Source organism: Terriglobales bacterium (assembly GCA_035567895.1).
Lineage (GTDB): Bacteria > Acidobacteriota > Terriglobia > Terriglobales > Acidobacteriaceae > Gp1-AA112.
Map to the genome: position 1 here is coordinate 57,672 of DATMPC010000013.1, position 57,671 is coordinate 115,342.

Annotated in this window: 39 protein-coding genes (2 of these 39 cut by a window edge); 16 read left to right on the plus strand and 23 right to left on the minus strand. The window is 56.3% G+C overall.

Going from position 1 to position 57,671, the window contains the following annotated elements:
• From VNX88_04165 to VNX88_04175, 3 genes are all read right to left on the minus strand, one after another.
• Nucleotides 1-3,156, minus strand: the 5' portion of a protein-coding gene (locus VNX88_04165; GenBank protein HWY67834.1) for a BadF/BadG/BcrA/BcrD ATPase family protein. The gene continues 462 nt to the left of window position 1, outside the view; the window shows 3,156 of its 3,618 coding nt (coding positions 1-3,156); its start codon is at nt 3,154-3,156; its stop codon lies beyond the left edge, outside the window.
• A gap of 287 nt (nt 3,157-3,443) precedes the next feature.
• A complete protein-coding gene (locus VNX88_04170) occupies nt 3,444-4,748 on the minus strand; it encodes a radical SAM protein (GenBank protein ID HWY67835.1) in 1,305 nt (434 codons plus the stop codon).
• Nucleotides 4,749-4,880: 132 nt separating this feature from the next.
• Nucleotides 4,881-6,707 carry a hypothetical protein gene (locus tag VNX88_04175; protein ID HWY67836.1) on the minus strand — a complete coding sequence of 609 codons (1,827 nt, stop codon included), beginning with the start codon at nt 6,705-6,707 and terminating at the stop codon, nt 4,881-4,883.
• A gap of 617 nt (nt 6,708-7,324) precedes the next feature.
• On the opposite strand from VNX88_04175, the gene VNX88_04180 reads away from it, so the two are divergent.
• Nucleotides 7,325-7,609 carry a hypothetical protein gene (locus tag VNX88_04180; protein ID HWY67837.1) on the plus strand — a complete coding sequence of 95 codons (285 nt, stop codon included), beginning with the start codon at nt 7,325-7,327 and terminating at the stop codon, nt 7,607-7,609.
• A 379-nt stretch (nt 7,610-7,988) separates the two neighbouring features.
• Here the strand turns inward: VNX88_04180 and VNX88_04185 are convergent, their stop codons facing one another.
• The 4 genes from VNX88_04185 to VNX88_04200 all read right to left on the minus strand — a co-directional run bounded on the left by VNX88_04185 (nt 7,989) and on the right by VNX88_04200 (nt 16,138).
• Complete coding sequence (locus VNX88_04185; protein ID HWY67838.1) at nt 7,989-11,606, minus strand: TonB-dependent receptor; 3,618 nt, start codon at nt 11,604-11,606, stop codon at nt 7,989-7,991.
• A gap of 290 nt (nt 11,607-11,896) precedes the next feature.
• The gene (locus tag VNX88_04190) at nt 11,897-12,799 is read right to left on the minus strand and encodes an isoaspartyl peptidase/L-asparaginase (protein ID HWY67839.1); all 903 of its coding nucleotides are present in this window, start codon (nt 12,797-12,799) and stop codon (nt 11,897-11,899) included.
• A gap of 253 nt (nt 12,800-13,052) precedes the next feature.
• Entirely contained in the window at nt 13,053-14,477 is a 1,425-nt protein-coding gene (locus tag VNX88_04195; protein ID HWY67840.1) for an NAD(P)/FAD-dependent oxidoreductase, read from the minus strand.
• Nucleotides 14,474-16,138, minus strand: a complete 1,665-nt coding sequence (locus VNX88_04200) for a lipase maturation factor family protein (protein ID HWY67841.1) — start codon at nt 16,136-16,138, stop codon at nt 14,474-14,476. The genes VNX88_04195 and VNX88_04200 overlap by 4 nt, the downstream gene beginning before the upstream one ends.
• Nucleotides 16,139-16,660: 522 nt before the next feature.
• Between VNX88_04200 and VNX88_04205 the strand changes: the two genes are divergently transcribed.
• Entirely contained in the window at nt 16,661-20,230 is a 3,570-nt protein-coding gene (locus VNX88_04205) for a carboxypeptidase regulatory-like domain-containing protein (GenBank protein HWY67842.1), read from the plus strand.
• A gap of 513 nt (nt 20,231-20,743) precedes the next feature.
• Here VNX88_04205 and VNX88_04210 read toward each other — a convergent pair.
• Together VNX88_04210 and VNX88_04215 are read right to left on the minus strand one after the other, a co-directional pair.
• Complete coding sequence (locus VNX88_04210; GenBank protein HWY67843.1) at nt 20,744-22,483, minus strand: hypothetical protein; 1,740 nt, start codon at nt 22,481-22,483, stop codon at nt 20,744-20,746.
• A 307-nt stretch (nt 22,484-22,790) separates the two neighbouring features.
• A complete protein-coding gene (locus VNX88_04215; GenBank protein HWY67844.1) occupies nt 22,791-24,275 on the minus strand; it encodes a lipase maturation factor family protein in 1,485 nt (494 codons plus the stop codon).
• Between the two features lie 415 nt (nt 24,276-24,690).
• On the opposite strand from VNX88_04215, the gene VNX88_04220 reads away from it, so the two are divergent.
• The 9 genes from VNX88_04220 (at nt 24,691) to VNX88_04260 (ending at nt 35,398) form a co-directional block, all read left to right on the plus strand.
• The gene (locus VNX88_04220) at nt 24,691-24,957 is read left to right on the plus strand and encodes a DJ-1/PfpI family protein (protein HWY67845.1); all 267 of its coding nucleotides are present in this window, start codon (nt 24,691-24,693) and stop codon (nt 24,955-24,957) included.
• Nucleotides 24,958-25,347: 390 nt separating this feature from the next.
• Nucleotides 25,348-27,051 (plus strand): extracellular solute-binding protein, encoded by a 1,704-nt coding sequence (locus VNX88_04225; GenBank protein ID HWY67846.1) that lies wholly within the window; start codon nt 25,348-25,350, stop codon nt 27,049-27,051.
• 2 nt (nt 27,052-27,053) lie between these two features.
• Nucleotides 27,054-28,274, plus strand: a complete 1,221-nt coding sequence (locus tag VNX88_04230; protein HWY67847.1) for a substrate-binding domain-containing protein — start codon at nt 27,054-27,056, stop codon at nt 28,272-28,274.
• An 11-nt stretch (nt 28,275-28,285) separates the two neighbouring features.
• Entirely contained in the window at nt 28,286-29,044 is a 759-nt protein-coding gene (locus VNX88_04235) for a PspA/IM30 family protein (protein HWY67848.1), read from the plus strand.
• 6 nt (nt 29,045-29,050) lie between these two features.
• Nucleotides 29,051-29,872 carry a hypothetical protein gene (locus VNX88_04240; GenBank protein ID HWY67849.1) on the plus strand — a complete coding sequence of 274 codons (822 nt, stop codon included), beginning with the start codon at nt 29,051-29,053 and terminating at the stop codon, nt 29,870-29,872.
• Nucleotides 29,873-30,752: 880 nt separating this feature from the next.
• Nucleotides 30,753-32,441, plus strand: coding sequence for an AAA family ATPase (locus VNX88_04245; protein HWY67850.1), 1,689 nt, complete (start codon nt 30,753-30,755; stop codon nt 32,439-32,441).
• 97 nt (nt 32,442-32,538) lie between these two features.
• Entirely contained in the window at nt 32,539-33,117 is a 579-nt protein-coding gene (gene pyrR / locus VNX88_04250; protein ID HWY67851.1) for a bifunctional pyr operon transcriptional regulator/uracil phosphoribosyltransferase PyrR, read from the plus strand.
• Complete coding sequence (locus VNX88_04255) at nt 33,114-34,106, plus strand: aspartate carbamoyltransferase catalytic subunit (protein ID HWY67852.1); 993 nt, start codon at nt 33,114-33,116, stop codon at nt 34,104-34,106. Before pyrR ends, VNX88_04255 begins: the two co-directional genes overlap by 4 nt.
• Complete coding sequence (locus VNX88_04260) at nt 34,103-35,398, plus strand: dihydroorotase (protein HWY67853.1); 1,296 nt, start codon at nt 34,103-34,105, stop codon at nt 35,396-35,398. Before VNX88_04255 ends, VNX88_04260 begins: the two co-directional genes overlap by 4 nt.
• 127 nt (nt 35,399-35,525) lie before the next feature.
• Here the strand turns inward: VNX88_04260 and ogt are convergent, their stop codons facing one another.
• The 4 genes from ogt to VNX88_04280 all read right to left on the minus strand — a co-directional run bounded on the left by ogt (nt 35,526) and on the right by VNX88_04280 (nt 38,393).
• Entirely contained in the window at nt 35,526-36,068 is a 543-nt protein-coding gene (gene ogt, locus VNX88_04265) for a methylated-DNA--[protein]-cysteine S-methyltransferase (GenBank protein HWY67854.1), read from the minus strand.
• A 274-nt stretch (nt 36,069-36,342) separates the two neighbouring features.
• A complete protein-coding gene (locus VNX88_04270; GenBank protein HWY67855.1) occupies nt 36,343-37,326 on the minus strand; it encodes an alpha/beta hydrolase in 984 nt (327 codons plus the stop codon).
• A gap of 8 nt (nt 37,327-37,334) precedes the next feature.
• Nucleotides 37,335-38,240, minus strand: coding sequence for an alpha/beta hydrolase (locus tag VNX88_04275; protein HWY67856.1), 906 nt, complete (start codon nt 38,238-38,240; stop codon nt 37,335-37,337).
• A gap of 3 nt (nt 38,241-38,243) precedes the next feature.
• Nucleotides 38,244-38,393, minus strand: coding sequence for a hypothetical protein (locus VNX88_04280; protein HWY67857.1), 150 nt, complete (start codon nt 38,391-38,393; stop codon nt 38,244-38,246).
• A 255-nt stretch (nt 38,394-38,648) separates the two neighbouring features.
• Here VNX88_04280 and VNX88_04285 point away from each other — a divergent pair, with 255 nt between their 5' ends.
• On the plus strand, nt 38,649-39,530 hold the full coding sequence (locus tag VNX88_04285; GenBank protein ID HWY67858.1) for a response regulator: 882 nt from the start codon (nt 38,649-38,651) through the stop codon (nt 39,528-39,530).
• Nucleotides 39,531-39,873: 343 nt separating this feature from the next.
• On the opposite strand, the gene VNX88_04290 is transcribed toward VNX88_04285, so the two are convergent.
• From VNX88_04290 to aroE, 7 genes are all read right to left on the minus strand, one after another.
• The gene (locus VNX88_04290; GenBank protein HWY67859.1) at nt 39,874-41,790 is read right to left on the minus strand and encodes a YCF48-related protein; all 1,917 of its coding nucleotides are present in this window, start codon (nt 41,788-41,790) and stop codon (nt 39,874-39,876) included.
• 376 nt (nt 41,791-42,166) lie between these two features.
• A complete protein-coding gene (locus VNX88_04295) occupies nt 42,167-44,395 on the minus strand; it encodes a bifunctional (p)ppGpp synthetase/guanosine-3',5'-bis(diphosphate) 3'-pyrophosphohydrolase (protein HWY67860.1) in 2,229 nt (742 codons plus the stop codon).
• A 175-nt stretch (nt 44,396-44,570) separates the two neighbouring features.
• On the minus strand, nt 44,571-46,082 hold the full coding sequence (gene gltX, locus VNX88_04300) for a glutamate--tRNA ligase (GenBank protein HWY67861.1): 1,512 nt from the start codon (nt 46,080-46,082) through the stop codon (nt 44,571-44,573).
• Nucleotides 46,083-46,413: 331 nt separating this feature from the next.
• On the minus strand, nt 46,414-46,692 hold the full coding sequence (locus VNX88_04305) for a hypothetical protein (protein ID HWY67862.1): 279 nt from the start codon (nt 46,690-46,692) through the stop codon (nt 46,414-46,416).
• Entirely contained in the window at nt 46,689-46,862 is a 174-nt protein-coding gene (locus VNX88_04310) for a hypothetical protein (protein HWY67863.1), read from the minus strand. Before VNX88_04310 ends, VNX88_04305 begins: the two co-directional genes overlap by 4 nt.
• A 151-nt stretch (nt 46,863-47,013) precedes the next feature.
• Nucleotides 47,014-47,367 carry a hypothetical protein gene (locus VNX88_04315; GenBank protein ID HWY67864.1) on the minus strand — a complete coding sequence of 118 codons (354 nt, stop codon included), beginning with the start codon at nt 47,365-47,367 and terminating at the stop codon, nt 47,014-47,016.
• Nucleotides 47,368-48,981 (minus strand): shikimate dehydrogenase, encoded by a 1,614-nt coding sequence (aroE, locus tag VNX88_04320; GenBank protein ID HWY67865.1) that lies wholly within the window; start codon nt 48,979-48,981, stop codon nt 47,368-47,370.
• 220 nt (nt 48,982-49,201) lie between these two features.
• Here aroE and VNX88_04325 point away from each other — a divergent pair, with 220 nt between their 5' ends.
• Both VNX88_04325 and VNX88_04330 read left to right on the plus strand, forming a co-directional pair.
• On the plus strand, nt 49,202-51,013 hold the full coding sequence (locus VNX88_04325) for an OmpA family protein (protein HWY67866.1): 1,812 nt from the start codon (nt 49,202-49,204) through the stop codon (nt 51,011-51,013).
• 205 nt (nt 51,014-51,218) lie between these two features.
• On the plus strand, nt 51,219-51,500 hold the full coding sequence (locus VNX88_04330) for a DUF6496 domain-containing protein (protein ID HWY67867.1): 282 nt from the start codon (nt 51,219-51,221) through the stop codon (nt 51,498-51,500).
• 58 nt (nt 51,501-51,558) lie between these two features.
• Here VNX88_04330 and VNX88_04335 read toward each other — a convergent pair whose 3' ends face one another.
• On the minus strand, nt 51,559-52,011 hold the full coding sequence (locus VNX88_04335; protein HWY67868.1) for a nucleoside deaminase: 453 nt from the start codon (nt 52,009-52,011) through the stop codon (nt 51,559-51,561).
• Between the two features lie 149 nt (nt 52,012-52,160).
• On the opposite strand from VNX88_04335, the gene VNX88_04340 reads away from it, so the two are divergent.
• A complete protein-coding gene (locus tag VNX88_04340; GenBank protein ID HWY67869.1) occupies nt 52,161-52,370 on the plus strand; it encodes a hypothetical protein in 210 nt (69 codons plus the stop codon).
• A gap of 187 nt (nt 52,371-52,557) precedes the next feature.
• The gene (locus VNX88_04345; protein ID HWY67870.1) at nt 52,558-54,636 is read left to right on the plus strand and encodes an HD domain-containing phosphohydrolase; all 2,079 of its coding nucleotides are present in this window, start codon (nt 52,558-52,560) and stop codon (nt 54,634-54,636) included.
• Between the two features lie 335 nt (nt 54,637-54,971).
• On the opposite strand, the gene VNX88_04350 is transcribed toward VNX88_04345, so the two are convergent.
• Nucleotides 54,972-55,238 carry a hypothetical protein gene (locus VNX88_04350; GenBank protein ID HWY67871.1) on the minus strand — a complete coding sequence of 89 codons (267 nt, stop codon included), beginning with the start codon at nt 55,236-55,238 and terminating at the stop codon, nt 54,972-54,974.
• Nucleotides 55,239-55,361: 123 nt separating this feature from the next.
• A protein-coding gene (locus VNX88_04355; GenBank protein HWY67872.1) for an ATP-dependent DNA helicase RecG crosses the window boundary here: on the minus strand, nt 55,362-57,671 show its 3' portion. 210 nt of this gene lie beyond the right edge of the window; only the last 2,310 of its 2,520 coding nucleotides appear in the window; its start codon lies off the right edge, out of view — the gene reads right to left on this strand; the stop codon is at nt 55,362-55,364.

Here is a 57,671-nt window from a genome sequence, read left to right on the forward strand (position 1 = left end):
GTCATCGTCGATCGGCAGCGTGCTCTGGGAGAAGATGGGATAGCCGAGCTTCTGGAACTCTTCCATGATCTCGTGATTTACACCGGGATCGTGGTGGTACGGACGTCCAAGCATCACGATGCCGATACGGTTCTCGCGCTCCAGCATGTCGAGCGTTTCCCGCGCTCGCTTGCGCAATCCGTCGTCATAAGCTTCCTGCGCTTTGAATGCCACTTCGATTGCACGCTCGTTCTCTTCTTCTGAAACGCCCAGCACCGGAGCCCATGCGCGATACATCTGCAGGGCGAAGAGCTTGCGGTCGGCAAGGTTCACGATGGGATCGAGATACTCAATTCCATTGTCGGCAAAGACATTCGCTTCTTTCGTGAAAGCAGCCTTTACAGCATCTGGAGTCGCCGTCACCGTAGGACACGCGTTCGAACCGGTCGTGCACTTGAGATGCGTGGTGAGCACATCGATCATGGGGAAGAAAATCGCGTCCAAGGGCTTCTTGGCGTGCTTCACGAAGATCAGGTTGTAGACATGTGGTATGCCGATCTTCGACGGGAAGCATGGATCGATTGCGCCGCGCCCAGCGCCGGCCTTGTACATGTCGCGATTGGTGTAGTCGGAGTAGATGATGTTCTCCGGCTCAAGCCCCAAGGTCTCCAGGTATGCGCTGAAGAGCGGCGCGTACACATACATGTTCAGCACTTTGGGCATGCCGACACGGAACGCGGCCCGCTTCTTCATCAACTCTGCGCGCTGCTTGACTTCGGCCTTGAACGTCCACTTCGTATTCGGAATCGGATCGGCAATCTTCGGCGGATTCTGCGAGCGCCACACGCCGCTGGCCGCGATCTCGACGTAATTGGGATTTGCTTCTTTCAGCGCATCGAGTCCGGCCTTAATGCCGCGCATGTCCTTCACATCTTCGACTTGCCCCTTTTCGCAGGTCGAGATAATAAGGCGCTGCTCGCCGGCTTGGAGTGGAACCTTCGACTTGAATGCCGGCGCCTTCCAGTTCTCGGTGTCGCCGGTTTGCACGTCGATGAAGGTACGCAGGCAGTTGTTTTTACAGAAGTAGCAGCGCGTACCTTCGTTGCGAGTGGTGCGATAGCTGATGTTCTGCACCGCGTCGAGGCCGATGAAGGTGCTCTCGTGACCATTCTTGAAGATGCGCATCGCTTCCACTCCCGCGCCGATTGCACCCGACTCGCCGCAATGCTCGTGGACGATGACTTCGGCTTCGGCCTGTTCGCTGCGGAAATGCGACTTCACAAAATCGACTTCGGCCTTCACTGCCGCCAGGTTCTTTTGCGTGCCACCTTGCAGTATGAAGCGTTTTCCTAGCTTTGCCAGATTGGGAATGCTGGCGACATAGAGGAAGATGTTCTTCGGCAGCACCGCCGCGAGTCCCGCAAGAATTTCTTTTGCCGCCCAGCCCTGGCGCTGGAAGTTGACAATGTCCGACTGCATGAACACGGCGCAGCCGTAACCAAAGATCGGCATCTGGTTCGCGGAGAAGGCAATATCGGAGTACTCTTCGACTTTTATGCCGAGAGACTCGGCGGTCGACTGCAGGAAGTATCCGTTGCCCGCCGAACACTGCGTGTTCAGCTTGAAGTCCTTTACACGCCCGTCTTTGAGGACGATGAGCTTGATGTCCTGACCGCCGACATCGACGATGCAGTGTGGATCGTCGTAAAAGCGCATCGCCGATTCGGTATGCGCGACGGTTTCCACGAGCGCGACATCAGCGTGCAGCGTTTCCTTCAGCACATCCTTCGCGTAGCCGGTTGTTCCCACGCCGAGCACTTCGAGGGTCGCACCCTGCGCCTCCACCTGCTGTCGCAGCGAGCGGAACATGTCGATAGTGTCTTGGATCGGATTTCCGTTCGACAGTTGGTAGGCCTTGCAAAGCAACTCGCCTTCGTCCGATAACAGCACGGCTTTCGTCGAAGTAGAACCGCCGTCGACGCCCACAAATCCGCGCACGGCTGATCCCGGCGTGAACTTCGCGGCATTGAACTTCGGGATCGTGTACTTCTTCTTGAATTCTTCCAGTTCTTCGTCCGAAGTGCTGAGCCCGGCCGCGCCGGAGCTGGCCTTCTCTTCGAGGCGTCCGACATCAATGTAGTGCTCGAGCTTGGCTGTGCCCTGATACCAGCCCACATCAGGATCTTCGTCCTTACCGAATTCGACCGAGCCCAATGCAGCAAAATACTGCGCGTTATCAGGAGTCTTAATGAGTTGCTCCGGAGTCATGCCCTCGGGAATCTGCACGTTGCGTTCTTCCCAAGTCTTGGGAATGTTGTGCTGCCACGCCTCGCGCATTCCCTTGATAAAGCAGTTTGGGCCGCCGAGGAGCAGAACGTGCGGGCGCAACGTGTGTCCGCGAGTGAGAACGGAAAGGTTCTGGAGAACGATGGCGTCGAACAGCGATGCCATTAGCTGATCTGGGGGAACCGCCTGCTTCTGCAGGCCGTTGATATCCGTCTCGGCGAAGACGCCGCACTTGCCGGCGACCGGATGCAGCTTGATCCCGTGGTAGCCCTGCTGGCACAGCTCGTCGGCTGGAATCTTGAGCTTGGCATTGATTTTGTCGATCACGGCGCCCGTGCCGCCGGCACACTTGTCGTTCATTGATGGGATCTTTTTCTTGCGCCCGCCGGCTTCGTCTTCTTTGAAAACGATAATCTTGGCATCCTGCCCGCCAAGTTCGATTACCGAATTCACTTCCGGATGAAGCTTCTCGACCGCTAGGGAGACGGCGGTGACTTCCTGCACGAACTTCGCACCGATCAGCGGGGCAATGTTGCTGCCGCCGGAACCAGTAATGAACATGCGGCAGTTGTTGGGCGCGATGCCGGCTTCGGCCTGCATGCGATTCAGGAACTCGAGAACTTTTTCCGGCTGCTTGGTCTCGTGGCGCTGGTAGTCGGACCAGATCATCTGGTCCGTGGCGGCGTCGACGATCACCGTCTTTACCGTCGTGGAACCTACGTCCACGCCGACGTAATACGCGAGCTTGGTTTCCCCGAGCGGGACAGGATTTGTACGCGGTTTGGGCTTGGGCCGTGGAAGCGTCGCGACGAGCTCACCGAGTTTTACATCCAGCTTGATCGCCTTGCTGCTCCCGCAGCAACCGTTGCTGTGATCGTAGCTCCCTGACAACACCCACCTCCAGGCCCCTAAGGGCGGAATTGAGATAGCCCAGCACGTAAGTGCTGGGTTAGCTCCGAAGGTTTGTAGAGCGCCGTAGGCGCGGCATCATGGTCCGCAATGTGCCGCCCCTCCGGGGCTCCAATCTGTACGACCGTCTCCCCAGGACTTACGTCCTGGGCTAATCATCTGCCGCGCCTCCGGCGCTCTGGGCTTTGCTTCGCTCGCCTACAACTGCTGCGCTTCGATCATTTCGATCGCCGTTTACTTCACCCGATGGCCCGATCACCCGATTCTTCTCAGTCGTCGCTCCAGTTCGTAACACCCTGGAACCCATGCATCGCTTGCTTAAATAGCCACTTAATCACGCGGGCGTCGTTGTAGCAGAAGCCTACGATGTGGTTCAGCGTGGAGAAGCAGTGCGGCTGGCACGACTTCTTCATCTCGTTCAGCGGACCGGGCTCGAACTTGTGGTTCTCGATCGTGCCCCAGTCGTAATGCGTGTTGTACATCGGGAAGCACGGTGCCAGCGTTCCGTCCGTACGAATGATCAGCGTGTTCTGTCCGGCGCGGCAATTCCATTCCTGAATCCCGCCGCGCATGAACTCCTTCATTTCAGAGATGCGCGACGTGGAGTTCGTCATCTTGTAGCCCGCCCGCTGCTTGGCCACCAGCCACTCGAGCAGTTCATCTACCTGGTCCCAATGCTTTTCAGTGATGTACGTCGGGTTGTTGTTCAGATGCTTGAAGTGCTCCTGCTCAGTCAGCGGCGACTCGCAGATGTGATAGTCGGTAGCCACTCCGTTGTCGTGCGCGATCTCGGTCAATTCGCGGACATCGTCCATGTTATTGCCGCAGATGTTGATATTGATGAATACCGAGTACCCGTAACGGAACTGCCGTTTGATCAGGTAATCAAAGTTCTTGCGAATCGGCACCAGCGCCTTGGGCAATCCGGGCTTCAAGTCGACGGCATCGATAGCCAGATTCACTACCGACACTCCGGCATCTCCGAGCTTGTCGATTACGTCGGGACGGAGTAGGCGTCCATTTGTGGGTATGTAAACCCAAAAGCCCTTCTTGGTCGCGTAGTGCGTAACTTTGTGGGCGAAGTCGGGCCGGAGCAGCGGTTCGCCACCCATAAGCGCGAGCACGCGTCCTGTTCCTTCGTGCAGCCAGTCGATCGAGCGTTTGGCGATGTCCTCGCTCATGCCCTTTACTCGATTGTCGAATGCCCAGCAATAATGGCAATCGAGGTTGCACTTCCATTCGGTGAAGAGATAGGACACGATCGGATGCAGGTGGCCAGGAAGAATTCGCGACTTCAGATAAGGCAGAGCCCAGCCACGCATAGCGTGAGCGATCTGCGCCGGACCGTACTTCCGCCTGCCGTCTTTCGGCACGTAGTCTTCGTCGCTGCCCTCTTGCAATTTAGGACGGCTTGGAAACGGCGGGACTGGCAGCGTCTGCAGCACACCGCTCGGAGGGGGAGGCGGCACCGGCCGTGCCGCAGGCTTCATTAGCAGCTCATGGAGCTGAACATCCAGTTTGTATTGTGGCGGAGCCTCGGGAGCGGGGGCTGCCAATTCTTGAACTTCGGCCATCTCTTGAAGTCACCTTTCTGATGCGTATGGTCATTCCGTGCAAAAGCAACGGATCCCAATTGACACGCAACAACTCTTGACAACTGAGATTCCGCTCCCGCCGTTGCGGCTACGGAATAATTTTTCTGTTCTCTAAGACGCGGTCGCTAGAGCCCGGGCCTGAATGGGAACGCGATATAGCTTCTTGCGCCCGTTGATCAGGTCATTGACATGAAGCACAAAGTTCGCCGCCACGCCGGTCACACATTCGCGGTGCGGAATGGGGTAGAACAACTGCCGCAGCTCAGGATGATCGGCGACGTAACTCTTGATCTCGTCCAGCGATTTGCCGGTTGACTTCAACGCATCGTCGAATTCGAGGCGCGCCTTGACCTTGGCTTCGCCAAGCGCCATCTGCACGCGGCTGTGCGCATTGATCTCGCCTTCGCCCGAGGTTTCGATGGGCAGAAAGATCATGTCTTTGAAAGCGTTGGCCACAGCCGATTGCGCGCCGTCGGACTGCGTGGACGGCATGCAGCCGAAGGGCTTCAGAGCCAGCACCATGTGGCAGAGCTTGTGCTTGGTGTAGTAGATGTTCTTGCCGACTTCAAGGTGCCCCTCGCCGCCGCGCGCGAACTGGTTGTAGAAGGGCATGGCGAGATCCGCCATTTCCTTCTGATCGATCAAGTGATGGGCGATATCGCCCAGCGCCTCGACCACACGATGATATTGGCGAGAGTAGATCATCTCGCCGACGCTCAACATCGCAATCTTCTTCTGGAAGTTCAGCTCGTTGACCGCGTGCTTGTGCAGCTCCCACCACGCCGGCTTCTTGTGCTTATCTTCCAGCGGCTTCTTCTCGCGCCACCGCTCTTTCACCTGGTACATCATGTACATGACCCAGGTGGCAATTGGTTCCACGAGGACCTGCGCGCCTTCCCGTTCCAGGAAGGCAAACATGTTGAAATTGCCATCTCCTTCAGTGGTCTGCGCCCAAAATTCGCCGATGATTTTTACCACTGGCTTTATGCGAAGACGGTCGACCTCAATGGTCGCGAGATGATCGTGGACAGCCTGCAAGCACTCTTTGTAAGCGGTTCCGTAGAGGTGCTCCCAGACTTTCCCTAGGGAGTTGACCGTCTTTTCCCAGCCGGTATTCTTGTGCTTCGCCAGATAACTGGTCATCCACTTCGGCAGATCTTCGAGGTCTTCGAACGGCTTGCGCTCCTTGAGCATGGCGCACATCAAGTCGACCGATTCCTGGAATACACGGTCGGTCTGCCCCTTGTTTACCTCGAATGGACGGATGCGGAAGATCATCTCGTTCATGATGTCGCCCATATTCAGGGCGTTGAACATGCCCATGCCGAAGTCGACCGTGAACTTGAGCCCGGGCTCGCCGGAGGCGGCCTTCACGCCATCGTTCTGCTGAAAGAGCAGCACGCGGAAGCCGTCGTAACCGGCATTCTGGAGGGCTAGACGATATTCGGCCTCATACATGCCAAAACGACACGGCCCGCATGAGCCGGCGGTGAAGAAGACGTAGTTATCGAGAATGTCCTGCTTCGGGACTCCGGCAGATTCAAGGAGTTGTAGATATTGAACGAGGTTGCCGACAGTAAAGTACGTTGGGTTGCACTGACCGTTGTTGCCGTACTCTTTCCCCAACTGAAACGCAGCAACGTCCGGCGTCGGCAGCACGTCGCACTTGTATCCGCAGGCCTCGAAAACGGCCTTCATCACCTTCTCGTGCTTCCAGGTAAGTCCGCCGATCAGAATCGTGACTCTGTCGCGCTCGGCCGCGGTAAATGCACGTTCAACCGGACGATGGAAGTGCTTAGCGTGCTTGCTGTCCAAGCCAGCTTCGCGTGACAGGCGGTCACGTTCCGCGGCTAAACGACGGCGAATTTCTTCTTCAACAGAAACAGGCGGACGGCTGGTCAAACCCTGGAGCGGAACATCGATTTTGGTGACGGACATGTTGTTCTCCGTGGGGATCTCGTGAGGCAGTCAGTAAGGTTGATCGTTGTTGACTGAGGGAGCGAACAATGAACCTTTGGAGCCGGGGAACGGAGACGAGATGCGGCAGTTCGTCTCTCAGGAATTGGAAATCGATTGTCTTGTTTCGGGAATCTGGGAGTGGAGTGTTGACAAACCGCGGGTGTAGCGTACGCAGAATGAGACTGCTACGACAAATAACAACGAAACTGTCCATGCTCAGCGAGCGAAATTCATGCATGGCCGCACCCAGCTTTACGTCAGATGCTGACAGTGCGTTTCAAGATACATTTTTGACAAATACTTGGCAAGTAATGCGGTGCGCCATCTTGCGCTGGGCCCGAGGTACGTATTTTGTTCACTCTGGCACGTGTAGAGCTCTTACTCTTGTTAGTTTTTGTGATACGAGTAATTTGCTCTTTAAATGAGGGCCTGACAAGAAGTACGCCGCACGGTGTGATACGGAACAGCAGACTCCCCGCGCCAAAGGCAGGCGCGAGGAATGACAGTCTAAGGGGTCGAGCCGGATCAACCGCTGGGGTCAGGAACGCGCGAAAGAAAAACCTCTCGGTATAATTTCCAGTTGTACGGAGCACCACATGGCCTTCACACCTCCGCCCGACAAGATTATGTTCGAGATCTATAAAGACGTTGCCCGGAACGGCAATTATCAAGTGATTTACTTCACCGAACTCGACGACCATAACCGGGAAGCCGAAATCAACCGCGCCGCCAACGGTGAGCATGTCTACGACGGCTTCATTCGCAATCGCGGCAAGGACCAGGCGAAACTAGTGCTTGGTTCTATTCTGGAGCGGCTGAATAGCGGAGAACAAATTCAGGCGACAGAGATTGAGAAAGAGCTGCAGCCTTACACGGCGTGAGTTCTTCGCATGGAACTTGCAGAACTGTCATCCTGAGGCTGTCTTCTGGCCGAAGGATCTCCCGCCGCGTGTCCGATTGATTGCTGCTTCCTTGGCTCTCCGGCCCAAGATATTCGCCTAAGGGCCAGGACGTCGCAACGGAGTTCGAAGCATTCCGGGAGATCCTTCGGCCAACATCGCGCCTCAGGATGACAGTCTTTGTTTTTAGCTGTCCTCAACGGCATCCAGGAAGGCTACTGGCTGGCGGCTGGAGTCACGCAACCCCAAGAAAATCCGCGTCAATCCTCAAATCCGCGTTCATCCGCGTGAGCTTTTGCTTTTGACTTCTGCCTGACGAAAACGCCGGGCGAGGCGCCCGGGCGCTCCGTTTCTACCTGCTTTAGAACGTCAGCTTCAGACCAAACTGGAACTGGCGTGGATCGAACGCCGCAGTTGGCTGTCCCGCATTGGTCCAGAGAATGTTCACGTCGGCTACGTTGAACTTGTTGATCAAGTTGAACATATCGACTGTGCCTTCGAGTTTGAAGCGCTCCGTCAAGTCGAACAGACGCCCGATACGCAGATCAGTGAAGACCGTGGTCGGCTTAATCCCGGCGTTACGCTTCAGGTTTCCATTCAGAGTGCCATTCAGGTAGCAAGCTGGCTGCAGGAATCCAGTGGGGGAGAACCGTGAGGCGACGGGCACATCAGCACACAAGTTGACTGCCGTGTTTGCGGGCACTACCAAAGGACGATCGGTGTTTGGCCCGAAGTCGAAGTTGCGGTCGGCTCCAACCAGAATATTGAATGGCCGCCCCGAGCTGGCTTCGACAATCGGAGCTACGGTGAAATTACTAAGTAGCTTGCCGACCCAACCCTCACCAACTCTTCCCGACTGATACACACTGCTGAACACAAAACGATGACGCTGATCGAAGGTCGACTCTGAGCGTTCCGCATTGGGATTGAAGCTGTCCTGCGGAGCAAGGAGTGACTGGAGATCGGTAGAGTCGTCGATGGCGTGTGACCAGGTATACGACGCCAGGAACTCATAGTGACTGCTGAAGCGCTTGCGCAGATTCGCGGTCATCGCGTGATAGACCGAGCTGCCATTGGCGTAATTAGCGATCATGTCGCTGAAGGGAACCGGCACTCCCAGACCGAGCCCGTTTGCCTGTTCAACCGACTGCACCAGCGCCAGACACTGCGCGGGGACGACAGGCACAAGCGACTGGTTAAGTCCGGACGGACGGAAGAAGTTCGTAACTGCTGCCGGCACGAATGGCCCGGCCGCTCCGACTCCGCAAGCCGCGACCGAAATGGGCAGCGTGCTCGGCGTAACCGCGCCCGCGGCCACAGCGTTCTGCCAGTTCTTTAGGAGTAGATCGCCGCGAGTCGGATTGGCGTTGATTGGCCGATTGATGTGATGACCGCCGTTGAAGTTGTAATTAAGAGCGAGGGAATAGTTGTGGCCCAGATCGCGCTCGATCCCAAAGTTCACTTGCTCGGAATATGCGTACTCGAAATTCTTCGCGGTGGGGAAGCCGAACGGCAGAATTGAGAGCGGAACACCGGCCGTAATGAAGTTTTGGTTTACGAAGAGTGAATTCGCATTCAACGCGTTGTATCGCTGCTCGGCGGGCAAATACTGAAGTCCTGCGGCCAATGCCGGCGGCAGAGCACACGCAGAGCTTGTCTGAATGCCCATGAAGCCGTTGGTGGCATTCAAACTGCCTACACCCTGAGTCGAGGGTACCTGCGGATTACAAAATGCGCCGCCGCCGAGAATGAGCTGGGGCGCCTGCGAGCCGTCGGCCACGTCGGAATCGAAAGCGAGAGCCAGCAGCGGATGGTCGAAAAAGACCCCGTAGGATGCGCGAATCGCGGTCTTACCGTCCTTGAACGGATCCCAGGCAATGCCAACGCGGGGAGCAATGTTATTCAGGTCCTGCGGGATGCCTTGAGTGATTCCAAGCGCGTCCTGAGCTGCAGCGGACATGGCATTGCTGGCCGCAGGTGTCGGCGTGAACTCGACGTCGTAACGAGCGCCGTAGTTCAGTGTCAAGTTCGGCTTAATCCGCCACGAGTCTTGCAGGAAGAAGCCGAGCGTGTTGTTTGTGAAGCTGGCATGGGGATTGCCAACGCCTTGTACGAAGCTCTGCGGAATACCTAGTCCGTACGCCTGCACCGGCGAGAAGTCAGGAACACTGGTTCCGAGAAAGGTGGCAGGGAATCCGAGCTGGACGGCCGACAGTGAGCCGAAGTTGTAAAGCCCGCCAAAGTTCACGGTGAAGTCGGCATCGAGCGGTATATGGTTTACATCGCCGCCGAACTTCACTTGATGGTTCCCAAGATTCCACGAAAAGACATCGGCCACCTCGTGGCGCTGCTCGGTGCGATCCACAAACGAGAAGGGTTCACGACCGAAGAATGCAAATCCCGGAATGTTGATGGCCACGTCTCCGCCGCCGGGTCCGCTGGAGAAGTTGTAGAGCAGTCCGCGGCGCGAGTACTGGTATCGGAGCTCATTCACTTTGGTATTTCCGATCACCCATGAATCCTGCGCGGTGATGGCGAAATCGCGATAGGTTTGCTGCGATGTTCGCGAGTAAGAATTCTGTCCGAACGTCTGATTCTGTCCATTGACCTCAATTCCCGTCACGGTACTCGGACTTACATTGCCACGTAGCATCAATTGCTGATTATTGGTGAGCTTGTGGTCGAGGCGGAGACTGTATACCGTGGTACCTTCAAACACGGGAAAATTCCCAATCTGGGAGTTGAGGCTATGAAAGGAAGCCGGTAATGCGACGCGAGACGTAACAAACGCAGGAGCGCCACTGAGCGGGCCGTAGATCGCGGCCACCGATGGTAGCCTCCCGTTCACAGCGGTTGATGAGCCACCACCCACGAGCGCCGAATATTGCTGGGCAAAATTCAAAGCCACAGGATTCGCGAGTGCGGCGTTGGGAATTCCATTCAGGAATGCCTGCTGCGTCGAGGTGCCCTGGAAGATTATGGCGCCTTGTGGCGCACCGTAGAAGCGCGAGACATCGACCGGTACGAGTCCAAAGCTGTTCTGTCCGATGCTGGAAAAGCCACTCTCGTGCCGCCGTGTAGTCTCGAATGAGAAAAAGAAAAAAGTCTTGTCTTTGACAATCGGGCCACCTAGGGTCGCTCCAGGCTGCACACGCGTGTATGCGGGATCCTTAACCGTCGAGAATGGATTCGTGGCCTGAATATTGCGGTTGCGAAGATAGGCGTAGGCCGATCCGTGCCAATTGTTCGTACCGCTCTTGGTAATGATGTTCACGATGCCGCCGGCTGCCTGCCCGTATTCGGCGTTGTACCCGTTGGTGATGATCTGGAATTCCTGCACCGCCTCCTGGGAGACAGTCGACCGAATTCCATTCACTCCGTTGTCGACGTTGTTCATGCCATCGAGGTTCACCAAATTGGCGCGGGCTCGCTGGCCGCCGAAATTGAGTCCAGACGTCGGAGCTGCTCCGATGCTGGGCGCGTCGTCGCGGGTAAGTTGCGAGTTCGTGAGCGCAAAGTTGATGTAGTTGCGTCCGTTGATAGGCAAATTCTCAATTCGCTGGGTGTCGATGGTTGTTGACTGGGCGCTACGCTGGGTTTCGATGAGTTCCGCGTTTGACTCGACCGTCACCTGCTCCGACGTACTCGCCACCCTCACGCGCACTGGGAGCTGGGCATCTTGTCCAATGGTCAACACGACCGGACTCTGAACGAGCCGGGCGAAACCGGGAGCATCCACCTGGATGGAATAGTTGCCAGGGGGCAGGTTCAGCAGCACATATTCTCCATCGGCGTTTGATTGAGTCGTGCGCTCCAGGTTTTGTGCGGCAAGCCGCGCCGTGACCTTGGCGTTGGGGATGACTGCACCGTTTGGGTCCTGAACAATCCCGTGCAGGTTAGCGGTAGCGATGTTCTGGGCGACGAGGTTAAGAGATAGGAACACGACCGCACTACAGAGCGTTCTTAGAACTCGCTTCATGAAGACTCCTGATCGAGTAAATGGGGGCAAGCGAAGGACTTCAGACCCATCACGACGCACGCAGTACTTGGTCCTTTATTTGCCGTCTATTACGTTCTTGTGACTTGATTGCCGCAAGGTTTGTACATCAGTTAACCGTGCGATTACAAGCGGCAACGTAACCTCTCGTGCACGGCATAGGACGACATCCCGCGACAGTTTCGGGAAATGTCGGAATCAAGGAAGGACTGACGCAGTGATGAAAACAGTGGCACAGCCGCCCTCGGCCAGCTCTACCCAAAGTCAATTCCTCAGGGAACCTGTATTCCCAATTGCTCATCAGACTTAGTTCGCACACCCCATGCCATCCGGGGAGTGTTGTGAGCAATGCCATAGCGTCCACGAGCGTCAAGAAGAATCATGCCGCCATGACCGTCCAACCTCGAGTTGAGGTATCCGATGGCCTCACGGGCGGCGAGTTCTGGAACGGAACCAATGGCGACTCTGTCCGTCGCCCATTTGCCTAGGACAAGCTTCATGATCGGCTCGCCCCATCCCGTGCACGATACCGCTCCGCTCTGATCGTCGGCATAACAGCCGCACCCGATAAGTGAGGAATCCCCCACGCGTCCCGGGGTCTTATTTACTGTGCCGCCGGTCGACGTGGCAGCTGCCAGGTGTCCATCGCTATCGAGGGCAATAGCTCCGACAGTGTCGTGCCCGGCAAAGGTCAGGTCGCGTTCCCCTGCTGCTGCTTTGGCTTTGGCCTCAGCGAGACGCTTACGTTCACGATCGATCACCAGCTCCCGGTTGTCGATCAGCTCGATGCCCAGGCCGGCAACGAACTGCTCGGCGCCCTCCCCGACGAAATACACATGTGGACTCTCACTCAGGATCAGTCGGGCAGCACGGATCGGATTGCGGATGCGCTCGACGCAGCCCACGCCTCCGGCGCGCATCGTGCCGCCGTCCATGATGAGCGCATCCATCTGGACTTTTCCGTCAGCCGTGAGGAAACTGCCGAGGGCGGCATCGAAGGTGTCGTCATCTTCCATGACGACCACGGCTTCTTCCACTGCCTTGAGCGCCGAACCTCCGGAAGCCAGGATCTCCCAGCCCACTCGAAGAGCGTTCAGCACGCCACGACGATGATCCTCTACAACATCGTCAGGTATTGCCCAAGCTCCGCCGTGTATCACAAGGACCGGATCCACTCGCACTCCGCACCTCAAACTGAAAAATGCAAACTAATACATCTATCACGTTCGTATGGTGGGATGTTATGACGCTTCCTATACTCACCGACTGTCATCCCTCACTCCGCAACGAAGCTGTTTTACGATGTCAATGATTTCAACTGCGGAGTGGGGATCTGCTGTTCTATAGGAGCAAAAACAGCAGATCCCCCGCGCAAAAAGCGCGCGAGGGATGACAGTTGTGGAGTTGTTCTCTTCAAAGTTGTCTCGCCTATAGTCTCAACTTCTTCAACGCCGTCTTTGCAGCGTTGTAACCGCACATTCCATGCACTCCTCCGCCGGGTGGCGTAGAGGAAGAGCAAATGTAGACGTCTTTTGCCGGCGTGGAATAGAACCGCCACGTGGGGCGCAGAATAAGCTGCCTCCAATCAGATGCTCCGCCGCCGATGTCGCCTCCGATCAGGTTGGCATCCATGTTTTGAAGATCGGCCGGACGAAGCACGTGCCGTGCCAGCACGCAATCGCGAAATCCCGGCGCAAAGCGCTCAAGCTGTGCCTCCATGCGTGGAAGCATGTCGACCGTGCTCCCATTCGGCACGTGACAATAGGTCCACGCAACATGCTTGCCCTGCGGCGCGCGTGTCGGATCGACTAAGGTTGGCTGTGCGACGAGCATGAATGGACGTTCCGAGTGCCGGCCATGTGCGGTGTCGTATTCCGAGGCCGCGACTTCGTTCATTGTCCCGCCGATGTGGACTGTCGCGGCTCGCGCACACTCCGGCGCCTTCCAGGGAATTGGACTCGACAGCGCATAATCGACCTTAAACGCAGCAGGACCATATCGGTATCGGGCAAGCAGACGTTTGTAGGCGGGAGTGAACCAATCCCCGGCTATGTCCAGCAGTTGGCGAGGAGTCACATCGCACAGCGCCACGCTGAACTCTCCCACCGACGCGAGCGAATCGACACGGCTTGAAACCTTCACATTGCCGCCGAGGCTCTCAAGGTGAGCACGGAGAGCATTGGTGATCGACTGCGCTCCCCCACGCGGAATCGGCCAGCCAACCGCGTGCGCCGTCACCGCGAAGAGGATGCCAAAGGAGCCAGTAAGCGGCTGGTCGAGCGCGACCATGGAATGCGCGGCCAGTCCTGCGAACATCGCCCTCGTGCGCTCACTGTGAAACAGCCTTTTGGCTAACGTTGTCGCCGGGGTAAACCCCTGTAATCCAAACTTCGCCAGCACAAATGGATGTCGAGGCACCGCGATCATCGGTCGGAGCAGTTCCGGCGCCACCTCTCGCCATCTTTCCACTAACGGGCGAACCATGTGATCCCAAGCCCTGCCATCCTCTCCAAGAGCTCGCACGGCTTCGCCGAGATCACGCTCGAGCACCACGGCAGTTCCATCGTCCAGAGGATGAGCAACTGGCGCGGGGAAGTGTATCCATTCGAGGCCATGCTCATGTAGCGGCAGCGTGGAAAAAAATGGAGAGCCAGCCGCCATTGGGTGCACGGCTGATCCAAAATCGTGCTGAAAGCCTGGCAGCGTGAGCTCCATGGTTCGCGCTCCGCCGCCGGGTTGCGATTCCGCTTCGAAGACTTCGACCTGAAGTCCAGCCTGAGCAAGCGTGATTGCCGCCGCCAGACCGTTTGGTCCGGAGCCTACGACAACAGCCCTGCGAGAGTTGGATGTCATCGGTGCGGAGCCATTTCCTGCGGCATCTCGACCACTCCAATCTTGCCGTCCGGCTGAAGCTCGAGCGTCGGCGCATACAGTCCGAGGAGTTGGCGTTTCCACCAGTCGCCCGTCTGGCGCTTCTCGGCCATGGTGGTAAACCAGTATTGCCACAAAACCGCGCGCACCTGCTTTGGCGGCGAATCCGCAAATGGATTCCCCCTAAAGAGCTTGAGCGTATCTGCGCTGTTAGTGAGCAGGCGAACCTCGGTGTTGGGCACAATCGGGTTATTGGTCCAGGTACCTAGAGAAGCGAACCACAAGTTCCAATCGAACCGCGGCTGATAGGGGGCGTAGATGCGCGGCGCTTCGCTCAAAGCTTGCGGTTTGTAGCGAAATGGATATGCGACCCAGTTCCCTCCATCCCTCGACCCTTGGAATTCAATCTCGTAGCGCCCGCGCGTCATGACGGCAAACAGTCCATATTGATTTGCGATGCGAAATGGCTGCAGCATGACGATCGGCATTGTTGGAAGCGGAGCTCGCGGCGCAAGCATCAGAATTAGCAGGGCTGTCGTAACGTAGAAAAGCCAGGTGAGTGTCACTGTTGAAACGGCAACGGTGAGCGCACGCAAGTGTGGTCGGAGCCGCGCTTTGAAAAAGCGCAGCGCCGGACGCCCTCGCCTGGCGATTTCTGTAACTTCCGGCTGCTCTTTCTGATCAGTCTGCATCACCGAGCTCTCAGCAGCCAAACTTGCCGTAACGCGCGATCGCCATTTCTCCGGAATCCACCGCACTAGAAAACGGTCATCAACCAGCAGGATTCCCAAACTGAGCACGAGATAGTTGAGGAACGCATAGTTTGCGCTCGAGATCACACCCAATTCCCAGAAGGTCACGATGAAGAACAGGACGATGCGGAAGCGGCGCGGCAAGAGGATCATCCAGACCAGGCCTAGTTCCATCACCAGAGTAGCCAGGGCGCTGCCCGCGTGAAACCAATGCGGCAGATGCTGCAGATACCATCCGATCCATGTAGGCAGCGGACCATTTTGGTAATACTCATCCATCGCAGTGAAGTTCCGCCATTGCGGCTCACCGCTGACCAGCTTCACGATTCCCGATTCGAAGTAGATGCGCAACCACTCCCACTGCAACAGAAAGAGGCTGGCACGCGAAGGCGGGTGCTTAGCCCCGAGTCCCGGACGCAATCCCGGCGGCGCGAAGAACAAGGAGATGAAGCCCGCTTCGAGCAGCATGCCGTCCGATTGGTATTCCGAGAAATCTCGCGCGGTCGATACAAACGACAGGAAACAGACGAAGCAAATCGCGAGCATGGCGCGTGGCCAAAGATTCAGCACCAGAAGCAACGACGCAATCATCCCGATCCAGCACAGCGCCATCAACATGCCGGAACTGCTCGAAATCCAAAGCAACGAAGGCGCATACCAAAAACGAACATGCGCCACCCCTGATTGGGCTACCGCCTGCAGATACTCCCCAGCAGGGAGAATGCCCTGTGGACCGATGAGCCCGCGAATCTGGAACACAAGCGAGTAAAAGGCTGAACAGTAGATCAGGCCGAGAGCGCGAAGGAAGATCCAGCGCGGAATCAGGCGATCAGAAGCGCCGCACTCGGAAGAGAACAGCCTGCGGATCACGGATTTGGGGATTGAATCCACCAGGCATCTTCAAGGTATCGACGAAATAGAAACCGAGCAACCTCAACTAGTTAAAAGGGAGACTTCGAACACATTTTTTCAAGCCACGAGGGCAGAAAAGTGAACGAGCACAACATGTTGAATAATCAAAGACTTACAGCGATTTCATCACAACAGAAGCTGCCTGTGAAAAACCGCCACAGGCATAGCTCTTCCATTTCGAACAGTTTGAACTTTCAAAAAGGGAACGAGCCGCCAAGGTTCAGCCATAGATCGGCTACGCTTGTTCCTTCACGAGACTCCACCAAAAGCACGTGTGCAAGTCACCAACTTTCTTGACAAGTTCCCTCATTCTGTTCGAATCTTGCTGGCGCATTTTGTCACGCTAAATCGTGTTCTGATCCCGTATTACCCCGGCCTAAACCCGGGAGGGTCCTGCACCAGAACTTTGCTGGTTTGTTTTCTGAGCAGCTCAGACATAGCCGCTTCGCAGCGTCCCGAGCCGCTCAGTCCATCCATTCGCAGGGACGACTAGGAGGCCAAATGACGTCCAAGCTGTTCACACGCGTTCTTTTTTTGGGGCTGCTCTTGTTGTGCTGCTCCGCACTGCTAGCACAAATATCAACAGGAAGCATTCAAGGAACTGTCACCGACCCTACTGGTGCTGTAGTTACCGGGGCCAAGGTCACGATCACCAGTCAGGATTCCGGACAGTCGCTCGTCTTAACCACAAACTCCAGGGGCGCGTACGTTTCCGGACCTTTAGCGCCAGGCGTCTACACGGTACGCGTGGAGAGCAAGGGCTTTGCGACGATTGAATCGCCCGTGAAGGTGCAGGTCGGAGAGATTGCCTCCGGGAACTTCACCGCGAAAGTGGGGCAAGAGTCGCAAATCATCGAAGTGCAGGCGACCAGTGTTGCTGTTAACACCGAGCAGCCTACGGTGCAAGGCGTCTTAACGACGGAACAAATTGAGAATCTTCCGTTTAACGGACGGAACTTTCTTGATTTGGCGCAGCTCGAGCCCGGCGTGCAGATTCAGGACGGAGGCAATTTCGATCCCACGAAGAACGGTTTTTCGTCCGTGTCGTTCGGAGGACGTTATGGCCGCACTGCTCGCATCACGCTCGACGGTATCGATATCAGCGATGAGACTGTCGGTACGACCACGCAAAACATCTCTGCCGGCGCTATTAAGGAGTTTCAACTCAGTCAGTCGACTTTGGATTTGTCCACGGAACTGACATCCTCAGGTGCTGTAAATGTAGTTACGAAGTCTGGCACGAATCATGTCCATGGCCAGGGGTTTTATCTCTTCCGCGACAAACGCGCGGGCATCGCGAATTTCCCGGGAGGACAGGACACTCCACTCCAGAGAAATCAGATGGGTGGCAGCCTCGGCGGACCGATCATTAAGGACAAGCTGTTCTTCTTTGGGAACGTCGAACATATCCGCCAGCCATTTCTGACGCCGTTAAGTCCGCCGCCGCCATTTCAGAGCTTGCCATCGGGTTATCCCGCCAAATTTAGTGACAGCACATCACTGGGCAAACTGGATTGGCAAATCAGGCCCGACATGCATCTCTTTTACCGCTTCACGTACCACACAAACAGCGACGTCAGCGCGTTCGGTGCGACATACCAGCCCTTTGCCAATCGCGATAACACTCCCGCTCACGGTGTGGGACTCGATTTCAACACGGGAACTTTCACGCATAGCATCCGCTTCGGCTACCTGAAGTTCCAGAACCACATTGCAGATTCGGTTCTCGGCAACCCAGGCGTCTTCAATCCGGCCGGAAATGTACCTGTCGCTATTCGCATCGGACCTGCGGGCGTGGTCACTCGTTTCGGACCTTCGCGACTTGCCCCTCAAGCGACCTTCCAATCGAACAAGCAGATTAAGTACGACGGAAGCAAAATTCTCGGCGCCCATATTCTTCGTTATGGAATGAGCTTCAATAAGATTCTCGGCGGCGGATTCGCGGCATTCTACGGGCTTGCCCCAGAAGCGAGAACAAGGAATTCGTTGTCCGCGCAAGCCGACGCGGCAACAGGACCGTTCCCTGGCGGAGCGGGAAATCCGCTGAACTACAAAATTTCGTCAATTCTGGTCGGCAACGGCCAGGGATTTTTCACAGAGATCCCTCAGTTCAGTTATCCCGCTGGTGGACAGTATGATGACCGGCTCGGCATCTACATGGGAGATAGCTGGAAGGTCAGACCAAACCTCACCCTGACCTACGGAATACGCTACTCGCGGGACACCGGACGGCAAGACAGCGACCTGCCGCCTATGACCTGTGATCAGATCGATCCAACATTGTTCAACGGGCTGGTTCCGTGCACTGGAAAGGCCTTCATCTTGGACCAATTTGGGCAAACGGGACTCGGCGGGCGCGTGCGCCAGCCGAATTCTAACTTTGGTCCGCAGTTCGGCTTTGCCTACAGCCTCGGCAGCTCTGGTAAGACAGTCATTCGCGGCGGCACTGGCCTCTATTGGGAAAACGCCGTCTTCAACAACATTCTCTTCGATCGTCCCAGCCGCCTGCAGAAAGGATTGTTCTTCGGCACTGACAGCCCCTGCCCCAGCGGCGTCCTTGCCTTGCCTGGTGGCAACTCCGTCACAAGTGTCAATGGAGTGGACATAGCTACCGGTATCTGCGGACAGCGCGTCGGATCTGTTCTTCCGCTGGTCGCGGCGCTGGAGAGTACGTTCATATCTGCGACCAAGACCGCCGGACCGCAAGCCAACCTGAACTTCTTGGGCAATGTTCTAGCCAATGGACCGAACTCCACTGGAAACGGTTTCATTGCGCCCAATTACCGGACGCCGCGCTCCATTCAGATGAATATCGGAATCCAACGCGAGCTGGCTCCCGGTCTCGTTTTGAGTGCCGATTTCATTCGGAACATCGGCGAGCATTACCTGATCTCGTATGACACCAATCACGTCGGAGATGCGCGGTTCCTGAATAAGACGGCGGCTCTGAATGCGATTGCAGCAACCACCAGCAGTTTCACCGGCTGCAGCGGTACGAATGCTGCTGCCATTAACTGTGCTATCGCAGCCGGAGCCACCATCGACACTTTCGCCGGCAACGGTCTCGATTCAGGAAACACTTTCCTTTTCGGAACCCCAGCGTCTTTCAACGGATTGGATCCGAATACCGGGGCAGCGTTCCCAGGGATCAATCCGTTAGTGGGCGAGAACAATATGCTGTTTCCAATCGGCCGGTCCGAGTACAACGGACTGCAAGTCAAGCTGGTGGGGAACAAGGGAAATCCGCTGCGCGGTATAAGTGCGGCGAGCTATCAAATCTCTTATGCGCTTTCGAGATTTGTCAGCATGGCTGCAGACCAGGACTTCATTCCCGAGGCGGATGATTTTCGCAATCCCACGGCTCATATGGGCCCGAACTCGCTCGATCGCACTAACCAGATCTCGTTTGGCGGCAGCTTCCAAATTACTCATGGTCCTATGCTTAGCTTCGGTTCTCATTTCTTCTCGCCGCTGGCTCAAGACATGAGGATTGAGAATCAGGGACGTTCTGGAGAGATCTTCTTCAGCGATCCCGTTGGAGACGGAGCCAACATCAGTCATCTCCTCCCACAAACAAACCTGGGAGCGTTCAACCGAAGCGTGAGTCCCGGCAGTATCAACAGTGTGATTAACAATTACAACAAGACTGTGGCGGGCACGGTGTCGCCAGCAGGTCAGGCGCTTGTCAGTGCAGGTCTGTTTACTCAGGCGCAGCTCGTGGCACTCGGCGCGGTGATGGACAGCATTCCAACTGCGCCTGCGGGAGAAATGGGACTTACCTGGCTGAAGACCATCGATCTCAAGCTGGCATATCCCATCAAAATACGAGAGAACATTTCGCTGGAGCCGTCCATTGGCTTCTACAATGCGTTCAACTTTGCCAACTTCAATGCTCCCGGGCATACGCTCGGAAGCGTGCTGAATGGCTCTGCGGGAAACATCAACGGCACGACGGCAGATAAACCTGGACTGCCCGGCGGGCGTGATTCGGTCAGAATAGGGCTCGGAACTGGCGTGAATGCTGCCGGTTCTCCGCGTCAATTGGAGTACGGCCTGAAGCTGACCTTCTAAAGCTCAGATCACCGTTAAGCGAACTCGACCGCCGGCCTTCGGGCTGGCGGTTTTATTTTGTGTTGATTGTTACCACCATGTTGCAGGGGCTGTGTCGCTGAAGTGCAGACCAACTTCGGGCTTCACAGCATGGAGGGGCGTTGCCAAATTGAGCAGAACTCCCGCATCGGCTGGAGTTCGAGTCGGCCCGGCGGACAGATCCTCAGTGACCGTGAAGTTTCCGCTAGTTGGAGCCCTAAGAAGAGCCGATTACTTTTCCGTCTCCTGGAAAAAGGTCGCGTCGCGTACCGTCAAGAACCTATAGGGAAAAAATTCACTGATAATTCACTGTTTTTCGCTGTTCCTAAAACCCAAATTCGCAAGTTATGGGGAAAATCCGATAACAATTGTGTTAGTTCGCAAAAATTCACTGTTAATTTCACTGTTCCAGACTTTGCAGCCGTTCCCATCAAAATCATTGGAACGAGGTCAAGCTAGTTCGGACCGCAGCCTGCGTCTCGATCCCTTCGCTCTTCAATACTCCCAGCTCATGTCCGCTCCCTTCGGAGCCGTCTCCTTCATGTGCTGCGCGACCTGCGGCATGATTCGCTGGTACATCGTTGCCGTCGACTCACTTGCGCTGATGTTTCCGCCGCCTGCATAGCAGTGTGGCTGGCGATAACCGTATTCGAAGGTCGCCACTTTGTATGGGTTCTTCGGACTGTCGAGAAAGTCCTGCGCCAAGTGGACAGCATTGTTGAGATACCAAGTGTCCATGTCGCCAACCGTAATATGCAGTTTGCCTACGAGCTTCGGGCCTAATGTAGACCAGTCACGCTGCATGATGTGATTCAGGTCGTAATGCTCTTTCCAGTAGTTTGCGACTGAAGAATCAATCTCTCCTGTTTTGGGATCCCAGATCGGCTTTGGATATCCATCTGGGCCTACCGGACTGAACACGGCCTGCCATATTCCGAATTGTTCAGTCGACCGGCCGTGCGTCCCCATGACCTCTTCGCGGCGAACTGCGGGCTCCATTACGGCTTTTAGACTGCCGTCCGGCTCCCGCATCTCCGGACGTGGCACGCGACCGAACGGGCCCTGTCTCCAGAAGGCATTCTTGTCTTCGTAGATGTTCACGATCTGATAAGCCCGAAAGTCGATGGGATCGGGACAGAATCCCCAGGCGCCGTTGAAGTCATCGGGATAGAAGACTTGATCGGCGATCGCCTCCCACCCGCCAGTCGATCCACCAGTCAGCGCGCGTGCCCACGGCTGCCCGATCCCTCGAAAGTGTTTTTCCACTTCGGGAATGAGCTCTTTGAGGACCGCATCGCCATAGGGGCCCACATTCGCCGAATTCACCGCGTAGGAATCGTCGTAGTAGGGATTCGCATGTTGAATCTGTAACAACAGCATTTTGGGTAGACGGCCTGCGGTCCAATCCTGGTAGAGCTTGTACTGCAATTCAGCGCGCTTCCGTGCTCTATCTTTCAGGTCCGGAGTTGGCGGTTCGGTGCGGAAGCCGCGAAAATCGGCCGGGAAGTGTCCTTGATCGATCAGTAGCGGGTAGTGAACATTCGGATGCTGATCGAAGCCTTCAGGTAAAACGACGATTGCTCCCAGATACATCGGCCGGCCCCAAAAATCGCTTAGCAGCTTGCTTTGCATGCGGAAATGCTTGATATACCGCGTGTCCGCCGGCGGCTCAATCGGCGGAATTTTCTCAGAAAGCGCAATGCGAACGACACCGCCACTCGATGGATCGATGTGCAGCTTCTGGGGCTTGCTAAGAAGGTTCCCAGGTTTCTCAAACCATTGCTGGCCTTCTCCCATATCCGGAGGCAATTTCACCGTGTGCCCGTCAGAGCGATGGAAGGTCTCGTAGATGTTGAGCACAGCCTGAACGTAGTAGTCACCCGCAGGGAGCCCATCGAGGTTGACCAGCGGATAACCGAGAGTAGAGGAATCGATGGTCGCACTCGTACCCGGAGCAAGCGCATCCACATCGAGCCCGAAGAACTGCGCACTCTCGGCCTCCTCTTCTCGAAGCTGATAACGTGGCTCTGGCTTCTCGTCCTTCGTGATCCCGAGCATGACGTGACCGTCGAGAGGCTTGCTGCTCAGGCTCGCCGGAAAGCCGATCTCAAAGCGGAGCTTGCTCGCACTAGTCGAGCTCTGACCGAAGGCGAATTGCCCTGGTGCACCGCACGCGAGTACAACGCCAACTACCCAACCAACCGCTGTAGCCCGAGATCTCCGAACAGAATTCATCAGCACGCTCCCTTGGTGAAGGAGCATTGTATTGGGAGGGGCGCATCACCTGCTTCAATGACGCCTTGTCACCCTCCCCTGCGGATTTGCGTCTCAGGTTTCAGCAACGAACTCTGTGCCCAAAAACCCAACTACTCACGCAGATGAACGCTGATTAGCGGATAAACGCTGATTGATTAGTGATTGCAGAACGAGAATTGACTTGGAGTCGCCGACCGTAAAATCTGCGTCAATCCCTAAAATCCGCGTTCATCTGCGTGAGTAGTTGGGTTTCATCTCGAGTCTTCGAGTTCAGCTTTAGTCAACTTCAGTCCAGCTCCACCCATCGCATCTGCTGCAACAGCATGCGCAATGCGGGACTCTGGAGCGATACCGTCGGAAAGTAGCTTCCGGCTGATTCCCTTGTCCACCAGAGCCCCATCCTTCTTCTCTCCTGCCACGATGCAAATCGATACAGGTATAGCTGTGCACGGACATAGCGTGGAGGCGCACCCGGGAATGGATTCCGCTTTAGCAGCGAGATCACTGGTTTGTCTCCCTGAAGTAGCTTTGCCACCAGGTGAATGAACCAGGGATGCCTCTGATACGAGCCCATGGCGGCAAACCACATGAGCCAGTCCAGACGCAAATGATAAGGCGCGATCTGTGGTGGCAGGCGTGTGGGATCGCCAGGCTTACCCTTGAACTCATATTCGCGCCACTTGGTCGATGCCGTGATCACGGTCTCGTCGGTTCCTTCGATCACGATCTCATAGCGCTCCCGGGTAATTCCTCCAAACGCGCCATAAGTTCCGACAAAGTGAAAGCGGTTATAGACGGTGTTCATGATCTGCCGGCGCGAGAAGAGATTCTTTACCGGCTTAACACTCAGCACGACGACAAGCAAGAAAATGGCCGCGGTAACGCTCCGGAATATCGGATCCGCGGCGTGCGTTAGCGGAGCGTGCGTGCCCAGCAACCGAGCGAGCGTCTGATCGTCAAAACAGCTGAAAGCCAACACGAGAGTAAGCGCGTTCAGCCACGAGAGATTGCCGCTGGCGAAGATGAGGAGCTGAAAGATTATGGTCAGTGCTCCCGCGATGCTGGCCACAGGCTGTGGCAGAAAGTATCCAAAGGGAACGATCAGCTCAGCAAAGTGATTGAAGAGCACTCCTCCCTTCTTCGACCATTCCGGCCCGTGATGAAAGAACCAGCTCAGCGGATTCGGGATCGGCTGCGTCTCGTAGTGGTAATCGAGGCAGGTAAGGTCGCGCCAGCACGGGTCACCGCGCAATTTGATGAGACCGGCGCCGAACATCACGCGAAATAGCAACCAACGGAATAGCCACATCACCGCTACTTGGCTATTTGTTCTTGAGCCGTCCAGGAAGGCAGCATAGACTCCCGCTTCCAGAAGAATCGATTCCCAGCCAAATCCGTAAAAGATTTGTCCGACATTCACGAACGAGAGATACAGCACCCAAAGCACAGCCCAGATCGCCAGCAGAGGCCACGAATATTGATCGACGAAACCGGTGACGATGATGGCTGACAGCAGTACCCCCGACCAGGCACAAATAGCAAATGCCCGATCGTTGGGAAAGAAGGAGAACAAGCTCGGCGATTCCCGGAACGAGACCTCTCGCACAAACAGCGGCACCGGCATTAAGCCGCGTTCTCCCAACAGCGGACGGAATTGGTTGACGGCGTTGAGAAAAGCGATGAGAAACAACGCCCCCACAGCTCTCTCAAGCGCCCATCGCGCCAGCCAATAATCGCCAGGCTGTAGCCAACTTGGAATACTGACATTCATGGGAACCCAGCGAGGCGAACACGAAGGTCACGAGGAAAAATCAAGGTCACAAAGAAATCATTGTGACCTTCGCCTTCTCCTTCGTGTCCTTCGTGTCCTTCGTGCCCTTCGTGTTCGCCTCGTCCCGAAATGTGGAAGAATTAGCAAACGAGGTGCCTCATGTCTACTCCCAAAGTTCTAATCCTCACTGGTGATGCCGCAGAGTCGCTGGAAGTGATGTATCCCTATCAGAGATTGCAAGAAGAGGGATACGAAGTTCACATCGCGGCTCCCACGAAGAAGAAGCTGCACTTTGTGGTGCACGATTTTGAGCCTGGTTTCGACACTTACACAGAAAAGCCGGGCTACAGTTGGAATGCCGACATTTCCTTCGCTGACGTTGATCCAGCCAACTACGTGGCTCTCGTAATACCCGGTGGGCGCCCCGGAGTACATCCGCAACAACCCGCATTGCGTGCGCATCGTGCGGCACTTCTTCGATCGCGAGAAACCGGTAGCTCAACTCTGCCATGCCCCGCTGGTCTTAGCCGCAACAGGCGTACTCAAAGGCAGACGAACAGCAGCGTATCCGGCTCTGGAACCCGACGTGAAAGCTGCAGGCGGGACGTTCGTCGATGCCGAAGCCGTGATAGATGGTGCGATGGTTTCCGCCCGGGCCTGGCCGATCATCCTGCGTGGATGAGAGAGTTTGTGCGCATTCTGAGGCAGAAAGCCCCAGCTCAACACGGCGATATGGCCAAGGCGGGATAAGCCTTCCAGGAAACCCAAGGCGCTGAAGGGATACAGTGCCTCTCCGTTTGGTCAATTCCTCGCATAAGGGTCGTTCATTGCGCAAAGGCTCGGTCAGGAATGAATCGATAGCGTCACGGGAAGCGAACCGTTTGGGCATCTGCCTCGCCAACCGGCAATTCCTCAAACACTTACGCCGCTTCATCAGCCTGTAACAATCCCCTGCTTAGCTTGAGTGCAACAGATCACGGCTTTTTCTCGTATAGGCCAGTGTTGAGTGGTTTTCGGAGGTTCCGCGCCTCGCACCATCCCTGGACGCGGATTTCCGAAGGAAAGCGAGTCTATGTTGCGCACCCGGGGCTCGTTGTCTGCACGCTGTGTCTGCGTGCTGTTCAGCTTACTTGTTGCATCACTCCCCCAGACAGGATGCAAACGAAGCAGCTCTACTTCTTCTTATCAGGCGGAAAATGCCGCGCCTTCCGGATCACTCGAGCTGGTCTTTACCTACGGATCGGAGAAGGAGAATTGGATCAAGGACGTAACCGATTCCTTCAATCGCTCCGGCAACAAGACCGCCAGCGGGCAGCGCATCTTCGTGCGTGCGATTCCCATGGGCTCGGGCGAATCCATTGAGGACATCCTGAGTGGCGCCACGAAGGCGCACATCACCAGCCCAGCCTCGGGCGCATTCATCACCTTAGGAAATGCCGAGTCGCGAGCCAAGACCGGTCAGGACCTCGTGGGCTCGACCGAGAATCTGGTGCTTTCGCCGGTGGTGATCGCCATGTGGAAGCCGATGGCCGAGGCGATCGGCTATGGCAAGAAGCCCATCGGATGGACCGACATTCTGGCGCTGGCCCGCAGCGATCGCGGCTGGGCCCAATATGGGTTTCCGCAATGGGGAAGCTTCAAGTTCGGGCACACACATCCGGAGTACAGCAATAGCGGATTGATCTCCGTGATCGCCGAAGTGTACGCGGCGAACAAGAAGACTGCCGGGCTTACGCTCAATGATGTGCAAAGTGCGCGGACCGCCGATTTTGTCCGCGGCGTCGAGCATTCAGTCGTGCACTATGGCAGCTCCACCGGATTCTTTGGACGCAAGATGTTCGCCGCCGGTCCTCAGTATCTTTCGGCGGCGGTGCTTTACGAGAGCATGGTCATCGAGTCGTACGGTAAGAATCTTCAATTTCCGGTAGTGGCCATTTATCCAAAAGAGGGAACTTTCTGGAGCGATCATCCCATCGGAGTTGTGAACCGTGAGTGGGTAACTCCGGCCCACAAGGAAGCTGCCCAGATTTACACAAAGTACTTGCTTGCCCGGCCGCAGCAGGAGCGCGCCATGACGTATGGATTTCGTCCGGGCGCCGTCGACATACCCCTTGCTTCGCCTATCGACGCGGCTCATGGTGTTGATCCCAAGGAGCCGAAGACCACCTTGGAAGTTCCATCGGCCGAGGTGATTCATGCGATTCTGCAGACCTGGAAGCAAGATAAGAAGAATGCCGATGTGGTACTGGTGCTCGATACTTCGGGCAGCATGAACGAAGACCAGAAGATGCAGAATGCCCGCGAAGGCGCCAAGCAGCTCGTTTCCATGCTCGACGATTCCGATACCTTCTCCTTACTTCCCTTCAGCACGCGTATGAATTGGGCGTTCCAGGACCTTCCCGTGAAAACCGAACGCCAGCACGCAACCGATACAGTCTCGTCCTTGTTCGCCGACGGTGGAACTGCGCTTTACGACTCGATCGACGCGGCGTACAAGCATCTGCTGGACAAGGGCTCAGGGAACGACCATATTCGTGCCGTGGTGGTTCTAACCGATGGCGCTGACACCGAGAGTCAAGAGAAGCTCGAAGATCTGTTGCAACATCTTCAACAGAATTCTGAGCAGCGTCCCATCAGCATCTTCAGCATTGCCTATGGCAAGGACGCGCGCAGGGATGTGCTGCAAAAGATCTCTGAAGCCACTCAGGCGCGCATGTATGAAGGCACGCCGAAGAACATCGTAGAAGTCTTCCGGGAGATCTCGACCTTCTTCTAAATATGGCAACCACACCTCCATATTCGTCGGAACCACCGAAGCTCACAGGACTAGGCAAACTGTTCATCATCCTGTTCGTGGCGGCATGCGCTTATGGCGCTTACTACCTCTTCTCTTCTCAGCGTTCCGGAAACAAAGGGGGCGCACAGCAAAGTACTTCCTCGTCATCGGGCGGTCTCTTTTCGGGAAACAGCGTCACCATCGGTGTCGCTTATGGTACGGAGAAGAAGAATTGGCTGGAATGGGCAGTCCAGGAGTTCAACAAGAGCAAGCAAGGCAAGAACATTACAGTGAACTTGATCCCCATGGGATCGCTGGAAGGCGCGCACGCCATTTTGAACGGCGATCAGCGGATCAATGCATGGTCACCGGCGAGCGCACTTTACAAAGATGCCTTCGTGCAGGATTGGCAGGTAAAGAACGGCGGAAATCCCATTCTGAAGGAAGAACAGCTTGCGCTGAGCCCGATGGTATTCGTCTGGTGGGACGAGCGCTATCAGGCCTTCATCAAGAAGTATCCTAAGCCCGATCTCGACAGCATTCAAAAGGCCCTCAACGAAAAAGGGGGCTGGGCAGCAATCGCAGGCAAGCCGGAGTGGGGACTCTTCAAATTTGGCCATACCAATCCCAATGAGTCGAACTCCGGACTGATGACCATCGTGCTGGCCGCCTACACCTTTGATCAGAAAACACGCGGCCTCACGCTGAGTGACGTAGTCGATGTGAAGTTCCAAAACTGGCTTGCAGAGCTGGAACGTGGCGTAACCGGCATGTCAAACAGCACGGGAAACATGATGCGCGAGATGGTATTGAAGGGACCTTCGTCCTATGACGCGCTGTTTGTTTATGAGAGCGTTGCCATCGATTATCTGAAGAATGCGGAGGGCCGCTGGGGCAGCATTCGCGTGACTTATCCGCAATACAACGCATGGAATGACAATCCGTACTACATTCTTGACGCGTCGTGGAGTACGCCGGAGCAGCGCAAAGCCGCGCAAACCTTCCTCGACTTCCTGCTGAGCGAGCCGGTCCAGCGTGAGTCCCTGAAACATGGCTTCCGGCCGGCCAATACGAATGTAGCCGTACGCACTCCGGACAGCCCGTTCACCACGTTCCAGCAATATGGCGTGCAGCTCGATATTGGAAATGTTTGTGAGCCGCCAAAGGCGGAAGTAGTGAATAATCTGCTTGCAAGTTGGCAGCGCAGTCAGAGCAATCGCTAGGGAGGCATTGCATGTTCCGACGCATCTCGAACTTGTTTCGCGGTTTCCTTTCTCTCTTTGTCTCCGGCCTCGAGCGCCAGAACCCCGAAGCCTTGCTCGAGGTCGAGAAAGAAAACCTTCGTAGGCAGATCGGCACATACAACACCGGTCTCGCCTCACACGCCGGCATGTGCGAGCGCCTGATGACGCAGGTGCGCAAGCTCGAAACCGATCAGCGCGACCTGCGCGCCCGTACCACCGCGAATCTCCGCGCCGGCAACCGACAGGTAGCGGGCGAGCTTGCGTTGCGGCTGCAGACCGTGGAACGCGAGCTCGACGAAAATCGCAAACAGCTTGGGCAAGCAGAGACTACTTATAAGGAACTGGTGCGGGCGCGCGATGTCGCTGTGAGCACAGCCCGCAACAAGATTGAGTCACTCAAGTCGTCGATCGACGATATGAAGATGAAGCGTGCTCTCGCCGAAGTTACCGAGATGGCCACTGGCATGGTTACGCAGATCGGCGGCGCCGGAGAGACCCTCGACCGTCTGCATGAGATGGTGGAGGAAGAGCGGGAAAAGGCGGCAGGACGCCTGCGAGTGGCTCGCGACAGCATGGACACGACTCAGGTACACATAAAAGAATCCGAGCAGCAGGCCTTGGCCGATCAGGCGCTCGCAGACTTCGCGGCGAAAGAAGGCATTGCGCTTGAACCTGCTCAGGGCGCGGCTTCCTCCAGCACTGCAGCTCCGGTGAAGACCATGGGACCGGGCAGCACGGAGTCCGCGTAGTTCTCTGTGTGGCGCTATGTCAAATCCGCATTTCTGGTTGGAATCGACGTTCCCGGGTTGGGGCGAATCCCTCTAAACGCGCTTGCTGCCTGCGGCATCGGCGTTCTGGGTTTTGGGGAACACGCCATCTGGCTGCTGGGACTCGGCATTGAAACTGCGGTTATCTCTTCACTTGCTTTCAATAAGCGGTTCCAGAACTGGGTAGACGCAACGTCGTTCAAGCGCAGCGACGATCAGGTTGCGGCCGAGAGCGCAGCCTTGCTGAAAGTACTTCCTGCTGATTCGAAAGCCCGTCTCACGAAGCTCCAAGCCAAGTGCGAGCAGACATTGCAGATGTATCGAAATCTTCAGTCGGACGAATTCGAGTTCACGATTGAAACGAATCGCGAGGCCTTGAAGAAGCTGCAGCGTACCTACCTGAAGCTGCTGGTGGCACGCCAGCACTTGGTAGAGCTAGATTCGCCCGACGCCGAGCAGGGGCTAAAGGCGCAGATCGTGAACCTCGAAGCCGATCTGAAGGATTCAGACGATTCGCCCGGCGTTCATGACTCGAAGACGGCAACGCTCAATATTCTGAAGAAACGATTAAACAACCTTGCTCGCAAGGCAGAGACCCTAGAAGAGATCGACAGCGACCTTACGCGAATCGAAGCGCAAGTCGATTTGGTTCGTGAAAATGCGGGCATGCAAAGCAAGCCGCAAACAATCTCGGCTGACATTGAACTCGCCAGCGATCTGGTCAGCGGTGGCTTGCTCGGCGACGATCTCGCAGAAGTTCGTCCAAATGGATCTTCAGCACATTCGCGGCGGCGGGTGACGGAGCAATGAGGCAACTGAGGATCGTAAATGGTCAAAGAGCCGAACGTTACGCAACGATTGTTGCGTCAAGACTGCCGAGCAGTCCGCATTGTCGGCGCCCAAGTGGTTCCTCTTGGAACTGTCATCCCTCGCGCTGCAGCAACAGCAGCTTGCGCATAGAGAACTTCGTTTTTGCGGCGCGGGGGATCTGCTGTTGCTTGAGCTACCAGACAGCAGATCCCCCAAGCCGCATTAGCTTCAACCAAAGCCCTTGCCGCTTGGTGGCGGCTTGAGGGATGACAGTGTTTATAGAGTTCGACGTCAATGGTCGGTCGTCAAAGTTGGCCGCAAAGATTGAATTACTCTGAACGGGCTAGACCAGAGTCGTCTAGAACGACGGATTGCGAAAATATTTTTTGGAATGCTCCTAAGACATTCATTCGATTGTCTCGGCGAGAGCATAGAGCAACGGATGAAGATTGCCATCGGCGGCCATCTGCGGTATCAAGGAGAGCGATGCTGTGCATGGATACCAAATTGGGACGAATCACGCCGTCGACGTCAGCACGTCTTACTCCACGAGAGGCCGTACGTTCAAGTGCAAATCCCCCCATTAACTTATTAGCTAACAGCGATCCCATCTCGATCCCAGCGGAAATGATGGGATATCCCATCATGATCCCAGCCAAGAGTGTGGGGATACCTCAGGGATATCCCAGGACAGGTCTGGGATCAGGATGGGATCGGATTTTCTAAGTCCTTTAAATCTTGGGATCTCGGCGAAAAAGGCATTTTTGCCAAACGCGTAACTAGCGCGTTGGTTAACTAAAGAGTAAACGAAAAATGGCTTGCAGATAGTCGGTAGCCGAGATTCGTTGCGACCAAGCGAAAGAGTCGCGAATTTCAAAAAATGAGTGCTCCAGTCTCCAGTCCGCCGACGATCGCCAAGGCTGCAATGCCAAGTTGGGCACGCGACCTGATCAATCTGTATGAGAGCAACGCTTCCAATCAGTTCATCCTCTTCGGCAACGTCAACGATCAGCAACTGATTCCGACCGAGACCAGCTACCGGATTGGGTCGCTGAACGAATTTCTGGTTCGCGTGCTTCTGGCGCGCTTCGACGTCGTGCTCAGCTACGACGTGGGCAATGGCATTCGTGTGGAGAAGGGTGGCGAGGTTTTTAGTAGCTGGCCCGAGATCAAGCAGAGCCCGACCCAGTCCCTGCCGTCTGCGCCTCGACCGGCGATCGAGAAACTTACCCACTATCTGCGCTATGTTTCCAACCTCGCCCGCCTGAATCGCGGGTCAACACAGGTTGCCGTCATTGTTCGCAGTGCCGATTTGGTTACGCCCATGCTTGGAGGCGGCAACGATCCTGATGTGAATGCAATGGCCGTGTTGCTGCGCGATTGGGCCTCAGACTCGCTCCTCACCACGCACTCGCTCGCTTCATTCCTGATTGCGGAAAATCTGAACGACCTGCATCCGTTGGTTGCAGGCAATCCACGGGCGACGCAACTCAAGATTGCGCTGCCTTCAGCCGAGGATCTGCAAACCGCACTGAGCCTCTGGCAATCGGCCTATCCTCGCTCTCTCAAGGAATACTCAGGAAAATACGAAGCTCTCGCGGCGCAGCTCTCTGGCACAACGTTAGGCGCGATTGAAAGCAGCCTGAAGCGAAGCGAGCACGTCTCCGAGCCTCTCAATGCTGCCGGTCTCGTGCGTTTGAAGAAACAGCTCGTCGAGAAAGATTGCAATGGATTGATCGAATTTCTCGAATCAGCGCGGACCCTCGAAGACGTTAGCGGCCTCGAGAAAGTAAAGACGTGGCTCCGGCAGGACATCCAGCTTTGGCAGAACAATGACGTCGCTGCGCTCCCAAAGGGATATCTCATCTGTGGTCCGGTCGGCACAGGTAAGACATATCTAGTCGAGTGCCTCGCGGGCGAAGCCGGTGTTCCCGTTGTGAAACTGAAGAATTTTCGCGACAAGTGGGTGGGAAGCACCGAAGGCAATCTGGAAAAGATCTTCCGCCTGCTGCAGGCGCTCGGCCGCTGCTATGTGTTTATCGACGAGGCCGATCAGGCACTCGGCCGCCGTGATGCCGGCCAGAACGACTCCGGACTCTCAGGCCGGATTTATTCGATGATCGCGGAGGAGATGGGCAGCTCCAGCAATCGTGGCAAGATCGTTTGGGTATTGGCTTCGAGCCGTCCTGACCTCATCGAAGTGGACCTGAAGCGGCCTGGCCGTGTCGATACCAAGATTCCTCTCTTCCCGACAACTACGCCGCGGGAGTCTCTCGATCTGTTGCGCGCTCTGTTGAAGCGCCGGAACCTTCAGCTTCCCGATGAGGAGGCTCAGCAGCTCGAGGCCTCCATGCCGACTCTGCTCACTCCGGGAGCAGCTGAGGCTCTCTCTGTAAAGATCTACAGGGTGGCCCGGACTGGAGGATGTTCGGTAGTCGAAGCGGTGCGCGAATCACTCACCGACTATCAGAATCCGGTTCCACTCGACGTGCTGGAAACGCAAATTCGCCTGGCTGCACGCGAGGCCTCGGATCTGGATTTCGTGCCGGAATGCTTCAGAATCAAGTAGGTCTGCCGCAAACCGCACGGATTCAGCGGCTCCGCTGCCGTCTTGCCTCTGCCTGCATTCCCTCGTATCATCTTCAGTCCGCCCTTCCACCTCAGTCATGAATACCCAAAGCACAAAGGCACAGATCGTCCTGCGCGAAAAAGCGCGCCTGATGTCGGCGTCGGAGATTGAGCGCACACTCGTTCGCCTGGCGCATGAAATCGTCGAGAAAAACAACGGAGTCGAGCGCCTCGGATTTGTCGGCATCAAGCGTCGTGGAGTTCCGCTGGCAAAGCGATTAGCCGGACTGGTAAGTAAGATTGAGAAGACGCCCATCGATGTAGGTACGCTCGACATCAATCTTTATCGTGACGATCTCACGACCACCGGCCCTAAGCCGGTGGTGAACAAGATGGAGATCGGCTTCGACGTCACCGACAAAAACATCATCCTCGTTGACGACGTTCTTTACACCGGCCGGACCATTCGCGCCGCGCTCGACGCACTCTTCGATCATGGACGTCCCAGCCGGGTGCAATTGCTGGTGCTGATCGATCGCGGACATCGCGAGCTTCCCATTGAGGCCGCCTTCATCGGACGCACGGTGCAAACGACGCAAAACGAAATTATCGAAGTAAAGCTGCAAGAGATCGATCCCAGCGAGCAGGTTCTTCTGGTGGAAAAGGTATCGGCATGAGCTCAGGGGCGAACCCCCGCAGCCGCCCAGAGACGTTCCGCCGCAGTATCCGTTCTGCTTCGCTCCGCAAGGAGCGGTTTTCCCATTCGTCGCGTTCACTGCTGGATATCGAGTCGCTCAGCGACAGCGATATTCATTCTCTGCTGAAAGAAGCCGGACGCTTTCGGGAAAGTCCGAGAAAGTCTCCGCTTGTGCGCCGCCACGTTGCGCTTCTTTTTTATGAAGCGAGCACGCGGACGCGCTGTTCGTTCGAACTGGCAGCGAAGTCGCTGGGTGCGACGACCACGCTGGTAAGTTCAATGGCATCGAGCATCGAAAAGGGCGAATCGTTGGTCGATACCGGGGCCACGCTGGCTGCGATGGGCGCCGAGTGCATTGTGATCCGCCATCCTTCTTCCGGAGCACCTCACGTTCTCGCCCGGCACTTGACCGTGCCGATCGTGAACGCCGGCGACGGAATGCACGAGCATCCCTCACAGGCGCTGCTCGACTGCTTCACCATCCTGCAGCATCGTCGTTCGCTCGAAGGTTTGCGGCTGTTGCTGGTTGGAGACATCTTTCACAGCCGCGTCGCCCGCTCCAACGCCCTGCTGCTGACTCGACTCGGAGCACAGGTCACATTCTGCGGACCTCCCGCGCTGCTGCCCGACGTTGCCGAAACCATCGCGCCGAGCGTACGCATCATGCGAGACTTCAACGCCGCTTTGCCGACTGCCGACGTCATCATGATGCTGCGAGTGCAAAAAGAGCGCTTGTCTGGCCTTCAACTTTCGGTTGACGACTATATCCGCGATTATCAGTTGACTTCCGAGCGCATGGCGCTTGCGCCTGCCGATGCATTGGTGATGCATCCCGGACCAATGGTGCGCGGTATGGAGCTCACCAGCGAAGTCGCCGATAGTGCGCGATCGCTCGTGCTGGAGCAGGTGCGCAATGGTGTTGCGGTGCGCAGAGCTATCCTGCTGCGCGCACTCGGAGGGCGTGCTTGACTCGCACATCCGGCCCGATGGGCACGCGGCCTTTACTAATCAGCGGCGGCACTCTAATCACAGAGACCGGCGAGATGCAGAAAGCCGACCTGTTGATTGACGATGGACGCATTACGTCAATTGATCAGGCAGGAAAGATCCCCGAGCGTGGCCAAACCGTGCTCGAAGCGCGGCGCTTACTTGTTTCGCCGGGATTCATCGACCTCCACGTGCATCTGCGCGAGCCCGGGCAAAGCCACAAAGAGACCATCGCTACGGGCACAGCCGCTGCTGCCGCGGGTGGCTTCACCGCGGTATGCACGATGCCCAACACGACGCCCGTGAACGATTCGCCCGAGATCACGCGATGGATGCAAAAACCCGAGCGTGGAGCGGTGGTCAAGGTTCATCCCATCGCCGCGGCAACCATGGGCAGCAATGGCGAGCGGCTGACCAACTTCAAGGCATTAGTGGAGGCTGGCGCGGTTGCGGTGACGGACGATGGGCGTCCCATTTTGGGTAACGCCATCATGCGCGAGGCATTGCAAGCGGCCCACGAGCTCGGCATTCCGGTGATCCAGCACGCCGAAGACACGCGCATGACTCAGGGATGCTCCATGCATGACGGCCCTACATCGTTCAGGCTCGGTTTGCGTGGAGTAAAGCCAGAAGCAGAAGCCTCAATCGTCGCCCGCGACATTGAACTCGCATCAGAAACCAAGGCACACCTGCACGTTGCCCACCTCTCGACGGCGGCAGCACTTGAGCAGGTGCGTAAGGCACGAAAGCGTGGAGTACACGTCACCTGCGAAGTCACGCCACATCATCTGCTGCTCACGGACGAAGAAGTCGGCGACTATGACACCAACTGCAAGATGAATCCGCCGCTGCGCGACGAATCCGACCGCCAGGCGATGTGGGAGGGACTGCACGACGGCAGCATCGATTGCATCGCCACCGACCACGCTCCCCATGCCGCCCATGAAAAAGACCAGGAGTTCGATCGCGCGCCATTTGGTATTACCGGTCTCGAAACCGCATTGCCCATTGCCCTGATGGTCGCGGGTGGGGATCCGCAACTCGCGGTGCGCTGGCTGTCCTCGAATCCCGCCAGTGTCATGGGCTGGAAAGAAGCAGGCGTACTCCGTGTTGGTGCTCCCGCAAACATAGTTGTCTTCGATCCAGCAGAGGAATGGACATTCACAGCGAAGGAATCCAAATCCAAATCGAAGAACTCGCCTTTTATTGGAAAGCGCCTGCGGGGCCGTGTGCAATACACGATTGTGGATGGGCGCGTGGTGTGGTCGCTGTAATTGCTTGCTTTCCGAGCAGCGATGTCAGTAAGTCAGCAGCTCTAAACCTGCTCACCAACCCATTTGGAGAATCACGCGAGAACCAGACAATCGTGCCACTTCTCGCGGCACGAAGTTAAGTCGGTCGTTACGCAGCCAAGCAAGAGCCTGCCCAGCCCTCGTGCTCTAAAAGCCAGCGTTTGCGCTCGATGCCGCCACCGTAGCCGGTAAGCGAACCGTTCGTACCAATCACCCGATGACAAGGCACAACCACACCAATCGGATTTGAGCCATTAGCCAGGCCAACCGCTCTTACTGCAGCCGGACGTCCAATTTGCTCGGCTAGTTTTGCGTAAGAGATTGTTGTGCCGCACATGATCTTTCGCAGCGCACGCCAGACTTCTCGCTGGAACGGAGTACCCGCTGTTTGCACCGGAATGACATCGATCGACTGAAGCTCTCCTGCAAAGTAACGTCTAATCGTGTCGCTCAAGCCGTTCGGATTGCGAATTGGTTCGAGTCTGAATCCGTTTTCACCGTAGTGGATCTGAAGGAGGCGATGCATTCGGTCTTCATACTCCCGCCAGTCAGTGGCACGCAGATTCCCATTATGGTCGGCCACAATCAACATCTCGCCGATTGGCGTATCGATTCGATCGATCAATAAGTGGAGAACTTGATTCTTGTTCATTCCTGCATCAGTAAAAACTCAACTTTGTGGCACAGCTATCCTCGGCTGTGGCTCTGCTCAAAGCCGACACAAGCTTTGATGAAAGTCTCTCCACCAGTTTCTATTCATTTCGTGGTCAAGCAGGTCATTGTTCTCGGCGCATAAACTCAATTTGTTGAGTCAAGCAGGCTCGTACGCGTCGCAAGCTGTTCCGCAGAGCATTCACCTTGGCGGAGCCACAGCCGAGGGCGGCTGTGCCACAACATAGTAAAAATCGCTCGGCGTTGTACTTACACTAAGCAATGTCCCACAGTCTCCGCGCCTCTTCCGCGATCACGTCAGGGCGTTCTTCCGGCCAGAACAGCTTGCTTCCGTCAAGACGCCGCACTCCGCGGGAGTTGCCGAAGGTTCGGTCGAGATAGTTGGAGCTCGCCTGCGAGAAGATCGTATCGCTCGTACCCCAGACAATCCGCGTTGGGACTTTGCAAACCTTGAGTGCGGCCTCGATCCCTGCCAGTGGATTCTGCTCGAGTGCAATGGCATATGCGTGCACGAGGGCCTTCCGCCGAGGTGTGTTCACGAGCGGAGTGAAATAAGTCTCGATCGCTTCATCGGTCGGATGTGTTGGATCCCCGTAACACATCCCGCCAATGCCATCCTTCGAACGTGCACGCTCCTTGTCAGCGCGCCAAGGTGCCAGCCATTCGTCCACGAACTTGCCTTCTCTTGAGAGCGCGATTACGGGGAGCATTGCGGCCGGAGGACTGTCGGGTTCAGTATCGCAATTGGTGAGCAACAAGGTGCGAACGCGCCGCGGGTGCTGAGTGACGAGTAACTGTGCGACCGCACCGCCGCTGTCGTTGGCGATGAGATCAACGCTTGGAATCGATAGCCTGTCCAGCAATGCCACAAGCATCGCGACTTGCGCCTTGGGCCCGACGCTCTGTCCTTCGGCAACCTCGGTGTAGCCCATCGCCAGGAAATCGGGAGCAATGCAGCGGCGATACGGCGACAGGAGGTCGAGCGAACCTCGCCATTGAAAACCATTGAGCGGAAAGCCGTGCAGGAACAGAGCTACATCCCCGGTGCCACGCTCTACGTATGCGATCTTGCCGAAGCTGGTTCGTACAAAGCGTCGGGTAGCATGGAATGCTGCGGCATCCATTGCAACGCGAACGGTTGCTGGCGTTGTAACGCTAAACATGCGAGCAGTGCATCCTGCGAATGCGGCCCCAGCGAGTGCACTGCCCGCAGTTTCAATGAAGCGTCTACGATCCATGCCGTTCCTTAATGGGATTCTGCCGCTGCCAGAAGCGCAAACGCCTCCTGCTCTGCCGCCTGCCAGTGGGCACGCAGTTCGTTGTTGAAATCTTCCCAACGCTCCTCGGGAAAGAAGATTCTCGCGCCCTTGAACTCGACACGGCGTCTGGTTCCAGGAATGGTATCGGCCAACCAGCGTGACCACTTTACGTCGAAGTACGCATCATCCGTACCCCAGACGATGAGCGTGGGCGCCTTGAGCGTCTTCAGGCGCGCTTCGATAGCGAGCGTGTGCCTGTTATCGAAGGCTGCGAGAAAGCGCTCCAGGTCGCGCGTGCGTTGCTCGGTCCTGACCAGCGGGCGCAAGTATGTTTCGATACTTTCGTCGCTGACGAGTTCAGGATGTTCGTACGCTGGCCCCAGAGCTTGCGGAGAGCGATAAATGCTCTTGTCCGACAACATCGCGTCGAGCGTACCCCTCAGGCCGCCTTCTGCCGCCATCGCCAGGAACGGTTTAAAGGCTTCTGGCGGCCAATTGTCGTGTGCATCGCAGTTGGTGAGAGTGAGGCTGCGGATCCGCTCTGAATATAAAGCGGAGAATATCTGCGCAATACCCCCACCGCTGTCGTTGCCGACCAGATCGACTTGCTCGATGTTCAAGGCATCGAGAACTCCCTTGAGCATCTGCGCATTCGCCGTTACGGATACTTCTTGGTCCGGGCGGATCTCAGTATCACCATGCGCAAGCAGGTCTACAGCGATGCAGCGCCGAATGTCGGACAAATGCTCCACCTGATGACGCCACAGGTGACTATTCAGAAGAACGCCGTGCACAAACAGCGCAGTTGGTCCTGTGCCCTGCTCCATGTAGCTGATATGACCCGACGCAGTCTTGACACTGCGCCGGATCGGCGTTGGTTTGCCTCTCTCCATGTCTCAGCCCTTCCTCGAGGCCGAAGCGTGTGCTTCCCTCAGCTTCTGTGCGCACTCGTCACAGCACACCTCAACCGTCTTGCCACCGATCTTGACCTCGATAGCATTCCCATCCAGCTTGTAGTCGCAAGCTGCACAAGTCTTCGCAGACATAACGCTCTCCTTAAACACCCGAAGTATCGGGGTGAGGCCCAGTAGGCCATTTCGGCAGAGGGCGTCGCTATCAGAATCTTTAGCGACTTGATTGGAGCACTGACGGGTTCAAAATTGAGCAATCTTGGCGGGTAGCGCCTGGTTTCCACATCCAGGCAGGTAGCGTGGGAGCGGCCATTTTGACGCGCCGAAAGCAGCAATCCGAGGTAAGATTTCCCTCCGTACCTCTTAGGACTCCGCATTCTGGACGGGCCCATGGCCACAAAAATTGCGCTGATCGACTTCGATGAAGAGCTGCTGGAATCCAGCCGGGCTGAATTGGAGCGCAGGGGCTACAAAGTCCGGACGGCGACAGACGGTGTGACGGGACTGCAACTGATTGAGCAGATGCAGCCTGAGATCGTGGTCCTCGAGCTGGTTCTGCCTAAACTGCACGGCTTGCAGCTCTGCGCTCGTCTGCGGAAGCATCCCGAATTGCAAGCCAAAGTGATTGTGGCGGCTTCACCGACGTTTGCCATCGACATCCGTAAGGCCAGAGAGATGGGTGCCGCATCGTTCCTCAATAAGCCTTACACCACCGAGGATCTGGCACGCGCAGTGAAATCAGTGGAGTCGGTTCCAATTCCTCACAACGAAGTTCAGCGAGTCGCGGCACTCAAGTCTTACGACATCCTCGACAGTCTCCCGGAAAAGTCGTTCGACGATCTGGCGCAGCTTGCGGCGATCATCTGCGAAACGCCCGGCGCAATGATTACGTTTGTCGATTCTGACCGGCTCTGGTTCAAGTCGATGGTTGGATTCGTCGCCAATGAGGTACCGCGCGAACTCTCGTTCTGCGCGCACGCCATCATGGATCACGAGGTAATGGTGGTGGAAGATGCGACTAAGGATGAACGCTTCGCCGGGAATCCGCTCGTCTCGGCTGGTCCCCGTGTCCGCTTTTACGCGGGTTCGCCGCTAAACACACCTGATGGAGAAGCGTTAGGAAGCGTCTGCGTGATTGCGCAGGAACCGCGCTCGATTACCCCGCAGCAAAAACAGGCGCTGCGACTACTCGCAAACCAAGTCCAGCTTTTGCTCGAATGGCGACGCTCAGCGAACAAGCGTGTATCGACAACTACTGCTGCCACTGCGTAGAGCATCGAGCTACTTTGTTGTTTGACTCGATTATCGTCCCTGAGTCACCACCCTCACTGTCATCCTGAGCCCCTCTTTTGTGCGAAGGATCTCCCGGGAATGTCTCAAGCTCATTTGCTTGGTCGCGGCTCCTTCACGAGAATTCGTGGCCGAAGTGCCGGAATACCGCAAGTAAGCCCGACACATCGCGGGAGATCCTTCGCCCAAAAGACGGCTCAGGATGACAGTCTTAGAATCATCCGTGGGCAGGCTGCGCAGAATCGATGCAGCGCAACATGCCAAAAAAAATGGGCGGAACCTACATTCTGGTTCCGCCCTCTCCGGTCAGGGGTGAAATCGAACTTTATTTGTTGCCGGTAGGCTCTTCCATGCGAGCGCTGATGCGGTTGCTGCCTTCGAAGCTCACGATGCCTTCATACAGGCTGAGGGCAAACATCCGATCACGCATTGGAATCGCGCGGTGCAGTGGCAGGCCTGCATCTTGCATGCGATGCCATTTCTGTCCATCGGCGCTACCGAAAACTTCGCTGGATCCATCGACGATCGCGAGCAGATGATGACTGCTCTGGTCGTAGTCCAGTGATGTGATCTTCGTCTTGGGCAGATCGGTGGACATCGGCTGCCAGCTTCCGCCCTTCTGCTGGCAGAAGAGGCCCTGCGCTGACGCGATCCAGAGGTTCTGGTCGGAATCAACGGTGATCCCCGTGATCAGTGTCACTGGCAGGCTCTGCTCCACGTTGAAGTGTTTGCCACCATCTGCTGAGACCAGCAGCGTGGTGTAAGTTGCGGCGGCAATCATGCCGTTGTTAGCGCGAACCCTCAGGAAAGGTTCTTTCTTAACGGCATGCTGTTGGGTCCAGGTCTTGCCCATATCACGCGAGATGAGCAATGCCCCAGATGTGGTCGGCACAAACATCGTGTTGCCCGCGATGGCCAGATCGGGAACGTTAGGCATCATGCCGGGCAGGATCACACGCGTCCACATGCGAGTGTTTTGAGCCAGGCGGAAGAGACCAGCGTTGGTTCCGGCGTAGATGTTGCCCTTTTCATCCTGGGCGAGCGTAAAAACGTCGCGGCCATTCAGTCCGTTGCTGAGCTGCGACCAGCGTTGTCCACCATCACGAGTGACGAAGACACCGCCGAATTCCTTGTCATTGACCATGCCGGCGTAAAGGACGCTGGAGTTCTTGTTGTCGGCGAGCAGCGCGCGCACCTGACGGTGAGCGAAGCCTTCGTTCGATGCGGTGAACGATGCTGAGTTGTTGGTGCTGAGCAACACGCCACTGCGGTCGGTCGCGAGCATCACGCGGGTAGAATCACGTGGATCGATCATCACGTCGTTGACGATGATGTTTGGAGCAGTTACGCGATGCCAGGTCGTGCCGGCGTCCTGTGTCTTCCAAAGACCTTCAGTCGTGCCGGCGAAGACCACATCCGGATTGTTCGGATCCTGCTTCAGTACGCGCGTACGCCGTGCCGAAAACGGAATTCCCTGGGCCTTACGGAAAAGCTCACCGTTATTGCTGCTCTTGTAAATCCCAGAGCAGGCGCTCAAGTACACCGTCGAGGGCTGCTTCGGATCGATGATCAGCGAGAAAACGTCGGAGTCGTCGATGACGCCATTCTTGATCTGATGCCAGTTATTTCCGCCGTCCTCGGTCTTCCACGCGAGGTGCCAGGTGCCGGCGTAAATCACCTCAAGGTTGGTTGGGTCGATCGCCAGCGACTCGATGTTCTTGATGTCCTTGTGACCTTCAGGCGAGATGCGTGTCCAATGATCGCCACCGTCTTCCGAACGGAAAACGCCATCTAGTGCGCCGGCGATGATAATCCTGGAATTCGACGGAGCCATCGCGAAGGAGCGGATCGACTTGCCCTTCATACCGCTCAGCGACTCGAAAGATTTCCCGCCATTGTTCGAGCGGAAGAGTTCACCCGTTTCGCGTTCGATGCTCCAGGCGGCAACGTACAATTTGCGGGAATTGGTCGGATCAAAAATGATGTGGTCGAGTACGTAATCAGATCCGGTACCTACATGGGCAAAGCGGTTCCACGAAAGACCGCGATCACGAGATTCAAAAATCTGTCCCGAACTGGTACCCAGCAGGATGCGGTCGGGGTTCTTCGGATCGTAAGACAGTGACCGAGCGTCGCCACCGTCCGGGCCGAGCATCTGCGGCGTCGCGCCGTGAGCATAGCCGATAAAGAAAGAAACTACGCAGGCCGATGCCAAGGCCAACCACCATCGTTTGCGAAACATGGACACGGTCCTCCAGTGACTTTGGTAACTCGCAAGTTTGGGAGAAGGGCGCGTTAACAATGCCATCGGCGGCGCGAGCGGGGATAGATGACGAAAGGTACCCAGTTTCTAACTGGACCTTGGTCACGCTGTGCTAAGTGATTGAAAACAGAGTAGCTGATTGGATTTGTTTTGATTCAGGAAAACACCTGAAGAGTACCTTCGGTATGGCAATCAACATGGAAAGCCTGTGATTCTGGGCCCGGCACTGGCCCTTGGCGAAATCGTAAGGGGCCGCAACCTGGTCTGAAACATTGGCGGGACGTCTTTCGCGCAAAATAGAGGCTCAGGACAGCAGCGTCAAGTCCCATCAGTGAGGTTAGCGATCCAGCCCGCGCTAGATCTTCTTCAGCCGCTGCACGTCAATAATTCCGGGAATGCGGCGGATGCCAGAGACGATGCGCTCCAGGTGCTTGACGTCCTCGATATCAATCGTTATGTCGATCGATGCGCGCGTGTCGCCGGTGCGGACGTCCATGTGACGGATGTTGGTGTTGTCGTCGCTAATCGCAGCAGTGACCTGCTTCAGCATCCCAGTGCGGTCATCGCAAACTACCGTGAGCTTCACCGGATACGTCGCCTTTGCCGGGCCGGAGACCGAAGCGCTTGGCCGGCCCCAAGTTACATTGATGCGTCGGTCGGGTTCGTACATCAGGTTCGTCACGTTCGGACAAGATTTTGCGTGAACCGCGACGCCTTTACCCCGAGTTACGTAGCCGACAATGTCCTCGCCCCGAATCGGATTACAGCAGCGTGCGCGATACACAAGCAGCTCGTCGTGGCCCTGGACTTTGAGTGATCCGCTGTCGTCACCGAAGACTTTGCGGATCATGCCGCCGATTAGGCTCTTGTCTTCTTCCTCCGGCTCGGGCTCAGCGCCACCTGCGGCATTTGGAACAAGTTTGTTCAGCACGGCGCGAGCGGAGAACTTACCGTAGCCGATCGAGGCAATCAGATCTTGCTCGTTTCCACCAATGCCGTACTCACTGGCGACGGCCGCGTACCTCTCGGGCGTAACCTCTTTCAAACTGACCTTGTATTTGCGAGCTTCCTTTTCCAGCACCTTTCGGCCGATTTCCACGGCACGCTCGCGCTGGTGAACCAATAGCCAATGCTTGATCTTGTTCCGAGCGCGTGAGGACTTGACGAATCCCAGCCAGTCACGACTTGGCTGGTGTCCCGTCTGCGTGATGATCTCGACGATATCGCCGTTCCGCATTTTGTATCGAAGTGGAACGATACGCCCGTTGACCTTGGCCCCTACGCAGGTGTTACCGACCTCGGTGTGGATGTGATAGGCGAAATCAATGCAAGTCGCGTCGCGCGGAAGGATTACAACTTTGCCTTTTGGAGTGAACGTGTAAACCTCTTCCGGATAGAGGTCGATCTTGAGAGTGGAAAGGAACTCATTGGGATCGGCAACGTCGCGCTGCCACTCTACAACCTGCCGCAACCACGAGAGACGCTGTTCGTCTTTGGCGTTGACCGGTGTTCCGTCCTTGTACTTCCAGTGGGCCGCGATGCCGTCCTCGGCCATCTTGTGCATGTCTTCGGTGCGTATCTGCACTTCAAACTGCATGCCACCTTCCGCCATGACCGTGGTGTGCAGAGACTGATACAGATTTGGCCTCGGCATGGCGATGAAGTCTTTGATTCGTCCCGGAACCGGCCGCCAGATACTATGAATCGCACCAAGCGCGCTGTAACAGTCTTTAACCGATGAGGTGATGATGCGAATGGCCAGCAGGTCATAGACCTGGTCGACCGTAATCCGCTGGCGCTGGAGTTTCTGCGAGATGCTGTAGAGCCGCTTGATGCGGTGATCGACTCGTGCCTCGACACCGTTCTCTTTCAGCTTCTCGCGGATAAAAGCAACTGTCTTGTCGAGGAAGGCCTCGCCTTGCTTACGCCGCGCTTCCACTTGCTCTTTGATCTGGTTGTAGCCGATAGGATCGATATACTGAAAGGCAAGGTCTTCGAGTTCGCCTCGAACTTTGCCCATGCCCAGGCGATGAGCCAGGGGAGCGTAGATATCGAGCGTCTCCTGCGCTATATGCTGCTGACGATCGGCGGGAAGATGCTCCAGCGTGCGCATGTTGTGGAGCCGGTCGGCAAGCTTGATGAGGACGACTCGAATGTCGTCCGTCATAGCCAGTACCATCTTGCGGACGTTTTCCGCTTGCCGTTCTTCCCGGCTTGCCAGATTGATCTTCGCGATCTTGGTGACGCCGTCGACGATGTGGGCTACCGGCGTGCCGAACTTTTCCTCGATTTGGTTATTCGTGACATCGGTATCTTCCACTGCGTCGTGCAGCAGTCCGGCGGCGATTGCCGTCGAATCCAGTTTCATCTCTGCCAGGACGAGCGCTACTTCGAGGGGATGAACTAGATAGGGTTCGCCGGATGCGCGGGTTTGACCGTTGTGATGCTGGAGGGAGAACTCGTAGGCGCGCTGGATGATGTCCAGATCATCACCCGGACGGTTGTCGCGAACCAGTTTCAGCAGGTCACGGAATTTTGTGGCTGTGAGGACGTTGGTCGCGATCTGCTGGCGCAGTGTCGCCATGATTGATTATAGCTGCGGTTTTTGGCTGGTGTTGGAAAAGACATCAATGCCGAAAAGGCGAACACGAAGGTCACGAGGGCAACTCAAGAGGTCACGATGAGGCTTCATAAAGAATCTCCGTGACCTTTTCTGTTCCCTTCGTGACCTTCGTGTTCACCCTTCGGTCTGGTCTTCGTCAGCGACGCCAAGCTCTTTCAAACGCTTCCACACGCTCGCGCACGCTTAGCACATGCTGTGGGAGCGAGAGGCGCTCACCAGCTTCGATGAGAGGAATCACGCGATCGAAGTCCGGACCAGAATGGGAACCTGTGATGATGATGCGAATCGGATGGAATAAGTCTTTCCCTTTTGCTCCCGTCCCTTCTTTTACCTCGTTGACGATGGCCTTGAAGCTTTCGGGTGTGAACCCGTTGCTTCCCGCGCGGACGCGGGTTGCGAACTCGGCAATGACTTTGCGCCCGATGTCGGACGTAAGAAGGGCTTGATTGTCTTCGGCCTTAACTGCTGCCTCAGCGTCATAGCTCAGCAGGAACTTGGCTTTCTCGGGCAACTGGTCCAGCCGGTCCACATACGGCACGAGGAGCGCGATCACCTTTTCCACCCATGAGCGCACCTCAGGACTCTCAACATTTGGAAGCAATCCTGATTCACGAAAGTAAGGCAGCGCCAACTCAACGATCCGCTGCGGATCGGCTGCTTTAATGTAGTGCCGGTTCAGCCAGTACAACTTGTCGAAATCGAAGATCGCAGGGGAGGGAGTCACGCGTTCCAGCGAGAATTCCTTGATCAACTCCTTTGGTGTGAAAGTTTCCCGTGTGCCGCCGCTTGGCGCCCAGCCCAACAACGCCAAGTAATTGACGAGAGCTTCCGGCAAAATCCCCATATCGCGAAACTGCGAAATCGAAGTCGCGCCGTGGCGCTTGGAGAGCCGCTCACGATCAGGCCCAAGGATCGTGGATAGATGCGCGAACTCCGGCACGGGAAATCCGAGCGCTTGGTAGAGCGCCACTTGCTTCGGAGTGTTTGAGAGATGGTCATCTCCGCGGATCACGTGCGTGATCTTCATCTCGGCGTCATCGATGACGACCACGTAGTTGTAGACCGGAATGCCAGAAGAGCGCACGATAATCGGGTCGCTCACCGATTCGTTGTCGAAGGTGACGTCGCCGCGAACGATGTCGTGGAAGTGGATCGGGTGCTCGGGAATCTTCAGACGGATCGCAGCGGCTTCACCGCTTGTACGGCGCTGCTTCGCTTCTGCCGGATCGCACTGCCTGCACTTGCCCGAGTACACCTGGGGGCGATGCTCCGCGGCCGCGGCCTGACGTTCGCGTTCCAGATCTTCGGCGCTGCAGAAACAAAGATAGGCTTTGTCTTCATCGAGCAGACGCTCGGCGTATCGCTGGTAGATATCCATGCGATCGCTTTGCCGATATGGGGCAAAGTGACCGCCAACATCGGGACCCTCGTCCCAGTCGATGCCCAACCAGCGCAGATCCTCGAGCAGTTGTGTTTCGAACCGAGCCTCGCTTCGTTCCACGTCGGTGTCCTCAATTCGGAGTACGTGGATTCCTTTCTTTTGGCGGGCAAAGAGCCAGTTATAGAGGGCAGTCCGTGCATTTCCCACGTGCAATAGCCCGGTGGGCGATGGGGCAAAGCGGACGCGGACTTTGTCTGAGGACCTCACGCAATCGATGGTAACAAAGACAAAACTAATTCGCGCCCGAACAGGACAACCCGCAGCTCAGAGTTTCTATCTCACTATTCGGAGCGACAGTAGTAGAGGGCCACAGTCGCTTTAATGATTAATCAAAAAGCCTCATCTGCAACCACAGATGAGGCTTTTAAATTGATCTGGCATAGCAAGATCAACCGCAACAGCAGAAGCCAACGCGGATTCAATGGATTCACGCAGATTTATTCAAGGCAAGGCAGAGCCTCGCTGCCTTGGGCAGCTTTGGAAGGGTGAATAGAGGTTGTCGTGTCGCAGTGGCCTTACAAGATCCGCGTGAATCCGCTTAATCCGTATTCATCCGCGTTGGCGTTTGGTTTTGGTGTTCGTTTTGCTCCGCCCCGCCGTCTCGAGCGTTATGGTTGCGCGATGGGCGAGGATTGCTCTCAGTGCTGTCGTCTTCGCTAGCCAACCCGAAGACGCGCCTTTCATCCGGAGTCATCTCCCGGCCATGAGTAAGTCGAAATACGCTTTCCATCGCGGCTTGCAGGTGGCCATCCTGTGAGCGCCGACGCAGCGGAACATCAGCCGAGTCCGAGATTTCGTCCGGTTTTCGTTTCTTCACTGATCGGCGATTCCAAGGAATTCGCGGTCCTCGGGGGTCATTTCGCCACCGTGAGTCTCGCGGAATACCATCTTCATGGTTTCAACGACGGATGGTGGGAGCGGGGCTGCGGCTTCCTCCAAGGTGCCGCAATTTTCGGAAATGATCGAGATTCTCTCTTCAATCTTCATAGGCTTTCTTGAAAAAACTAGACGTTCTGAGAACTGGCAGTCCTGTTGGATGGCGTTTTTGACGCAAACGGTTGCAGAATGCGAGCTGCTCAGGGCAGCCAGTCGCTTGAGATTTCAGGGAAGTGCAGCTGAAGATCTGACGCCAGCCCACTTAATGGCGAGCGACGAGGATGATCGCCATTACAAGAGCCCCGACCGATGCGGCAGCGGCGATCGCAACAGCAATCAGCAAGGTTAGTTGCTGGTCTGCCACTCGCGAAAGTTCGCGCTGCAGGGTAACCGACTGGTCATCAATTACTCGCAGGCGTTGCTGAACGCTCTCGAATGCGGATCGGAGTTCCACGAGATCAGAGTGATGGGCTCTTAGGGCATCCGCGGTATAGCTTTGAAATTCCTGCGTCGCCGGATCCCTCACCGGCTGCGCCGGACGGCGTGCAGCATAAATTTCCATTAAGGGAAGCAACTTACGCGCGTATCCCAGCAGCTCTGTCAGGAGTTGCAACATCTAGCCTCGCTTTGCTTGTGGTACTTGAGCTAACTCACGGACGGAAAACGCGGGAGCCACCGCACCCAAGGCGAATAGTACAGCGCGATGCATGTCTTCCACAGGAGCCGGTTTGCCCGTCCATATTTCGAATTGGCGCGCGCCCTGATGCACAAACATCTCCGTGCCAGGAATGACCTGGATGCCTTTGGCCCGCGCCATTTGCACCAGGCGGGTCTCTGCAGGGTTATAAACCATCTCGAACAAATAACGCGTTCTCAGGTCAGACTCCTCTAATGGGGTCTGCGGGCGTGAGCCTTCCATTCCTACAGGAGTCGCATTGATAATTACGTCAAATTCGAGCTTCTTGAGATGAGCATGAGAAACATAGTGTGCGTGCGCCTGCCGCGCGAGCTTCTGCCCATTCTCTGCCGTGCGGTTCATCACCCAGACCTCGGCGTTGCGCTCCCTAAGTCCGAAGACAGCTGCGCGCGCCGCGCCTCCAGCTCCGATTACGAGGATCTTCGCTCCTGTCAGGTTGAGCCGTTGTTCCAGCGGGCGAACTACCCCCGCGACATCGGTGTTGAATCCGTAGAGCTTGCCATCCTGGGAACGAATCAGAGTGTTGCAGGCACCAATCTTGGTGCTGAGAGCGTCGGTCTTATCAAGATGTTCGATGATCTCCTGCTTCAACGGCATGGTGATGCTTAATCCTTGCATCGGCATCTCGCGGACGCATTTCAGCAGATCAGCAACATCAGAAGTCTGCAGGGGTACGTAGACAGCGTTGATGTTCTCCCGGCGAAACGCCGTATTCATCATTTCCGGGGATAACGAGTGCCCAATTGGATCGCCGGCGACGCCGTAAACCCTCGTTGCGGCGTCAACTGCGTCAATGCGAAATACATCCCGTAATACCCGGGCCGCCATTTGACCCGGTGCCGTTTCTGCCCCAGGTTCGGCCGATGCGAAAGTAAATGCGCTGCCGGAGCGGACGTTCAAGATGCGGCTAATGATGCCGCGTTCACCCATGCAAACACCCACAGTGCTAATCATGTCGCTGCGATGCTCCAGGAGGCGCATCATTTTCACGTTGTCCGAGAGCGACTTTGCTGTGGAGACGATCTTGATGTAGTCAGCGGGAAACTGATGCATTTCTTCCCAAGTCTCTTCGAGCTTCTTGGTGCCGCGAAAGTCGTGAAACGAGATCATGAGCCCGGCGTGTTGCCGCACGTTATGGATCTCTTGTGTTTTCAGAGCCTTTGCCGACTCCAGCTCAATATCCACAATTTGGCATCCGGCCGTCGCCGCCTTCAATAGAAGATCGACTTGCGATGCCACGGTTCCACGAAACTTGCCTCCATTGACCGCCCGCCGACAAGTTGCAACCAGGGTAATGTCGCGATGAAATCCAGCAAATTCCTTCAGCTTGGGCAGTATCAGGGCCGGCTTGGCAAGGTAATCTAAGCGTAACTCCAGCAAGGAGTTTTCGTTGGCAGCAGCCTCGATCTTTTCCATAAATTCCGCTGGATTCGAGGCAAAAAGGGCCACACATACACGAGGGAGCCGATGCCTCAGAAACCGCGCTGCATAGCTTGGAGTATCGCTTTTCATCAACTTACGCCGGACGGGCATATTAATGGTGCACAAGGGTAGATGCAACTCTAAAGCAACCAGGAGCTGAATCGACACACCTCTGCCGTATTCATCTGGTTACTACGCCCACGATTGACTGTCGGGTATGCTCGGCTACGTTGATGCGGACCTCGCGTTCGCGCGCCGCGGACCGTTTCCCGAGGGACATTCCCTAAAGTGCTCTTTTCCTGAGACTTGGCGTCCGCGAAGCTGGAGGACTATGAGAAACCGACTTGCTGCCGTTTTGCTTGTGGCTACCGCTGCGTTGGCCCAGGATCAGACCTCTACACCGACTCCGACGCAGAGCAATCCGCCGACCGAGCAACAGAACCAGCAGCAAACGGCTCCTCCGGCGCAGCAACCTCCGGCCGAACAGCCAGCCGCACAACAGCCAGCTGCACAACAGCCAGCTGCACAACAGCCGACTACACAACCTGAGACACAGCCTTCCCCAACTCAGCCGCCTGCGGTCCAGCAGCCACCGACTCCCGAGCCTGCGGCTCCGCAGCCTATCGCACCAGCAGAAGCTACATCGAAGCAGACCACGCCACAGCCCACTGTCTCCACAACGAACAAGCTGGAACGGTTTAACGGACCGACAATGTCTGAGGTGTACTGCGCGGGCTTCATTACGAAACAAGAAGTACGCGCCAGCGCCGTCGTTGTCGACGATTCGCACGCGCCAGAACAGGTGAGGGCCGCTGAAGGGTCATACATCTACCTGAAAGGCAGTGAGGTGGCGGAAGGCAAAGAATACCTTTTACTGCGCCATACTCACGATCCGAATCATACGCAATCGTTTCCGGGGCAGTTTGGTCTCTTGGCCAATTTGGGTGAAATGTACCAAGACCTGGGACGAGCAAAAGTGATCGCGGTGAGAAAGAGAGTCGCTGTCGCGCAGGTGGAGTCCGGCTGCTCAGAGATAATACCTGGCGACATTGCAGTTCCATTTCAGGAACGCCCGAGGCCGGAATTCAAGCAGACCAATTTCGAGCAGTTCGCTGTACCCAGTGGAAAGACCAAAGGGCGTGTTGTGATGGGGCGGGACCTGGACACCTTGGTGGGCTCACGGCGCATCGTTTATCTCAACGTTGGCGAGGCGCAGGGGGTCAAGCCGGGGGATTACTTCCGGGCACTTCGTGACTATGCATCCATCGCGGACAATCCTGCTGAATCGCTGCCATTCAAGGCTCCACCATACGATCCGACGCAGAAGAATCCGCCCAGCTTTCAATTCCGTGAACATGCCGACCAGCTACCCATTCGAGCAATCGGAGAAATGATAGTGCTGAGCACCACTCCGAATTCATCGGCTGCTCTTACGACCTATGCGCCTGAGGACATTCACCTCGGCGACACCATTGAGATGATCGACGCCGTACCTTTCCCGCCTCCTGCGGCTGAACCAACGACGGCAGCGCTGCCCCCGACGATCAGTTGCTCGGTGAACCGATCGACTATCCAAGTCGGGGAATCGGCAAACATTACTTGTAACGGCGTAGCCGAAGAAGGACATACGCTCGCTTACAGCTATCAGGCGAGTGCCGGACAGATCACGCCGCGCGACAGTCGAGCTACTTTAACTCCCAACGCTCCGGGTCCGATCACGGTGACCGCTACTGCGGTCGACGACCGTAACTTGTCGGCACAAACCACGGTAAATGTCGATGTGCAGTCAGCGCCTCTGTCCCCAACCAGCGCAGAGACCGCAGGCAGCCTTACTCCGAGCATGCTGAACGAGCTCATGTTCAAGCCCAATAGCAGCCGTGTGGATAATCGCGCCAAGGCAGAACTTGATGATGACGCCCTCCGCTTGCAGCGCGATGCGAACGCTACGCTGATTATCGAAGGATCGGCAAATCCGTCAGAAAACGATGCTGTAGCTCTGCAGCGTGCTGAAAATGCCAAGACCTACTTGACCCAGAGCAAGGGTATCGATCCGACTCGTATTCAGACTCGCGCGGCGCAAACCAAAACCGGAGCAAAGGTGGTAGTCATCATGGTTCCTGCCGGAGCTCCGCCACAACAATAGCTACAGCCATTGATCCAACAGCACGAGGAGATGAGTGTCGCGGGATGGCGTGACAAGACCACCGGCGATGTTTGATCGCATTGCTGAACTCTCCCTGCCTCTGCGCTGCTCCGTCTCCTGAAGCGAAACCTTTGTAAATCCGCCAACCTCTTCTGCAATTCTCCGAATCTCACTCAACGGAGATTTCAAGGGAGGACTTCAATCCATGGCAACAAAGAGTCGCAGTCATCGCTCCAGTTTGCGCAGTAGTAGCATCGGATCGCGTGGAAAAAAATCTTCACGCCGCAAATACAGCGCAAGCGCCGGCAGCGACGTAAAGCGCGAGATGCATGAGTTCAAACGGGGAAAACTGAAGTCCGGACGCAGCGGGAAAACTGTAAAAAGCCGCAAACAGGCAATTGCGATCGGCCTCTCGGAAGCGCGGCGCAAAGGCAAGAAAGTTCCCGCGAAGAGGGGCAGCTCTTCCTCAAGTCGCAAGGCCGCATAAGCCTTGGCAGCGCTGACCGATTGGAAGCCGTGACGAGACTGAGACAAGCGGAGACTGTCTAATAAGGAATTTTGTCCGGCTTTTTCTGCCAAGCCTCGAATGCCGCGAGCGCCTCATCGCGAAGAATCTGTTGCATGCGAACCGAGCGCTGCGAATTAGCGAGAGTAAGTTCGTGATAGATGAAAGCATCGTCAAAGCCGATGTTTGCGGCGTCGACGGCGGTGTTTGCGTAGTACACGCTCTTCGGACGAGCCCAATAAATGAGGCCCATGCACATGGGGCATGGCTCGCAGCTCGTGTACACATCGCATCCTGTGAGCTGAAATGTCTTCATCCTTCGGCAAGCAGCGCGAATGGCTATGACTTCGGCATGCGCGCTCGGATCGTTGGTGGCGAGTACCTCGTTCGCGCCCTCACCGACGATTTCGCCATCCTTAACCACAACGGCAGCGAACGGCCCGCCGTTCCCGGAATGAACATTGCGAATAGAGAGCTCAATCGCTCTCCGCATGAACTTTAGGTCCAATCCTCACCTGAGACACAAGAGTTGAGACGTTGCCACCGATTGTAAATCGCTCGCCTAGCGAGTGCTCTCTCATCCGCATGTCTCTGGCGCGAGTCGCGCCAACGTTTTGACGCTCGTGAGGCACGGAATGCTTCTTGCCGGATTGGGCTTTGCTGTCGGTCTTTGTTGCTGCTCTCGTTGCGGGGAGATTGCTTTCGGGATTGCTTCATGAGGTGCATCCCAGCGATCCATTCGTCACGATTGCCACTGCGGCATCATTAACGGCGGTCGCTCTCGCAGCATGCTATCTGCCGGCGAGACGAGCGGCGAAGGTCGATCCCGTGGTGGCACTCCGGCATCAGTGAAAGTTCGTAACGCTGAACTCCTGCGCCGATCGCATTCCCATTTGAGCGCTGGAGGCGGGAGCGCCGTCCGACGTTCCTGCGCTTTGACCCGTGCTATAGTAACCGCACTTTCTGGTCTCAACCCCGCAGCGGCCACAATGGGCCTGCTGGGGCTTCAGCGGCGGAATCCGCGGCCCAGAGCGAAGGTATGTCCACCAGCTCGATCAGCAAGCCAGCGGCTAGTTCGACGCTTCGCGTCCTCCCCTTGCTGGTGTGCTTCGATGAAGAAGTCGAAGTTCGACGCAATCTCGTCGATATCCCACGTTATCGGCGTATCTCATTTGAGAGTTCGCTTAAGCTTCCGTCAGAGGTAGAACGGATCATCATCAGCGGCAATGAATCGCTATTGATCCGCTTCTATGACGAAATCCGCAAGCCGACTTGTCGCCTGGTTGCGCTTACTGATCAGCGCTTTCATGATCCCCGCGTCGATGCGCTGGTCTACGCCTATCTTCCGGCGAACACCCCTCATGCGCTGCTGGAGCGCACGGTTGACAACGCCCTCGATCACATCCACCTGATCCATGTGCGCGAACAGATCAACGAGCGGTTGCGCGGAGTCACGCGCGAGATTCAGGAGCTCAACAAGATCGGCGCCGCTCTCTCCGCAGAACATCATCTTGACCGCCTGCTCGAACTGATCCTCACGAAGAGCCGTCACATTACGAATGCCGACGCCGGTTCGCTTTACCTGGTCGAATCGGCGCAGGAAGAGAGGCGGCTTGGACCGCATCATGCGACACTGCCGGCAAACGCAGATGGCGCGAGTGGGTTACCTGCCGCTGCGCTGGTGAAAGAAGAAGAGGACGAAGAGCTGAAGCACCAACGCTTGCGTTTCAAGCTCGCACAAAACGACTCCATAACCATCCCATTCCGGGAAACAACATTGGAGCTGAACCACAAATCGATAGCCGGCTATGTCGCGTCGACGGGCGAGATCGTAAACATAGAGGACGCGTACCACATCACGCCGGAAATTCCTTACAGCATCAACCGCAAATTCGACGAGGACTCAGGATACCGCACCAAGTCAATTCTGGCGGTTCCACTTCGGGACCAGAAAGACCACATCGTCGGCGTGCTGCAGTTAATCAACGCCAAGCGTGACGGAAAAGCGCGGCTCGATTCCCTCTCTGCCGTTAAAGAACAGGTGGTCTCCTTCAATGGCCGGCAGCAGGACATCGTCGCATCACTCGGGAGCCAGGCTGCAGTCGCCGTCGAAAACAGTCGCTTGTACGAGTCCATCCAGAGGTTGTTCGAGGGCTTCGTGCGCGCGTCAGTTATCGCGATTGAAGCACGTGATCCTACGACTTCAGGCCATTCCTTCCGTGTCGCGAACTTGACCGTCGCCCTCGCCGAGGCGGTGCAGCGCATCGAAACCGGTCCGTATGCCGACTTGCGTTTCACGCGAGAAGAAATGCGCGAGATTCGCTATGCCTCGTTGCTGCACGACTTCGGCAAAGTCGGCGTACGCGAGGAGGTGCTGGTCAAGGCCAAGAAGCTTTATCCGGCGCAACTCGATTTAGTAAAGCAGCGCTTCGAGTTCGTGAAGCGCTCCATGCAGGCCGAAAAGCTGCAGAAGCGACTCGACTACGTGCTCGAAAAGGGCCGCGACGAGTATATGGCGAAGCTGGGCGTGTTCGACGAGGAGTTGAAGCAGCAGATCGAGGAGGTTGACCGTTTCTTCTCGGTGATCCTCAAATCGGACGAACCAACGGTGTTGCCGGAAGGGAACTTCGAGAGGCTGCTCGATATCGCTGCTCGGCACTACCGCGACTTTGAAGGCGACGAGAAGCCGCTTCTTACACCCGACGAGGTGCGCCTGCTCTCGATCCGTAAAGGTTCACTCGACGAGAACGAACGCCTGCAGATCGAGTCGCACGTGGTGCACACAGTCAATTTTCTGCAGCAAATTCCATGGACGTCGGAGATACGCAACATTCCCGAAATTGCGCGCGGCCACCACGAAAAGCTGAACGGTCTTGGCTACCCATACAAGCTCTCCGCCCCGGAGATTCCCGTGCAGACGCGCATGATGACCATTTCAGACATTTTCGACGCGCTTTCCGCAGCCGATCGTCCTTACAAGAAATCGGTCGACCTCGAACGTGCTCTGCAAATTCTCGGATATGCGGTGAAAGACGGGGAACTCGACGCCTCACTCTTCCAGGTCTTTTTGGATGCCAAGGTGTATGAGAAGTGGAAAGTCGAACCGCATCGGTACTAAGAAGGCTGCTAGCTCCGATCCGTTTCACGCCTGAAGGCCTAAGTGGCTTCCGCTAGTCGCCGCCAGCCGCTTCTGTCATAATCTCCCGTCATGTGGGACGCAGTAACCCATCTCTTTGCCCGCTTGGTCACCCTCGCCTGGTTTGCGGGTGCAGTTCTCATGCTCATTACGATTCCGGCCTGTATCTACAAGATTTTTTCTGCGCTATGGGAGACAGATGATTTTGAAGAGGAACCGGGCCTGCAGAATTCAACTCGCACCTCGAGAAACATTCCTGAAAAGTTCTAAAGAGCGAGACTTGGGCTTACGAGTTTTTCGTTGCCTGGGTTCCCCTCTCACCAGTGATGACGCATTCCATCTCGAACAGCATTGCCTACTGCGATGATGCATCCAAATAGGGCCCCGAAGCTCCATAGCGAGCCGATCACTCGACCGAGTCTGAGTGTAAAGCGTCCATACGGTTTGAGGTAAGGATTGAACTGATCCCAGAAGGCTCCGGGATTGCGGCAAATCCAGACGCCAAGCACCAGGATCCCGAAACATGCCGTTGCCAGTTCCAAGTCTACCAGCAGGCCGGCATGCATGAGGGAGTCGGGAATCATGCCTTTATTTCATCGCGCCCTCCGTAAGTAACAGCTCAAGACCACATAAGGAATTCATAAAGAGGAATTCCGACAACGTGTATTCCTGACAGGGGTCGATTGTGGAGGCTATGAGCGGAGTGTCTACCCCACCTCGACTAAGCCATACCGACGCTGCCAATGCGTCTTCAGGTGAAACATCACAGTGTTGCGTTCAGTCTTGGAAAGGGGAACGCCTTTTTCTTCGACGACGCGTTGGGCCTCCGCACGGGCTAATTCCAGGAGCTTGCGATCGCGGATGAGATTTGCCACCCGAAAGCTGGGGGCGCCTGCTTGCTTTGTGCCAAAGAATTCGCCTGGCCCGCGAAGCTCGAGATCGAGTTCGGCGATGGCGAATCCGTCCTGTGTGCGCAGCATGGCGTCGAGCCGCTGCTGTCCTTGTGGAGTGATCTTGCCGCCGGTCATCAGCACGCAGTACGACTTGTTCGATCCGCGTCCAATGCGCCCCCGCAATTGATGAAGCTGGGACAGACCGAAGCGTTCTGCATGCTCGATGACCATGACCGTAGCGTTCTGTACATCAACTCCGACTTCAATGACTGTAGTCGCGACAAGGACGTCGATGTCCCCGCGCTGGAAGCGCGCCATGACCAGCTCTTTCTCGTCGGAAGAGAGACGCCCGTGCAACAGTCCAATGCGCAAGTCAGGAAAAACCTTCTTGCGGAGCTCCTCGTACATCTCTGTGGCGGACTTCAGGCTGACGTTCTTTGTTGGCGTTGGCTCTGGCATGCCCGCGAAGGACGCTTGTTTCAGACGCGCGAGCGCCCGAGCGGAACCCGGCGCCCGCGGATCGATAGCACCGGGACGCCTCGTTGCGAATCGTTTTTGCGCCGAGGCTTGGGTTCTGGCGCTTCCTCGCCGAGCGACTGTGCCCGAAGTTCCGGCTTCTTGCTGGTTGGCGTCACGAGCTAACAGATCATCTTCTTCTCCGGCGCTTTCAATCACGGGATAGACAACATAAGCTTGCCGGCCGAGCACGACTTGCTTGCGCACGAAGTCCCAAACCTCAGATGCACGCTCCCCGGAGATCGAACGCGTCGTGATCGGACTGCGCCCCGGCGGAAGTTCGTCGATGATACTGATATCAAGATCGCCGTAAAGCGTGAGGGCAAGTGTGCGCGGAATAGGAGTCGCGGTCATGACGAGCACATCAGGCTCATAAAGATCGGGTGATCGGGCGGGTTGAGAATCGGGTGATCGGGTGATCGGGTGATCCGGTGAAGTACCAGCCGAAGTAGATCTGCGTTTATCCCTTGAATCTGCGTTCATCTGCGTGGGAAGTTGCTGTTGACTTTCGGCCGGGGTGTTATCGCTCGGCTTACGCATCAGGCGCCAGCGCTGCATTACGCCGAAGCGATGCTGTTCGTCGACTACGATGAGTCCCAATTTGGCGAACTCTACTTTTTCTTCAATTAGCGCGTGCGTGCCGATCACCAGTTGAGCATTGCCCTGGGCGATATGACGACGAGTTGCCCGCTTGCGGTCTTCCTCTAGCGATCCTGTCAGCAGCACAACGCGATAGCCTTGCTCTTCCAGTAGCTTGCGAGCGCCCAGATAATGCTGAGTGGCGAGGATCTCGGTAGGCGCCATCAGCGCCGCTTGATAGCCATTCTCGATGGCAATCACCGCTGCCTCGAGGGCCACCAAAGTCTTACCTGATCCGACGTCGCCCTGTAGAAGGCGCCGCATCGGAACAGGCGTTTGCATATCGTTTGCGATCTCGCCCAGAACCTTCTTCTGCGCATTCGTCGGTCGAAACGGCAGAAAGCGTTTGATGGAATCCCGTACGCGGTCGCTCAATTGGAAGTTGATACCAGTGCGCCGGCGCAAATTGCGCCGTTTGAGTTCGAGTCCAACCTCGAGAAAAAACAATTCCTCAAAGATGAGGCGGCGATGTGCCGGTGTGCAGCGCGCTTCAAGATTCGCGAAGCCTTCTCCTACTTCCGGAAAGTGGGCCTGCTGAAAAGCGTCGCGCCGTGAAATGAGCTGCATCTGTTCGCGTACGCCCCGGGGGATACCGTCTGGAATCTCGGGAGAGAGCTCCTGCAAAACACGGTGAAGCACATTGCGAAACCAGCGTGAATTCAGTTTGCCGATTGCTTCGTACACGGGGACGATGCGCCCCATTTCGACCGATTGCTCCAGGCGTTCTTCGAGCAGGCTCTCTGGCTCGTCCTCGTGTTGTCCAAGAACTTCGATCTGCGGCTGCATGAGTTGCAGTCGGCCCTTTGAGGATTTTCCCCATCCCTCCTCAACTTTGCCGTACAGCGCAAGCATCTGGCCCGGCTTGAAGCGGTCGCGCAGGTAGGCCCCGTGGAACCAGGTGCAGACGATCGTCTTCATCCCCTGTCCGACAACCAGTTCAAAGATGGGTATTCCACTTTTGGTTCGGTA

Coding starts and splice junctions, on each gene's coding strand:
- VNX88_04170 (HWY67835.1), bottom strand. CDS start 4,748: ATGGCCGAAGTTCAAGAATTGGCAGCCCCCGCTCCCGAGGCTCCGCCA.
- VNX88_04175 (HWY67836.1), bottom strand. CDS start 6,707: ATGTCCGTCACCAAAATCGATGTTCCGCTCCAGGGTTTGACCAGCCGT.
- VNX88_04180 (HWY67837.1), top strand. CDS start 7,325: ATGGCCTTCACACCTCCGCCCGACAAGATTATGTTCGAGATCTATAAA.
- VNX88_04185 (HWY67838.1), bottom strand. CDS start 11,606: ATGAAGCGAGTTCTAAGAACGCTCTGTAGTGCGGTCGTGTTCCTATCT.
- VNX88_04195 (HWY67840.1), bottom strand. CDS start 14,477: ATGACATCCAACTCTCGCAGGGCTGTTGTCGTAGGCTCCGGACCAAAC.
- VNX88_04205 (HWY67842.1), top strand. CDS start 16,661: ATGACGTCCAAGCTGTTCACACGCGTTCTTTTTTTGGGGCTGCTCTTG.
- VNX88_04210 (HWY67843.1), bottom strand. CDS start 22,483: ATGAATTCTGTTCGGAGATCTCGGGCTACAGCGGTTGGTTGGGTAGTT.
- VNX88_04215 (HWY67844.1), bottom strand. CDS start 24,275: ATGAATGTCAGTATTCCAAGTTGGCTACAGCCTGGCGATTATTGGCTG.
- VNX88_04225 (HWY67846.1), top strand. CDS start 25,348: ATGTTGCGCACCCGGGGCTCGTTGTCTGCACGCTGTGTCTGCGTGCTG.
- VNX88_04230 (HWY67847.1), top strand. CDS start 27,054: ATGGCAACCACACCTCCATATTCGTCGGAACCACCGAAGCTCACAGGA.
- VNX88_04235 (HWY67848.1), top strand. CDS start 28,286: ATGTTCCGACGCATCTCGAACTTGTTTCGCGGTTTCCTTTCTCTCTTT.
- VNX88_04245 (HWY67850.1), top strand. CDS start 30,753: ATGAGTGCTCCAGTCTCCAGTCCGCCGACGATCGCCAAGGCTGCAATG.
- pyrR (HWY67851.1), top strand. CDS start 32,539: ATGAATACCCAAAGCACAAAGGCACAGATCGTCCTGCGCGAAAAAGCG.
- VNX88_04255 (HWY67852.1), top strand. CDS start 33,114: ATGAGCTCAGGGGCGAACCCCCGCAGCCGCCCAGAGACGTTCCGCCGC.
- ogt (HWY67854.1), bottom strand. CDS start 36,068: ATGAACAAGAATCAAGTTCTCCACTTATTGATCGATCGAATCGATACG.
- VNX88_04270 (HWY67855.1), bottom strand. CDS start 37,326: ATGGATCGTAGACGCTTCATTGAAACTGCGGGCAGTGCACTCGCTGGG.
- VNX88_04275 (HWY67856.1), bottom strand. CDS start 38,240: ATGGAGAGAGGCAAACCAACGCCGATCCGGCGCAGTGTCAAGACTGCG.
- VNX88_04280 (HWY67857.1), bottom strand. CDS start 38,393: ATGTCTGCGAAGACTTGTGCAGCTTGCGACTACAAGCTGGATGGGAAT.
- VNX88_04285 (HWY67858.1), top strand. CDS start 38,649: ATGGCCACAAAAATTGCGCTGATCGACTTCGATGAAGAGCTGCTGGAA.
- VNX88_04290 (HWY67859.1), bottom strand. CDS start 41,790: ATGTTTCGCAAACGATGGTGGTTGGCCTTGGCATCGGCCTGCGTAGTT.
- VNX88_04295 (HWY67860.1), bottom strand. CDS start 44,395: ATGGCGACACTGCGCCAGCAGATCGCGACCAACGTCCTCACAGCCACA.
- VNX88_04310 (HWY67863.1), bottom strand. CDS start 46,862: ATGAAGATTGAAGAGAGAATCTCGATCATTTCCGAAAATTGCGGCACC.
- VNX88_04315 (HWY67864.1), bottom strand. CDS start 47,367: ATGTTGCAACTCCTGACAGAGCTGCTGGGATACGCGCGTAAGTTGCTT.
- aroE (HWY67865.1), bottom strand. CDS start 48,981: ATGCCCGTCCGGCGTAAGTTGATGAAAAGCGATACTCCAAGCTATGCA.
- VNX88_04325 (HWY67866.1), top strand. CDS start 49,202: ATGAGAAACCGACTTGCTGCCGTTTTGCTTGTGGCTACCGCTGCGTTG.
- VNX88_04330 (HWY67867.1), top strand. CDS start 51,219: ATGGCAACAAAGAGTCGCAGTCATCGCTCCAGTTTGCGCAGTAGTAGC.
- VNX88_04335 (HWY67868.1), bottom strand. CDS start 52,011: ATGCGGAGAGCGATTGAGCTCTCTATTCGCAATGTTCATTCCGGGAAC.
- VNX88_04345 (HWY67870.1), top strand. CDS start 52,558: ATGTCCACCAGCTCGATCAGCAAGCCAGCGGCTAGTTCGACGCTTCGC.
- VNX88_04350 (HWY67871.1), bottom strand. CDS start 55,238: ATGATTCCCGACTCCCTCATGCATGCCGGCCTGCTGGTAGACTTGGAA.